This window comes from Streptococcus salivarius (genome assembly GCF_000785515.1).
In the GTDB taxonomy this organism is placed as follows: domain Bacteria; phylum Bacillota; class Bacilli; order Lactobacillales; family Streptococcaceae; genus Streptococcus; species Streptococcus salivarius.
In genome coordinates, this window is record NZ_CP009913.1 from 1,800,148 (window position 1) to 1,857,818 (window position 57,671).

The 57,671-nt window shown below is 40.0% G+C and carries 61 protein-coding genes (2 of these 61 only partly in view); 6 read left to right on the forward strand and 55 right to left on the reverse strand.

Going from position 1 to position 57,671, the window contains the following annotated elements:
- The 25 genes from SSAL8618_RS10640 to SSAL8618_RS08340 form a co-directional block, all read right to left on the reverse strand.
- Nucleotides 1-21 carry the beginning of a hypothetical protein gene (locus tag SSAL8618_RS10640; protein ID WP_002884708.1) on the reverse strand. 147 nt of this gene lie to the left of the window's left edge, so only the first 21 of its 168 coding nucleotides appear in the window; it begins with the start codon at nucleotides 19-21; its stop codon lies beyond the left edge, outside the window.
- Between the two features lie 17 nt (nucleotides 22-38).
- On the reverse strand, nucleotides 39-503 hold the full coding sequence (locus tag SSAL8618_RS10700; protein ID WP_172855709.1) for a hypothetical protein: 465 nt from the start codon (nucleotides 501-503) through the stop codon (nucleotides 39-41).
- Between the two features lie 94 nt (nucleotides 504-597).
- A complete protein-coding gene (locus tag SSAL8618_RS08240) occupies nucleotides 598-1,206 on the reverse strand; it encodes a DUF4230 domain-containing protein (protein WP_002884297.1) in 609 nt (202 codons plus the stop codon).
- Nucleotides 1,207-1,218: 12 nt separating this feature from the next.
- Entirely contained in the window at nucleotides 1,219-1,350 is a 132-nt protein-coding gene (locus SSAL8618_RS10885; RefSeq protein ID WP_257001903.1) for a hypothetical protein, read from the reverse strand.
- 435 nt (nucleotides 1,351-1,785) lie between these two features.
- Nucleotides 1,786-3,891 carry an AAA family ATPase gene (locus tag SSAL8618_RS08245; RefSeq protein ID WP_038676649.1) on the reverse strand — a complete coding sequence of 702 codons (2,106 nt, stop codon included), beginning with the start codon at nucleotides 3,889-3,891 and terminating at the stop codon, nucleotides 1,786-1,788.
- A 733-nt stretch (nucleotides 3,892-4,624) separates the two neighbouring features.
- Nucleotides 4,625-5,716 (reverse strand): nucleotidyltransferase, encoded by a 1,092-nt coding sequence (locus tag SSAL8618_RS08250; protein WP_038676651.1) that lies wholly within the window; start codon nucleotides 5,714-5,716, stop codon nucleotides 4,625-4,627.
- 6 nt (nucleotides 5,717-5,722) lie between these two features.
- Nucleotides 5,723-6,463 (reverse strand): class I SAM-dependent DNA methyltransferase, encoded by a 741-nt coding sequence (locus SSAL8618_RS08255; RefSeq protein WP_013991077.1) that lies wholly within the window; start codon nucleotides 6,461-6,463, stop codon nucleotides 5,723-5,725.
- A 318-nt stretch (nucleotides 6,464-6,781) separates the two neighbouring features.
- Nucleotides 6,782-7,135 (reverse strand): ribosome silencing factor, encoded by a 354-nt coding sequence (rsfS, locus tag SSAL8618_RS08260; RefSeq protein ID WP_014632696.1) that lies wholly within the window; start codon nucleotides 7,133-7,135, stop codon nucleotides 6,782-6,784.
- Between the two features lie 23 nt (nucleotides 7,136-7,158).
- Nucleotides 7,159-7,749 (reverse strand): bis(5'-nucleosyl)-tetraphosphatase (symmetrical) YqeK, encoded by a 591-nt coding sequence (gene yqeK / locus SSAL8618_RS08265; protein ID WP_038676655.1) that lies wholly within the window; start codon nucleotides 7,747-7,749, stop codon nucleotides 7,159-7,161.
- Complete coding sequence (locus tag SSAL8618_RS08270; RefSeq protein WP_002884372.1) at nucleotides 7,746-8,378, reverse strand: nicotinate-nucleotide adenylyltransferase; 633 nt, start codon at nucleotides 8,376-8,378, stop codon at nucleotides 7,746-7,748. Before SSAL8618_RS08270 ends, yqeK begins: the two co-directional genes overlap by 4 nt.
- Before the next feature lie 107 nt (nucleotides 8,379-8,485).
- Nucleotides 8,486-8,803: a ribosome assembly RNA-binding protein YhbY gene (gene yhbY, locus SSAL8618_RS08275; RefSeq protein WP_002884193.1), complete on the reverse strand. Its 318-nt coding sequence runs from the start codon at nucleotides 8,801-8,803 to the stop codon at nucleotides 8,486-8,488.
- A gap of 237 nt (nucleotides 8,804-9,040) precedes the next feature.
- A complete protein-coding gene (yqeH, locus tag SSAL8618_RS08280) occupies nucleotides 9,041-10,159 on the reverse strand; it encodes a ribosome biogenesis GTPase YqeH (protein ID WP_038676657.1) in 1,119 nt (372 codons plus the stop codon).
- Nucleotides 10,159-10,686, reverse strand: coding sequence for a YqeG family HAD IIIA-type phosphatase (locus SSAL8618_RS08285; protein WP_038676658.1), 528 nt, complete (start codon nucleotides 10,684-10,686; stop codon nucleotides 10,159-10,161). The genes yqeH and SSAL8618_RS08285 overlap by 1 nt, the downstream gene beginning before the upstream one ends.
- A gap of 137 nt (nucleotides 10,687-10,823) precedes the next feature.
- Nucleotides 10,824-10,958 carry a hypothetical protein gene (locus SSAL8618_RS10970; protein WP_371212475.1) on the reverse strand — a complete coding sequence of 45 codons (135 nt, stop codon included), beginning with the start codon at nucleotides 10,956-10,958 and terminating at the stop codon, nucleotides 10,824-10,826.
- Between the two features lie 11 nt (nucleotides 10,959-10,969).
- Complete coding sequence (locus SSAL8618_RS10975) at nucleotides 10,970-11,233, reverse strand: EamA family transporter (protein WP_022496421.1); 264 nt, start codon at nucleotides 11,231-11,233, stop codon at nucleotides 10,970-10,972.
- A gap of 97 nt (nucleotides 11,234-11,330) precedes the next feature.
- Nucleotides 11,331-12,374 (reverse strand): 2,3-butanediol dehydrogenase, encoded by a 1,044-nt coding sequence (locus tag SSAL8618_RS08295; RefSeq protein ID WP_038676662.1) that lies wholly within the window; start codon nucleotides 12,372-12,374, stop codon nucleotides 11,331-11,333.
- A gap of 159 nt (nucleotides 12,375-12,533) precedes the next feature.
- On the reverse strand, nucleotides 12,534-12,917 hold the full coding sequence (locus tag SSAL8618_RS08300; protein ID WP_022496419.1) for a hypothetical protein: 384 nt from the start codon (nucleotides 12,915-12,917) through the stop codon (nucleotides 12,534-12,536).
- Nucleotides 12,918-13,006: 89 nt separating this feature from the next.
- The gene (celB, locus tag SSAL8618_RS08305) at nucleotides 13,007-14,353 is read right to left on the reverse strand and encodes a PTS cellobiose transporter subunit IIC (protein ID WP_004183297.1); all 1,347 of its coding nucleotides are present in this window, start codon (nucleotides 14,351-14,353) and stop codon (nucleotides 13,007-13,009) included.
- 60 nt (nucleotides 14,354-14,413) lie between these two features.
- Entirely contained in the window at nucleotides 14,414-14,920 is a 507-nt protein-coding gene (locus tag SSAL8618_RS08310; RefSeq protein WP_022496418.1) for a hypothetical protein, read from the reverse strand.
- 29 nt (nucleotides 14,921-14,949) lie between these two features.
- Nucleotides 14,950-15,264, reverse strand: coding sequence for a PTS cellobiose transporter subunit IIA (locus tag SSAL8618_RS08315; protein WP_022496417.1), 315 nt, complete (start codon nucleotides 15,262-15,264; stop codon nucleotides 14,950-14,952).
- Between the two features lie 9 nt (nucleotides 15,265-15,273).
- Nucleotides 15,274-17,256 carry a BglG family transcription antiterminator gene (locus SSAL8618_RS08320; protein ID WP_174411753.1) on the reverse strand — a complete coding sequence of 661 codons (1,983 nt, stop codon included), beginning with the start codon at nucleotides 17,254-17,256 and terminating at the stop codon, nucleotides 15,274-15,276.
- 157 nt (nucleotides 17,257-17,413) lie between these two features.
- Complete coding sequence (locus SSAL8618_RS08325) at nucleotides 17,414-17,728, reverse strand: PTS cellobiose transporter subunit IIB (RefSeq protein WP_003096262.1); 315 nt, start codon at nucleotides 17,726-17,728, stop codon at nucleotides 17,414-17,416.
- Nucleotides 17,729-17,859: 131 nt separating this feature from the next.
- Nucleotides 17,860-18,099 carry a SemiSWEET transporter gene (locus tag SSAL8618_RS08330; protein ID WP_038676665.1) on the reverse strand — a complete coding sequence of 80 codons (240 nt, stop codon included), beginning with the start codon at nucleotides 18,097-18,099 and terminating at the stop codon, nucleotides 17,860-17,862.
- A gap of 11 nt (nucleotides 18,100-18,110) precedes the next feature.
- Nucleotides 18,111-18,752: a sulfite exporter TauE/SafE family protein gene (locus tag SSAL8618_RS08335; RefSeq protein ID WP_038676667.1), complete on the reverse strand. Its 642-nt coding sequence runs from the start codon at nucleotides 18,750-18,752 to the stop codon at nucleotides 18,111-18,113.
- 158 nt (nucleotides 18,753-18,910) lie between these two features.
- Nucleotides 18,911-20,347, reverse strand: coding sequence for a 6-phospho-beta-glucosidase (locus SSAL8618_RS08340; protein WP_022496414.1), 1,437 nt, complete (start codon nucleotides 20,345-20,347; stop codon nucleotides 18,911-18,913).
- Between the two features lie 157 nt (nucleotides 20,348-20,504).
- On the opposite strand from SSAL8618_RS08340, the gene SSAL8618_RS08345 reads away from it, so the two are divergent.
- Nucleotides 20,505-20,870, forward strand: a complete 366-nt coding sequence (locus tag SSAL8618_RS08345; protein WP_022496413.1) for a hypothetical protein — start codon at nucleotides 20,505-20,507, stop codon at nucleotides 20,868-20,870.
- A gap of 102 nt (nucleotides 20,871-20,972) precedes the next feature.
- Here the strand turns inward: SSAL8618_RS08345 and gatB are convergent, their stop codons facing one another.
- The 11 genes from gatB to SSAL8618_RS08400 all read right to left on the reverse strand — a co-directional run bounded on the left by gatB (nucleotide 20,973) and on the right by SSAL8618_RS08400 (nucleotide 33,891).
- Complete coding sequence (gene gatB / locus SSAL8618_RS08350; RefSeq protein ID WP_014634952.1) at nucleotides 20,973-22,415, reverse strand: Asp-tRNA(Asn)/Glu-tRNA(Gln) amidotransferase subunit GatB; 1,443 nt, start codon at nucleotides 22,413-22,415, stop codon at nucleotides 20,973-20,975.
- Complete coding sequence (gene gatA / locus SSAL8618_RS08355; RefSeq protein ID WP_014634953.1) at nucleotides 22,415-23,881, reverse strand: Asp-tRNA(Asn)/Glu-tRNA(Gln) amidotransferase subunit GatA; 1,467 nt, start codon at nucleotides 23,879-23,881, stop codon at nucleotides 22,415-22,417. The genes gatB and gatA overlap by 1 nt, the downstream gene beginning before the upstream one ends.
- The gene (gatC, locus tag SSAL8618_RS08360; protein ID WP_014634954.1) at nucleotides 23,881-24,183 is read right to left on the reverse strand and encodes an Asp-tRNA(Asn)/Glu-tRNA(Gln) amidotransferase subunit GatC; all 303 of its coding nucleotides are present in this window, start codon (nucleotides 24,181-24,183) and stop codon (nucleotides 23,881-23,883) included. The genes gatA and gatC overlap by 1 nt, the downstream gene beginning before the upstream one ends.
- Before the next feature lie 139 nt (nucleotides 24,184-24,322).
- Nucleotides 24,323-25,795 (reverse strand): glycosyltransferase, encoded by a 1,473-nt coding sequence (locus SSAL8618_RS08365; RefSeq protein ID WP_022496411.1) that lies wholly within the window; start codon nucleotides 25,793-25,795, stop codon nucleotides 24,323-24,325.
- Nucleotides 25,776-27,074: a glycosyltransferase family protein gene (locus SSAL8618_RS08370; protein WP_022496410.1), complete on the reverse strand. Its 1,299-nt coding sequence runs from the start codon at nucleotides 27,072-27,074 to the stop codon at nucleotides 25,776-25,778. Before SSAL8618_RS08370 ends, SSAL8618_RS08365 begins: the two co-directional genes overlap by 20 nt.
- 50 nt (nucleotides 27,075-27,124) lie before the next feature.
- Nucleotides 27,125-28,006, reverse strand: coding sequence for a glycosyltransferase family 2 protein (locus SSAL8618_RS08375; protein WP_038676670.1), 882 nt, complete (start codon nucleotides 28,004-28,006; stop codon nucleotides 27,125-27,127).
- A 3-nt stretch (nucleotides 28,007-28,009) separates the two neighbouring features.
- The gene (locus SSAL8618_RS08380) at nucleotides 28,010-29,218 is read right to left on the reverse strand and encodes a glycosyltransferase (protein WP_038676671.1); all 1,209 of its coding nucleotides are present in this window, start codon (nucleotides 29,216-29,218) and stop codon (nucleotides 28,010-28,012) included.
- A 194-nt stretch (nucleotides 29,219-29,412) separates the two neighbouring features.
- The gene (locus SSAL8618_RS08385) at nucleotides 29,413-30,852 is read right to left on the reverse strand and encodes a 6-phospho-beta-glucosidase (RefSeq protein ID WP_022496408.1); all 1,440 of its coding nucleotides are present in this window, start codon (nucleotides 30,850-30,852) and stop codon (nucleotides 29,413-29,415) included.
- Between the two features lie 155 nt (nucleotides 30,853-31,007).
- Nucleotides 31,008-31,559 (reverse strand): cysteine hydrolase family protein, encoded by a 552-nt coding sequence (locus SSAL8618_RS08390; RefSeq protein ID WP_004183314.1) that lies wholly within the window; start codon nucleotides 31,557-31,559, stop codon nucleotides 31,008-31,010.
- A 65-nt stretch (nucleotides 31,560-31,624) separates the two neighbouring features.
- Entirely contained in the window at nucleotides 31,625-32,410 is a 786-nt protein-coding gene (codY, locus tag SSAL8618_RS08395; protein WP_002884784.1) for a GTP-sensing pleiotropic transcriptional regulator CodY, read from the reverse strand.
- Between the two features lie 266 nt (nucleotides 32,411-32,676).
- A complete protein-coding gene (locus SSAL8618_RS08400; protein ID WP_002884715.1) occupies nucleotides 32,677-33,891 on the reverse strand; it encodes a pyridoxal phosphate-dependent aminotransferase in 1,215 nt (404 codons plus the stop codon).
- 360 nt (nucleotides 33,892-34,251) lie between these two features.
- Between SSAL8618_RS08400 and SSAL8618_RS08405 the strand changes: the two genes are divergently transcribed.
- On the forward strand, nucleotides 34,252-34,704 hold the full coding sequence (locus SSAL8618_RS08405) for a universal stress protein (protein ID WP_002884397.1): 453 nt from the start codon (nucleotides 34,252-34,254) through the stop codon (nucleotides 34,702-34,704).
- A gap of 78 nt (nucleotides 34,705-34,782) precedes the next feature.
- On the opposite strand, the gene SSAL8618_RS08410 is transcribed toward SSAL8618_RS08405, so the two are convergent.
- From SSAL8618_RS08410 to SSAL8618_RS08425, 4 genes are all read right to left on the reverse strand, one after another.
- The gene (locus SSAL8618_RS08410; RefSeq protein WP_014634961.1) at nucleotides 34,783-35,535 is read right to left on the reverse strand and encodes a hypothetical protein; all 753 of its coding nucleotides are present in this window, start codon (nucleotides 35,533-35,535) and stop codon (nucleotides 34,783-34,785) included.
- 69 nt (nucleotides 35,536-35,604) lie between these two features.
- A complete protein-coding gene (gene pflA, locus SSAL8618_RS08415) occupies nucleotides 35,605-36,405 on the reverse strand; it encodes a pyruvate formate-lyase-activating protein (protein WP_002884535.1) in 801 nt (266 codons plus the stop codon).
- Between the two features lie 186 nt (nucleotides 36,406-36,591).
- On the reverse strand, nucleotides 36,592-37,320 hold the full coding sequence (locus SSAL8618_RS08420) for an LPXTG cell wall anchor domain-containing protein (RefSeq protein ID WP_022495913.1): 729 nt from the start codon (nucleotides 37,318-37,320) through the stop codon (nucleotides 36,592-36,594).
- Nucleotides 37,321-37,673: 353 nt separating this feature from the next.
- A complete protein-coding gene (locus SSAL8618_RS08425) occupies nucleotides 37,674-39,005 on the reverse strand; it encodes a hemolysin family protein (protein ID WP_014632682.1) in 1,332 nt (443 codons plus the stop codon).
- Nucleotides 39,006-39,116: 111 nt separating this feature from the next.
- Between SSAL8618_RS08425 and SSAL8618_RS08430 the strand changes: the two genes are divergently transcribed.
- Entirely contained in the window at nucleotides 39,117-39,899 is a 783-nt protein-coding gene (locus SSAL8618_RS08430; protein ID WP_038676674.1) for an ABC transporter ATP-binding protein, read from the forward strand.
- Nucleotides 39,900-39,957: 58 nt separating this feature from the next.
- Here SSAL8618_RS08430 and SSAL8618_RS08435 read toward each other — a convergent pair whose 3' ends face one another.
- The gene (locus tag SSAL8618_RS08435) at nucleotides 39,958-41,118 is read right to left on the reverse strand and encodes a hypothetical protein (RefSeq protein ID WP_038676676.1); all 1,161 of its coding nucleotides are present in this window, start codon (nucleotides 41,116-41,118) and stop codon (nucleotides 39,958-39,960) included.
- A 256-nt stretch (nucleotides 41,119-41,374) separates the two neighbouring features.
- Here SSAL8618_RS08435 and SSAL8618_RS08440 point away from each other — a divergent pair, with 256 nt between their 5' ends.
- Nucleotides 41,375-41,695 carry a hypothetical protein gene (locus SSAL8618_RS08440; protein WP_038676678.1) on the forward strand — a complete coding sequence of 107 codons (321 nt, stop codon included), beginning with the start codon at nucleotides 41,375-41,377 and terminating at the stop codon, nucleotides 41,693-41,695.
- Nucleotides 41,696-41,741: 46 nt separating this feature from the next.
- Here SSAL8618_RS08440 and SSAL8618_RS08445 read toward each other — a convergent pair whose 3' ends face one another.
- The 14 genes from SSAL8618_RS08445 to dinB form a co-directional block, all read right to left on the reverse strand.
- Entirely contained in the window at nucleotides 41,742-43,808 is a 2,067-nt protein-coding gene (locus tag SSAL8618_RS08445; RefSeq protein WP_038676680.1) for a cation:proton antiporter, read from the reverse strand.
- 8 nt (nucleotides 43,809-43,816) lie between these two features.
- A complete protein-coding gene (locus SSAL8618_RS08450; RefSeq protein ID WP_022495909.1) occupies nucleotides 43,817-44,059 on the reverse strand; it encodes a hypothetical protein in 243 nt (80 codons plus the stop codon).
- Entirely contained in the window at nucleotides 44,056-44,604 is a 549-nt protein-coding gene (mnmM, locus tag SSAL8618_RS08455) for a tRNA 5-(aminomethyl)-2-thiouridylate-methyltransferase MnmM (RefSeq protein WP_038676682.1), read from the reverse strand. Before mnmM ends, SSAL8618_RS08450 begins: the two co-directional genes overlap by 4 nt.
- Complete coding sequence (gene mnmL, locus SSAL8618_RS08460) at nucleotides 44,601-45,545, reverse strand: tRNA modification radical SAM protein MnmL/YtqA (protein WP_038676684.1); 945 nt, start codon at nucleotides 45,543-45,545, stop codon at nucleotides 44,601-44,603. The genes mnmM and mnmL overlap by 4 nt, the downstream gene beginning before the upstream one ends.
- An 83-nt stretch (nucleotides 45,546-45,628) precedes the next feature.
- Complete coding sequence (locus SSAL8618_RS08465; protein WP_371212477.1) at nucleotides 45,629-46,744, reverse strand: SepM family pheromone-processing serine protease; 1,116 nt, start codon at nucleotides 46,742-46,744, stop codon at nucleotides 45,629-45,631.
- A complete protein-coding gene (coaD, locus tag SSAL8618_RS08470) occupies nucleotides 46,683-47,180 on the reverse strand; it encodes a pantetheine-phosphate adenylyltransferase (protein WP_038676687.1) in 498 nt (165 codons plus the stop codon). Before coaD ends, SSAL8618_RS08465 begins: the two co-directional genes overlap by 62 nt.
- Before the next feature lie 32 nt (nucleotides 47,181-47,212).
- Nucleotides 47,213-47,761, reverse strand: coding sequence for a 16S rRNA (guanine(966)-N(2))-methyltransferase RsmD (gene rsmD, locus SSAL8618_RS08475; protein ID WP_230955163.1), 549 nt, complete (start codon nucleotides 47,759-47,761; stop codon nucleotides 47,213-47,215).
- Nucleotides 47,762-47,901: 140 nt separating this feature from the next.
- Nucleotides 47,902-48,855 carry a thioredoxin-disulfide reductase gene (trxB, locus tag SSAL8618_RS08480; RefSeq protein WP_255296714.1) on the reverse strand — a complete coding sequence of 318 codons (954 nt, stop codon included), beginning with the start codon at nucleotides 48,853-48,855 and terminating at the stop codon, nucleotides 47,902-47,904.
- A gap of 32 nt (nucleotides 48,856-48,887) precedes the next feature.
- Nucleotides 48,888-49,112 carry a DUF4059 family protein gene (locus SSAL8618_RS08485; protein WP_022495904.1) on the reverse strand — a complete coding sequence of 75 codons (225 nt, stop codon included), beginning with the start codon at nucleotides 49,110-49,112 and terminating at the stop codon, nucleotides 48,888-48,890.
- 212 nt (nucleotides 49,113-49,324) lie between these two features.
- Nucleotides 49,325-50,068 (reverse strand): amino acid ABC transporter ATP-binding protein, encoded by a 744-nt coding sequence (locus SSAL8618_RS08490; RefSeq protein ID WP_022495903.1) that lies wholly within the window; start codon nucleotides 50,066-50,068, stop codon nucleotides 49,325-49,327.
- Entirely contained in the window at nucleotides 50,068-50,814 is a 747-nt protein-coding gene (locus SSAL8618_RS08495) for an amino acid ABC transporter permease (protein WP_118189357.1), read from the reverse strand. The genes SSAL8618_RS08490 and SSAL8618_RS08495 overlap by 1 nt, the downstream gene beginning before the upstream one ends.
- Before the next feature lie 597 nt (nucleotides 50,815-51,411).
- Complete coding sequence (locus SSAL8618_RS08500) at nucleotides 51,412-52,242, reverse strand: transporter substrate-binding domain-containing protein (RefSeq protein WP_014634974.1); 831 nt, start codon at nucleotides 52,240-52,242, stop codon at nucleotides 51,412-51,414.
- A 214-nt stretch (nucleotides 52,243-52,456) separates the two neighbouring features.
- Nucleotides 52,457-53,347, reverse strand: coding sequence for a hypothetical protein (locus SSAL8618_RS08505; RefSeq protein WP_014634975.1), 891 nt, complete (start codon nucleotides 53,345-53,347; stop codon nucleotides 52,457-52,459).
- A 100-nt stretch (nucleotides 53,348-53,447) separates the two neighbouring features.
- A complete protein-coding gene (gene dinB / locus SSAL8618_RS08510) occupies nucleotides 53,448-54,557 on the reverse strand; it encodes a DNA polymerase IV (RefSeq protein ID WP_014634976.1) in 1,110 nt (369 codons plus the stop codon).
- 267 nt (nucleotides 54,558-54,824) lie between these two features.
- Between dinB and pflB the strand changes: the two genes are divergently transcribed.
- Entirely contained in the window at nucleotides 54,825-57,137 is a 2,313-nt protein-coding gene (pflB, locus tag SSAL8618_RS08515; RefSeq protein ID WP_002891716.1) for a formate C-acetyltransferase, read from the forward strand.
- A 262-nt stretch (nucleotides 57,138-57,399) separates the two neighbouring features.
- Nucleotides 57,400-57,671, forward strand: the start of a protein-coding gene (locus SSAL8618_RS08520; RefSeq protein ID WP_038676691.1) for a carbonic anhydrase. 511 nt of this gene lie beyond the right edge of the window; the window shows 272 of its 783 coding nt (coding positions 1-272); its start codon is at nucleotides 57,400-57,402; its stop codon lies beyond the right edge, outside the window.

The following is a 57,671-nucleotide window of genomic DNA, read 5'->3' on the forward strand; positions in this document are numbered from 1 at the left end:
CAGTTTATCCAATAAATCCATTCTGCATCTCCTCACAATTAGTAATTAAAATTTATACTAAATGAATTCATTGTATCATAGTTACCATTCTGTATATTAGCAGTCCACCCAATATTTTCACCGCTCTTCATTTTATGCTTATAATAGTTTGCATCTTTTGCTTTTTCGTCTGATTCCTCAACTTTCTGTCCTGGATTAACTGCAACAAATTCTGATATAGATACTGACTGCTTTCCTTTCGGATCGATACTAGATTTTGACGAACTAAATGGTGTTGCTTCAATACTATTGTTAATTACAAAAGTTGATTTAATATTAATTTCTTTATCCGTTAAGTTATCAATAATAATATTTCCACCAGTTCTTGTTATTTTAATATTTTTATCACTATATAGTTCTTCCGTTTTTGCTACTGTTTTTTTCGAACTCATAATACTTTGTCCTACTTTTGACGTATTATTGCCATTAGTAGAATTTTCATTCGAAGAATCTCTAATAGCCAAAAAAAAATATTAACAATGTAAATATAAATCCAAAAACCGCTAATACATAAACGCTAACATTAAAAATTTACTTTAACATATCTTTTCCTCACCTTTATTTTTGAGTTTCAATTGTCACTTTTGCCTCGTGGTCCAAAGATTTAATCATTGTAGAGTAGTACTTCTCGGCTGACTCCTTTAATAATTTTTTATTGTCCTTTATAAAACCTTGTTGTTCCTTATTTGAAAAACCTTCTGCAACAGCCTCACCAGTATCTATGTCTTTAGTCGAATAACTAAGAATCCCTCCACTAGTATCGTAGAGTGTATAAGGTTTGTCTTTATCTAATTCAACACCAATAACTTCAAATTTGGGTAATGTAACTTGATAATTATGATTACCATTATCTTTAATGGTTACATCATTCTTAATACCGAATTTTGCCGTATAATTTAGAATAATGAGTGCTTTCTTTTCTGAACCAGGTATTACAAAGTTACTACCAAATAATTTTGTATTATTTTCTATTGACTTAACTTTTTGAATAGATGCATTGAGTAAAACTAACTCACTGACCTTTTCCAAAGATTTTACATTTACTATGATTTCTGTCTTTGGTTTTTGATTACCAGATGACTCACTCCCTTTATATACGCTAAGAAAAATGAATCCTACGACAATCACTAATAAAATCGCTAAAATACCATATATTATCTTTTTCATACTTTTTCCCTATTAACTCATTTCTTCAAAAACAACTGGATTAACAATCCTGCAATCACAATACCAGCTGCAATTAGGGGGGTTCAACATTGCTATTCCTACAAGAAGTAGAATAGCCAAAATCCATAAAACTACTTTTAACATTATTTCTCCTTATCAAATAACAAAAGATTGTAATATTAAACCCAAGAAATCACTAACTAAAATTTAATTTTACACAAAAATTATATAGCGATATGAATGCGTTGTCAACGCTTTCTTGAAAATAGAATATATTTTTAACTATTTATCATATTATCATAATTTAAAAAATTTTATCTCATTTTAAATTTAAGAATAACTATAAAAGTCACAACTATACACAAAACAAGACTTTCCGCTGTGCTAAAGGTGAGAGAAGCACCATTGCTTCTCTCACTCGGAAGATTTGAGACTCAGGCTCAAATCTTAGGAATGGAATTCCGTTAGGAAGTCGCTTCCGTCCGTAACACCCAAGGAAAGTCTAAAATAAAAAAGAAAAAAACAGAGATGTCTACTAACATCTCTGCTTCATAATAGGATTAGGAGGTTTTATGCTTTTTATTTAGCATCTTTTTCTTTGATAACCAAGATACCATCTTCCATATCAGCTTCTAGGTGTTTAGCATCAAGGTTATCCAAGTGGAAGTCTGTGACTTTGTCACGGATTTGTTGTTCAACCACACGACGGAGTGGACGAACACCCATGACTTCATCGTAGCCTTCTTCAGTCATGTATTCTTTAGCAGCTTCGCTAACTGCCAAGTCAATGTCTTTCTTAGAAAGCGTCTTGTTAACTTCAACCAACATAAGGTCTACAATCTTAGAAAGATCTTCTTTGCTCAAGTGTGAGAATTCGATGACAGCATTGAAGCGGTTAAGGAATTCTGGACGGAAGTAAGGTTTCAAACGATCCATAAGTTCTGGTTTATCAGCATCTTCTGTCAAGTTAGCTTCGTAACCAAAGCCTGCGTTTGAAGTTGCAATAATCACAGTATTCTTGAAGTTTACAGTGTTACCTTGACCATCTGTCAAACGACCATCGTCCAAAACTTGGAGGAGAAGGGTGATGACTTGAGGGTCAGCCTTTTCAATTTCGTCGAGAAGAACGATTGAGTATGGGTTACGGCGAACACGTTCTGTCAAAGTATTGCTATTGTCATCATAACCAACATAACCAGCTGTTGTACCAATCAATTTAGAAACGGCTGTGCGGTCGCTATATTCTGACATGTCCAAACGGATAATAGCATCTTTAGTTCCGAACATATCAAGAGCCAATTGTTTAGCCAACTCAGTTTTACCAACACCAGTAGGTCCTACAAAGAGGAAGCTACCAATTGGACGGTTACCTTCGTCAAATCCTGCACGGTTACGACGGATGGCACGTGCCACTGCTTCAACGGCTTTATCTTGACCGATAACTTTAGTTTGCAAACGGTGGCCCATATCTTTCAAACGTTCGATATCAGTTGCTCCCATTTGCGATACTGGAATACCAGTCATACGTTCTACAGATTCAGCCACATCGTTAACAGTTGCAGTGACTTTAAGGTCTGCTGTATGGTTAGCAATTTTCTTTTCAAGTTCTTCAATACGAACCTTAGCGTTTAGAGCTGCTTCGTAGTCTTCTTTGGCAGCTGCAGCTTCTTGTTTAGCTTTTTCTTCTTCAATTTCATGTTCAACAGCATTCACATCAGTCACTGGGTGTTGAGCAGCCAAGTGAGCAGCTGTTACATCGACAAGGTCGATAGCCTTATCTGGCAAGCTACGTTGTGGAATGTATTGTACAGAGAAATCTACCGCTGCCTTCAAAACATCATCTGGCAAGATAACATTGTGGTGTTTTTCATAAAGATCACGGATACCTTGGAGAATCTTGAAAGTATCTTCAGCAGAAGGAGCATTGACCTTAACTTCGTTGAAACGACGAGCTAGGGCAGCGTTCTTCAAGATAGTGTTACGATATTCATCTTGAGTTGTTGCACCAATCACTGTCAATTCACCACGTGAAAGAGCTGGTTTCAAGATATCAGCAAGACCTTTAGACCCTTGACCATCACCAGTGCTTCCGGCACCAAGAATTTGGTGGATTTCATCGAAGAAGAGGATAATGTTTCCAGCTTCTTTGACTTCGTTTACCAAGTTTTGAATGTTTTCTTCAAAGCTACCACGGTATTGAGTACCAGCTTCAAGTCCAGAAATATCAATTGAAATGATTTCTTTATTCTTGATAGCAGCTGGGACATCACCATTGACGATGGCTTGAGCCAAACCTTCAACTACGGCTGTTTTACCAACCCCAGCATCCCCGACAAGGACTGGGTTATTCTTGGTACGACGAGCCAAGATTTCGCAAGCTTCTTGGATTTCTTTGTTACGTCCGATAACAGGATCCAATTTACCTTCACGAGCTTCTTCAGTCAAGTTACGACCAAGTTTAGCAATAATACCATCTTGTTTAGGTCCTTTACCTTGATGTTGAGTTGGGTTCACTGCTTCACCTTCATTACCAGGCAATTGACCTGTTTGACGGTAGATAGCAAATTCTTCAGGTGTCACTTCACGACCGTTAATCATGTAGCGACGGTTTTCTGAACGGTAACCACCCATGTTACCCATCAATTGATTGAAAAGATCATCCATATTGTTAAAGTTGTTGTTCATATAATTACCTCGTTTTGTGTTTTCTTGTGAAATTTTTTAAGTGTTATTTTTATGTTAATGTGTTTTTTTGACTTTTACTGACCAAAATCCTAAAAATTTTTAGTAGCTTTAACTACTCTTCTAATAATTTCAGGTTTTGCTCTTGGTAGGAGACTGAGAACTTTCACAGTCTTAAATAAATTGTCATTTAGCATAAGAGCCACCTTCTTTCTGTGAATCTCTCAATATAGCTAACTCCCAAGCCTCTTTCAAAACTATGAAGAGTTTCGACGAAAGAAACTTGTACATTAAGGAATCCTTTTTCCTTATAGTTTTATCATATACCTTTCATTTGATCAGGTCAAGAATTTAGTTTTGACTTTTACTGACCTTTCAGATGAAAATTTTTGCAGACTAGCTGCAATCCTTTTTTATTGGTATATGGGCTATTTACACAGCCTTCATAAGGATTTCATTTCCTTATGTTTATATTGTACAACATTGGTCAGTAATAGTCAATAGTTTTTTGACTTTTTTTGGACCTTTGTTATCATTTTTTTGTAGCCAAGCTATAATTACCTTTTTACAATAATCTAGCTAATGCTACAAGACTTATAAGGAAGATAAATCCTTATGTGACTATCATACACTATTAGTCAGTAAAGGTCAATGGTTTTGTTTGATCTTTTTTGACCTTTTTGAGAATATTTTCCGAAAAGTAAAAAAGCCTACCAGAGGTAGACCTTATATAAAACTATTTTACTCTATGCGGTATGCGTCCGAAGGTTTGTTCGGAAAGCTCGGGATTGCCTAATTGATAAACCTGATCTGCTTGTTGTGTAAGCATATCCCAAGGCTTCCTTCCAATCCGAGCCACTATATCCACAGACTTCTTCACAGATTTGAGATGAGACTGCCCTTTTTGAGAAAATCCAAGCACATGAATGGATTCAGGTAAAGGATTTTCCACAGCTCCAACTAGGATATAGGTCAAAAGACGACGTACACGTGCTTTTGTATAGCGTTTGGTTGCTACCTTATCCACCAATTCCTCCACAGAAGAAACCTCACGAATAGCAGCCTTTAGACGACTAGCAATCTCTTCATTCACCTGGAAAACACTAGTCAAATCAGGGTTTGTAAGAATCTGATAAACCAGCAATTGGAAATAATTATCCCAAGAGACCTGTGGAGAAGTCTGAAAAAGTTTGCTATTGGGCATGAACTTATCCACAAAATCACTGTCTTGCTTGTGGAGACGTAGGCTGGTCGCTGAGGCGAAAGATACTTCCTTGTCTGAGGAATGATAGCCGGCTCCTTGTCTCTGGATAGGAGTCAACTTAATGCCCTTACCAGAACAAGCTTTGGCATAGGCTAGTCCTAGAATATGGTTGGGTGTATTGCCAGTAAAGTCCACACCAGCAAACTTTTCCCACATTTTTTGCGTCTTCTGTGGATAAGACAAATCACTAGGCAAACTTTCCACAAAAGCTTCCATTTCCTCGGACTTTTCAGCATAGACATCTGCTATCGCCTGATAGTCTAGGACTTCTTCCGTACCAAAAGTAAGGCTATCAATTCCCAGTCGGGATAAGATATCAACGGCTCCAGCAGCAAAATAATCGGCAGACTGAACTGCCGCCAAGAAAGGCAACTCAACCACGAGGTCTGCCCCGTTTTCCAAAGCCATCTGAGCTCTAGTCCACTTATCCACAATAGCTGGTTCACCTCGCTGAACAAAGTTCCCAGACATAGCAACAATTTTTACACCTTCAGCCTGTTCCAGGAGATACTTGTGACCGTTATGAAACGGATTGAACTCAGCAATAATACCTGTAACTGTCATAGTCTCTTACTTTTGGGCCACAAAGAACCAACGTGCACTAGTTTCAGTCGGTTCCTTATCCTCGAAATCAGCGTAAAGTTTGAAAGATTTGAAGCCAGCTTGCTCCAACAAGATATCATAAGTCAAGACCTCATAGGTACGCTCCTCATGGACCTCATCATGTCGGCTAAAGCTTCCATCTTCCTCTTGGACAAAGAAGGTCAATTCATGGACAATAGAATGTGGAGCCGCATCCTCATAGGTATCCCAAAGCATGGCAAAGTCTTCTGCATTTTCATGGTAGGAATAACCAGGGAAAACCTCATCCGTCTGATAGGTTGAGTGCACATCAAAGATAAAGACACCATCTTCATTCAGGGCATTGTAAACCTCCTTGAAGACGTCCCCAACCTCTACTTCGTCCTGCATATAGCAGATTGAATCTGAGTAGCAAGTAACAAAGTCGTACTTACCAGCTTGCGATAAATCCAACATGTTGCCTTCAATAAAGTCAATTTTCTGTTTGGCAGAAGACGCACGTTTCTCCGCAATCTTCAACATATCAGCACTCAAATCGAGTCCAGTTACATCAAAACCAGCTTGAGAAAAACGTACAGATTGAATCCCAGTTCCACAAGCCAATTCAAGCAATTTCTTTTTGTCTTTAGTCTTTGGTAAATGACGGAGGGAAAAATCCGTCCACAAATCGTAAAGACTATCATCCATAACAGCGTCGTATACCGCCGCGAAAGTTTCATAAGTAGCCATAATTATGATACCAAGTTCGCCCGTAATCGGAAAGAAAATTAGGAGCTTGGACTTGGAGAAATCTCCAAGTCCAAGATGTCTATTTTCCGACGATTACAGGACGGGTTCAAATCCTTTCTAAGATACAAAGGGCTTCAAAAGCACAGAGAAAATAGGAAACTTTCTGCCGTATCGCCGGATACAAGGAAAGTTTATCTTTTTCTCATAGTTTTTGGTTCGTGTTCAGTTGACAAATTAACTCAACACAAGGCTCTATCCTTCCTATTAAATCTTTAGTTTAAGCAACAAAACCCAGTTGTCGCCAACTGAGTTCAATTTTTATGCCAAATAAGCTGACACATCCACCATTGGTGCTTCGTGCCAGAGTTTTTCAAGGTTATAATGAGCACGTTCATCTTCTGTAAAGATGTGGACAACGACGTCGTTAAGATCCAAAAGAATCCAACCACCCTTGTTGTCACCTTCCATGTGGCTAGCATCAAGGCCAGCTTCTTTCACTTTCTCACGGATGTTATCAGCAATAGCTTCCAACTGACGGCTATTCATTGCACTCAAAATAACAAAGTAATCTGTTAGGCTTGTAAGGCCATACAAATCAAGGGCAACAATGTCTTCAGCTCGCTTTTCATCAGCGGCTTTGACAACCAATTCAAGTAATTCTTCTTTAGTCAATGATATTCTCCAGTAATTTGTTATTAATCTTTTAAGTAATGCACAAAAGCATTATAGGTTTCCAAGGTTTGCGGGAAAATCGGCAAGGCCTGATGAGCCAAGTGTTCCACGGTATGAACTGTCTCAAAAGCAACGGCCTTATCCAAGGATTGCTCTGCTACTTGTCTAGCTTCCTCTACCAAAGGGAAATTACGGTTATGCTCAATATAATCAGCCACATAGACAATCTTATCTAGGGTTGACATTTCATGGCTTCCGACGGTATGGATTTCAATACTGCGTAGAATCTCAGGATCAGTCAAGCCCAAATCTTCTTGGATTTTGTAAATCCCAACCATGCCATGCCAGACATTATTCCCCCAATTTTTCAATTCAGGATCAAGCTCATACTTATCAATAAGCCCCAAGAATTCCTGATCTGGAAGTTCCTTGGCATAATCATGAAGCAAACCAGCCAAGCCAGCTTTCTCAGTATCATACCCGTACTTTTCAGCAAGAGCAATAGCAGCTCGCTCAACACCCAGGACATGATTGAAGCGTTTAGGACTCATGACCGCTCGAATCTTTTCAAGAAGTTCTTCACGAGAATAGTCTAGGTATTTTTCATAGGTCATTTATAGAGCCCCGCTTTCTTGATGTAGGCAAGTACAGACTGTGGCACCATAAAGTTAGGTGTGCGATCCTTCTTAATGTAGGCTCTAACTGCACTCGAACTAATATCCATAAGGGGCACATCCACCCAAATAACTGGGTAAGACGTTCCAGCCTTATACTTAGGACGCTGAACACCAACAAATTGTACCATCTCGATAAGTTCATCAATACGATGCCACTTAGGTAGGTATTCGACCATATCCGCTCCAATAATAAAGTAATAATCCGTATCAGGATTCGCTTCCGTCAAGAGCTTCATGGTGTCATAAGTATAGCTGATTCCCTTACGTTCCAACTCAATGGTTTCGATGTCCAATCCTTCGATACCGTTAATAGCCAACATAAGCATATTAAGACGGTGTTTTTCATCAATGGTCTCTTTTTTATCGACATGAGGTGGCTCATATTCAGGCATGAGAAGAACTTCATCGAGACCTAACTGCTGACGCACCTGGTCAGCAACAACCAAGTGGGCATTATGAACAGGATTGAAGTTTCCACCTAATATTCCCACTTGCTTACGGCCTGTATCTTTGATTTCTTCCTCTAGTTGAACCTTTGTAAATGGGGTTACGAGATCTAGTGCCATGTACGCCTCCTCTTTCTCAAGCATTATACAACTGACTTAAGGCTAGCTTTAATGCTTCAAAAGTGTTCCTATACCTTAGTTTTTCCTTCACCAAGCAAAGTCAGCAACTATTTTTGGATAGCCTTGACCTTTGGTGACAACTTGCGATTTTCTTTTTTAGCTGATTCTTTATAGAGAATCAAGATACGTCCAATCTTAAGGACTGTATCACAGCCAATTTCTTCTTCCAAGATTTCGGCAACTTCATGGATATCTTCCATGGTATTTTGGAGTAGGGTTACTTTGATCAATTCACGAGCATCAAGGGCGTTACGAACGCTAGTTTTGATGTGGTCGTTAAGACCGTTTTTCCCGATTTGTACAATAGGTTTGAGAGTGTGTGCTTCCGATTTGAGGAAGGCACGTTGTTTTGATGTTAATGACATGTTTATTCCTTTTAATTTTTTTGCTGTTTTTCTTAGGTGATACGGTGCTAGCAAACCTTCGATTTCATAGCTAATTTTTGAGCCTAAGGTCTCAAAAATTCCGAATCCAAGTAACATTTTATGTTACTTGGATTACTATCACAGCGAAAAACACATCGTTTGCTCATGACCTAAATCTAGGCAAACTTCATGTTCATTGAAAAGACGCTTTTTATGCTTTTAACTACTTTATTAAGTTTAAATAATCGCTTTTCGTACGACGACGCCAACACCTTCTGGTGCCCAGGCAGCAACGATGGTTGGTTGGTCAGCTTTTCCTTGGACACGGATCCAGCCTAGTCCTGAGAAGACAATGTCTGTCTTATCTTTAATGGTGAATTCGTGACGGACAAGTTTTGGAAAATCGGCAAGCTCCTTTGGTCCAGGAGGCATGAGAAGACTTCCAACATGCTTATCATAGAAGACATCTGCGCCTTCAAGCTTGGTGCGATGAAGCTTCAAGTTATTATCAAAGAAGGCTGTAAAACCTTGCTTATTCCCATCAATAAAGTCAAAACGTCCAAGACCACCTAGGAATAGGGTTTGACCTGCATTTAACTGGTAAGTTTTTGGCTTAATCTCCTTCTTAGGACTAACGTACTTGAGGTCCTTGGCTGACAGATAGTGTGCCATCTGGTGGCGGTGAATGATTCCTGGTGTATCAAAAATGTAAGTACCATCATCCAGAGGAATTTCAATCTTATCAAGAGTTGTTCCAGGAAAACGAGAAGTCGTAATAACATCTTTATCACCTGTGATTTCCTTGATAATCGCATTAATTAAGGTCGACTTACCAACATTCGTAACACCGACAACATAAACATCACATCCCTTACGGAGATCTTCAATACGTTGAATCAACTCTTTAATAGCGTGATGATTTTGGGCAGACGTCAACATGACATCCACAGGACGCATTCCTTCTTCATGGGCACGTTCTGTCAACCATTGGGTCACCTTACCATCTTTAACAGATTTCGGCAGGATATCCTTTTTATTTCCGACCAAGAGCACATCATTACCAGAAACAAAGCGTGACAAGCCTGGAATAACTGATCCATTGAAATCGAAAATATCAACAACATTGACAACGAGGGCGTCACTGTCTCCAACTTCATGAAGCAATTTTAAAAATTCATCATCTGTGATGTGGACGTCCACAATTTCATTATAGTGACGAAGACGGAAACAACGTTGACAGTACAACTCGCCTGTTTCTTCAGCTTTTTTTATCGAGCTAGCGGGTGTGTAACCAGCCTTTTCTTTATCTTCTGTTTGAATTTGGGCTCCACAGCCAATACAAAATAATTCTTCCATTAAATTCCTTTGTTAAAGGTCATTGGACCATATGCTTTTTCAATCTTTTTCCACATGCGACGCTCACGCCAACGGTTAAACTTGGTTACCCAAGCGTCTGATTGTACCAAGGGTTTGACCAAAATCGAGCGAATACCTGCTCGGTGGCTAGCTCTGATATCAGTCATGAGCTGGTCACCCACCATAACAACTTCATCGCGGTTAAAGTGATAACGCTCAATCGCTTCATTAATTCCTTTAGTAAAAGGCTTCATGGCACGACTTACGAAATCTACGTGGAAATTCGCAACCGCACGTTCAACACGCTCATGCTTATTATTAGAAACCACAACCACAGGGATATCAGCCTCTGTCATATCATCTAACCAAGCACGTAGCTCAGGAGTCCCATCAGGGTTATTCCAAGCAATCAAGGTGTTATCCAAATCGACCAAGACAGCACGAATACCATGCTCACGCAGCTGGTCAGGTTTCAAATCGTAAACAGCCTCCACCATAAAATGGGGCCTATAATCGTCTATACTCATTTTTTCTCCAAAATGTTAGTTTACCTCTTATTTTACCATATTTTTAAGGTTTATGTGTGGGACTTAAGTCCTATTTTTTAAGAACAGCTTTGACACGATAGTATAGAAAAAGAGCCACAATCCCTTGGGCTCTGTCCTTATCTTTGAATTTTTTCTTGTTTTTTAAGGGCTACTAAATCCTTAAGCGAAATGAGAATAACGGCAAGAACAATTAGAACCATGCCAACCACATCAATAGCGAAGAAATGGTCACCCATGATTAAGACCGTCAAAATGACTGATGCTACTGGTTCAAAACCAGACCAAAGACTGCAAATAAGGAGATTGTCACCAAGGTTTTCTTATCCTTAATAGCTTGAGCCAACTTGTCTCTCTGCCTGAAAAAGACCGAAGCCGTTAGTAAAATTCCAGCCAGAATCAAACGTAAACTCGTTAGAAGATTGACGTTAACCCCATGAGCCATCAAGTATTGACCTGAAACCCCTGAAATCCCCCAGGCAATCCCAGCAGTTATGACCATCAGACTACCTTTTAGCGTCTTTGACATAGTCGCCTCCCAAATCTATTTGTTTCTGTTATTGTAACACAAAAAGGTCGAAACAAAACGGTTTCGACCTATATCTATTCATTCGACCTTTACAAGCTTATTCTGGTTCAACCAAGATCTTAATTTGAGATTTATCTTGTGTTAATTCCACAAATCCTTCTTCAACGATATTCTCCAATTTAATTTTCTTAGTAACCAATTTATCAGCAGGGAAGTAGCCTTGTTCCATCAATTCCAAAACTTTAGGGAAGATGTGACGGTAGGCAATAATTCCTTTGAGAGATTTTTCTTGGATAGCGAATTCATTTGGATTAATGCTCGCTTCACGTTCCCAGATAGATACGACCATACATTCCCCAGCTTTATGAACAGCTGCAAGGGCCTGTCCTAAAACAACTGGAACCCCAGTAACTTCGTAAGAAACATCTGCTCCACCACCTGTCAAACGATGAATAGCTTCTACGACTGTTTCTCCTTCTTCTGGGCGAACAACGATTGCTCCCAATTCTTCTGCCTTGGCTTGACGTTCAGGAGACAATTCAACCGCATAGATTTTTGATGCACCTGCTGCACGAAGGGCCTCAACAATCAAGAGACCAATTGGTCCCAATCCAAAGATAACAGCTGTATCCCCAGCTTTCAAAGCAGATTGACGAACAGCATAGACAGCTACAGCTGCAGGTTCTGTAAGAGCCGCTTGTTCATAGCTCAAGTTATCTGGAATCACATGAACAAGATCACCATCAAGGACACAATATTTTGCAAAGCCACCATCTGCAGCGAGACCGACGAAGTTCAAGTTTGGATCGAGGTTATAATCACCAATCAAGTTGTGCTCTGCAAGAATTGGTTCGATGGTTACACGATCACCAACTTTAACACGAGTCACATCACTTCCGACTTCCACAATTTCACCAGAGAATTCATGTCCCAAAGTAACCGGTGCTTTTTGACCAGAATAAACATGTTCTTCAGTTGGAATGAAGATTGGTCCATCCAAATATTCATGCAAGTCCGTACCACAGATTCCCGTGAACTTGACCGCTACTTTTACTTGATGAGGTTGTACTTCAGGTACTTCCACTTCTTCGATACGAACATCTTTCGCTGCATGCCAGCGAGCTGCTTTCATTGTAGCCATTTGATAATCTCCTTGTTTTCACAATTTTCGGTTTTCTTTTCAGGAAACTTCATATCTCAAATTGTAAACGTTTTCCTTTTGTTTGTCAAGGAAAAACTGGACTAAAAAAATTAAGGAAGCACCCCATAAGATACTTCCCTAATCTCAGCATTATATACGTTATTTCTTTTTGATTCGAGATACCTCTATCCACCAACCGACAATCCAGCCAAGGACTAAAAGATAATTCTCAAAAGCTCCAACAGCATTAACAGAGTGATGGTATTGAAGATAGCTAAGGAAATGATTGGTTCCGATACCTAGGCCTCCCAGAATCAAAGCAATCAGAACTGCTCTCAGATAAAACCAATCGTACTTTAGGTTAACGGCAAGGAGGATAATCAGAACCGCCACATTCCAAATACCAATCTCCCTCTGCCATCCAACTGAAATACCGTAACCCGAATGACTTCCCATATAGGTGGGGAAGAATAGCTGAAAAATAATGGCACCAGTCATGGCGAGGATGACTAGGATAAATAAGACTCTTAAGAATTTGTTCATTAGGTTGCTCCTGTTTAAAATATGCTTAATTGAATATCACTAGTATAACAAAAAAGACCTCAACCAGAGTTGAGATCTTTAATCAAAAATTAAGCTTCTTGTTCTTCTTTCAACAATTTCTTATCGTAGACACGAATAAATGGGAAATAAACAAGGAAGGCGGCAACAGCACAGACAAGAGCAACTAGGACAGCACGGAGATCTGCAGTTCCTAAGAAAGCTCCGATTCCCACTGGGGTTGGCCATGGAACCTGTGCAATTACAGGATTAATCAAATGCAATGCATTAACAAAGTAGTAAATAGTAGCTGTAACCATTGGCGCCAAGATAAATGGAATCGCTAATGCTGGATTATAGATAATTGGCAAACCAAAAATCAATGGTTCATTAATGTTAAATAATGCTGGAACAACTGAGGCACGTCCAATCGCTTTAAGTTGCTCTGACTTGGCAGCAAAAGCAATGTAGAGACACAAACCAAGAGTTGCACCTGATCCACCAGCGATAACAAACATGTTAGAAAATTCACCAGCTACAGCATAGTGTCCACCAGCAGCATTCTCTGCCATATTAGCAAGTGCGATAGGGTTAACGAAAGCAAAGATAATATTAGCTCCATGAATCCCTACAATCCAGAGAAGCTGAGTTAAAAGATAAATAATCATTAATCCAATCCATGAGTTAGTTAAGTTAGCAACAAACCCAAATGGAATAGCAATAACTTTAAAGATGTCAGTTCCCAACGCCACAAGTGCACCGTTAATAAAGATAACAACAAACGCAACAACGAAACCTGGAATCAAGGCTGTAAATCCTCGAGAAACCCCTTCTGGAACAGCTTCAGGCATTTTAATAACCCAATTACGTTTTACACATGTACGATAAATAAGGACTGTCACAATAGCCATGATAATAGCTGTGAAAATACCAGTTGTACCAAAGCGAGTTACTCCATTACCCATTGCCCAACCGTCAACAACGACTGCACCTTCTTTTAGGCTACCTACAGCCTTCATCATTCCACCGTCAAAAATGATTTGTGGAACTGTCATGATAAAAGCCATGAGCGAAAGAAGAGCACCGTTTAGAGGATTCATATTTAGATCTTCTTCTTCTGCATAGATTTTAGTTAACTCATAAGCAAGTGAGAGAACAAAGTAAAGAGAGAGAGAACCCATAGTAGCATAGTTAGCAACCATGTATAGAGAAGTAAACTTATCAAATGAAGCTGAGAAAATATCAGCTACAATTGGCCAGAATGAGAAGGCTTGTGGCAGAATACTAAATACCAAGAACATTGACCCTACAATAGTAAATGGTACAGCTGCCATACCTGCTGCCGTGATTGCACGTACAACTTTAAACTGGGCAAGTTTTCCCATTGGTCCCATGACATGATTTTCAAGGAAACCAAACAATCCGTTTTGTTGATCCATAATCGGACCTCCTTAATAATAATTTTATATTTATTTCAATAGCAATCCTTTGAAAAGATGTTATAAGGTCACAGAACTCTTTTCTAACTGGATAAAGCGTTGATAAGCCTTATCTTTACGTTCATATATTTCTTGAATTCTTTTAAGATTTAGCAAGCAAAGGCCCAATCCTAGTAAAAGAATAACGAAAACGAAGAAACGTGCAGCTTGATTATTTTCAAAAATTGGGAAAAGAGTTGTGAACAAACTCGTCCAAGTTAGAACAAGTAGTCCCATCTGAATAACTGCCTGTGAGCGAATAAACATCTGAGTCACCTTCAAACGTTCATCACGCTTGCCATACAATCGAAACTGCTCAACAGTAGCCAAAATCGCTAATACAATTAGTGTGATAGGGAGAACAATAACAAAAGAAGGACGAATAAATTGGTTTAAAAGCCAATAGATATTGCCAAAAAAGAAGAGTGCTATTGTATAACGTAGAAGAAGGTAGCGATTAAAGAAAGTATTTTTTAATGCTGTCTCCCGACGTTGACGCTCGATTTCTAGTTGTTCTTTTTTTGTCATTGTCTTTCTCCTTGTTTAACTATATATGCTTAGCCAACCTTTCTATGAAGAACCAGCATTTCTTTTGCCACTTCCAATAGAGTCATTGTAGTCATTAAATGGTCTTGAGCATGGACCATGATAATTTCAATCTTAATTTCTACACCACTTGCATAGTCTTGCAAAAGTTTTGTTTGTGCATGGTGTGCTTCTAAAATTTCTTCATCTGAATGGTCTAACTTAGCTTCTGCTTCATCAAAACGTCCTTCTCGCATATCAGCAAACGCTTCATGAATTTCTGTTCTAGCAGTGCCTGAATGAAGAATAATTTCAAAGGCTGCAACCTGTAGTTCTTCTTGATTCATATGAACCTCCTATGTTATTTTTTCAAATATTGTAATAAAATCTTCAAAATCCTTGCAATTGATTAATTGCTTTTGTAAGTCATCATTTTCTGTTAAGGAAACTATTTTCTTCGTCACATCCTTCAGCCCATCATTACCATATAATGATGGTGATAAAAGAAAAACAAGTTGAATATGTGAACTTTGATTATCCCAAGATAAAGGTTCTTGACAGATACCAACTGATACTTTAACTTCTTTCCCCAAAGGCCTAATGGGATGTGGAACCGCAACTCTTTTGGAAAAGACGACAGAACTTAATTCCTCACGCTGTTTAATTTCGTAAAGTAAAGATTGTTTGAAATCATCTGATTCACCGACAGATAGACCTTCAACCATTTCTTCCAATAGTCGTGTTTTATCGCATTTCGTCCATACAAAGAAGTTATCTTGACTAAAGTATTGTTTAAAATTATCGTCTTTAATCCGAGCTACTTCTGAACGATTTCCAGTTCTCGAAACTTGCATCTGGTCCATAGCCTGACGGATCTGAGATATTTCTTCGGTTTTAAGAAAAACACTCACTGTAAAAACTGGTATCTGAAAGTAAAGGTTTGATAAATCAACAGCCGATACAATAAAATCAATACCGTCTATTTTTTCTTGGTTCAACTCATAGTAACCTATGACATCAACCACCTCTATACGATTCCCAAGCTCAGATTCAAGACGATTTTTAAGCATTTGAGCAGCCCCAAATCCTGTCGCACAAATCGCCAATACTGAAAATTTATGGTTTTCTTTTCGACGTTCGATAGCAGCCAAGAAATGAAGACAGACATAAACTATTTCATCGTCAGATATAGTAGCCTGTGAAAAAGCTTCCATATTTGCAAGAATTTCCTTGGTCATGAAGAATACATCACTATAATTCTGTTTAACCTCATCTACCAATGGATTACTAAGATTAATATGACTGGCTAAACGTACCTGTAAGGTCATCAAATGAGTTATAAGGCTCTCAATAAGCTGAAAATCCGAAGAAAAGTGATATATATCATCTAACCCTAAGGTTTTAAAGCTTTGGACCACCGAGTCTCTCAGTGCCTCTTTAGAAAACTCTGTTTGATTGTTTTGGGGTAACTGACTTTTAGCTAACAGATGTAGGGTAATATAATCAATCTCTTGAACTGGAAATTCCTGATTGGTTACACTACTGACTCTTGAAAGAATCCTCTTAGCAACCTGGCGTTCAATGTCATTGTCTACCATCTGACAGTCTAAGTTACTAATTTCAAAACCAGACTTGATACGACCTATTGCTAATGCTATATGAACAACTAAATTTTGTAAGACAAAATCCGATAGCTTCAGATTAGCTTCCTGACATTCTTCTAAAACAATCTTTGCCAACTCCTCTAATGGAAGATTTTGGTCAAAAAAATTTGACTTCACATAAGTATGCAATGCTTTAAAAAACTGATTTTCTAAGAAATAACTCATAATAAAGCGACGTTTGTCACGTTCTTCACCAGAAACATAGACACCTTTATTCGCCCTACTCTCTATAGTTAAGCTATAGTCAGCTAGCATCTGGCGAATCTTTTTAAAATCATTAGATAAAGTTGATCGACTAACATATAGCTCCTCAACTAGATCATCAAAAAGAACCGGAACCTGTTCAAACAAGAGCTTATTTAAAATGAAGGCTAGACGATCATCACCTTGAGACATAGACGTTTTTGTACTATAATCGTTGCCTAATTCATAGATTAGACGAAAGGTTTGGCAAACTTCTTGACTTTCAAAAATTAGTCGATAGCCTTGTCCTTGTTTTGACACTAACCTAACACCTTGGAGATTTAAGGTTTGATCAATTGATTTCAAGTGATTACGTACAGTTCTATCCGAACAGGACAAGTATTCAGCAAGTTCCTTACTTGTAACATAACGTTCCCTGTGCTTTAACAAGAATTGAAGGATGCCTTTTTCTCTAGTATTTGACACTCTCATATCCTCCTAAAAATGATATTCTCACCTTCCATTATAGGATATTTTCACACCTTAAATTCTTTTTATTGAGCATAAGTCATATTATGAATCATTTATAATTTAGCTAATAGATAATATTAACTAACAGCTATTTTTTGCACTATTTCTTTAATGAAGATTAGATATTTTCTACAATCAAATTAGCCATTTTTTCAATTCCCATTGGAATTGGAATATAAGCTTGCGGTGGAATTTGAACAACTGGTTTTCCGACTTTAGCACCTGCTTCTTCAAACTGTTTAAAATACATTTTTGTTTGAGGACTTACAAGGTACAAATCAAACTCTGATGCTGCAATAGCTTTTCCGCCTTCAGTAGCACTAATAGCGTCAACCTCAATATCCTGACCTTTTCCCTTTAGAAACTCCGTTGTTTTCTTCGCCATGAGTGATGAAGACATTCCTGCCGCACAAATAATCAACGCTTTTGCCATAAGATTTTCTCCTTTAATCTAATCCCATCAAATTGATACCTGATTGGGTTATTTCTTATTTACATTTTAATTATAAAGTAAAGCGCTTACAATTACCATTGCTGATTTTTCCTCAACGATACGGAAAATAATTATTTGTACTTCAATTTATAAATCAAAATAATACCAGATAGCAAGAACGAAACACTATTAGCCAAAATCAAAGGTAAGTCACCAATATGAAGACCATGAGCAAGCCACAAAGCAATGCCAATAACCTGCATAACATACATCCCTAAGGCAATCAATTCAGTATCTTTTGTTTTTACCACACGCACAACTTGCGGCAAAAAGGCAAATGTTGTTAAAATTGCTGCAATGCTACCAATCATATTTTTTCCTCCTAAATAAACAAGGTCGTCAGTAGTGTTATCACGCCAGACAGTCCAATAAAACAATACGTTAACTGACGTATCAAATCATGATTGATACGATTTACAATTCTATTTGCAATAAGCATTCCTAGTAAAACTGCCACACTTATAAATAGAGAAGGTTGCAATAAATTTATAGTAAATATCCCTCTATAAATCCTAAAAATAATATTATAAATCCCTACTAATAAAAATAAACCTTGTATACTCCCTAAATAAGCTTCTTTAGTAGGCACTAAAGCTAGATAAAATACTACCATTAGTGGTCCACCAATACCGAAGAGCCCATCACAGATTCCAGAAAGTACCCCTGTTACAATCATCGTAGTTAAACTTGCTCTTATCTGAAATGTTGTAGCAAATTTCAAAAAATAAATCGAGAGTCCAATCAAAAATAGAGAGAAAAATATTTTTAGTAAATATTGATTAATATATGGTATTAATAAGATTGCTAAACTAGAACCCACAATATAAAAAAGAGTTGGCAATATAAGGAGCTTATGATTTACCTCTTTTCGATAGCGTAAGTACAAAAACAAACATAAGGGAAGACTAATAAAATTTGTTACAGCTGCTGAACTAGCTAGAGGTAGAAAAAAAAGGTAAAACAAGCATCATTACAATTCCTAGACCAAATCCAGTAGTCCCTTGAACAAGACCTGCTATCACTGCTGTTAGCATTAAATAGATAGTCATAACAATCCCTTTCCAAATACTAGTTGAAAATTACTTTACTAAGAAAGCTGGGAATGAGCCCAGCTTCTTAGTTTTATTCTACCGTTGCACCATTAGATGCAATAACTTCTTTATACCAATTAAATGATTTTTTCGGTGAGCGTTCATAACTTCCCTGTCCATCGTCATCTTTATCCACATAGATAAATCCGTAACGTTTCCTCATCTCACCGGTACCAGCTGAAACCAGGTCTATACAGCCCCAAGGAGTATATCCCATTAAATCAACACCATCTTCAACTACAGCTTTTTTCATTTCACGAATATGAGCTCCTAGGTAATCAATTCGATAATCATCATGAACCATGCCATCTGCTTCAACTTGGTCTATAGCACCAAAACCATTTTCAACAATAAATAGTGGCAAATGATAATGATCTGTAAACCAGTTTAATGCATAACGTAATCCCTCTGGGTCAATTTGCCACTCCCACTCAGATGCCTGAACATAATTATTTTTAACCAAATCTTCTGTTTCAAGATAATCGAAATAAGGATTATTCTCACGATGAGAATCGATAGCAAAAGACATATAGTAACTAAATCCAATATAGTCTACCGTGCCTCCAAGTAAATCCTCTTTATCTTGCTCTGTAAAGTCAACTGAGATTTCTTTACGTTCCCAATACTTGAGAATGTGTTCAGGATATTTACCAAAAACATGTACGTCAGTAAAGTAATAACGTTTTTGCATAGCCTTCATGGCCATTAAAATGTCTTTAGGATTACAAGTTGCAGGATAAATAGGACACATCGCAATCATACAACCAATTTGAAAATCTGGATTGATTTCATGGCCAATTTTTACTGCTCGAGCAGAGGCTACTAACTCATAGTGTGCTGCTTGATACATAATAGCTTCTCGGTCGTCACCTTCCTTGTATACAATACCTGAGTTCGTAAATGGTGCAAAATCTTCCTGGTAATTGGCCTGATTGTTGATTTCATTGAAGGTCATCCAGTATTTAACTTTATCTTTATAACGTTTGAATACGACTTCTGCAAAGCGAACAAAGAAATCAATCAATTTGCGGTTTTTCCACCCACCATATTCTGTAACCAAATGATAAGGCATCTCAAAATGTGATAAAGTAATTACAGGTTCAATTCCATGCTTCAAGCACTCATCAAAAAGATCATCATAAAACTGCAACCCTTCTTCATTGGGCTCTAATTCATCACCCTTTGGGAAAATACGTGTCCAAGCAATTGATGTTCGGAAGCACTTAAATCCCATTTCAGCAAAAAGCGCTATATCACCTTTGTAACGATGGTAAAAATCTATGGCCTCATGGTTTGGATAATATTTACCTTCCAAAACACCTGGTGTAATTTCACGGGCAACTCCATGGCGACCAGCTGTCATGACATCAGCAACACTGATACCCTTACCACCTTCTTGCCATCCACCTTCAAGTTGATGAGCAGCTACAGCACCACCCCATAAAAATCCATCTTTAAAAGTAGTCATCGTTTTTCCTCCTGACTTTGATACCTCTATTATAAACTCCATAAATAACAATGAAAACGCATTCTTTTTCCATAATACTACGGAAAGTAATAAGTTATCTTTTGCTTGAAAACGCTTTAGATAAAGAGTATACTATGCCTCATAAGGAGGCAATATTATGAATTTCATACAGTTTTTAATTGCTTTTGCTGGACTTGTTGTTGGAGTTAGTGCTGTTGCTATGCTCTTCTGGTACTTTAGTAAGGCTTTAAAGAAAAACGTCATTGTACGTAATAGTAATACCTTTACCATTGTTCATCTTAAAGAGCTAGATCAATACCCTGACTTACTTAAGAATACTGATTTTAAGAAAATGGGAGACTGGACTGTCCATGATAACGGACATGAATTCCGAGGAACTGCTAATGTCTCTAAAGAAAAACTTCGTCAATGGATTATTGATAAATATCATTTAAAAGCTCATCAAGTTATTGTCACTGTTCCTGAAGAAATGAAGGTTGCTTCAGCTCTTCCTCATTTCTAAAGTCACTTAGTCTTTTTCAAAAGCTCCTAACGAGTATAATTCGTAGGAGTTTTTGTATACCCTAAAAATAAAAAACCAACCTTTCGGCTGGTTCTTTATCTATTACTCTTCTTTCAACTTAGCCAATTCTTGGGCAAGTAGTTTAAGGGCTACTTGTGGGTTGGCTTGGCCTTTGGTTGCTTTCATGAGGAAGCCGGTGAAGGCCTTGTCAGCGTTACGTTTACCTGACTTGAAGTCAGCTACGGCTGCTTCATTGTCTGCAAAGACTTGGTGGATGATTGGGATCAAGACTTCAGGATCTGAAATCTGTACCAAACCAGCTTTTTCGACGTATTCACGCGCACCGCCACCGTTTTTCGCCAAGTGAACGAAGACTTTCTTGGCAATCTTAGATGAAATCGTTCCATCTTCGATGATGGCAATCATTTCGACCAAGTTTTCTGGTGTCAACTTGATTTCTTCAAGCGTTTTGCCTTCTGCGTTCAAGAATTGCGCGACTTCACCTTGGAGCCAGTTAGACACTTGTTTGGCATCGCCACCAAGGGCTACAGCTGCTTCAAAGAAGTCAGAAGTAACTTTCGTCGCTGTCAATTGGTTGGCATCATAGTCTGACAAGCCAAGCTCTGCTACGTAGCGAGCACGACGGTCTTTTGGAAACTCTGGCAACTCAGTACGCATTTCCTCGATCCACTCATCTGAGATTTCAAACAATGGAAGGTCTGGTTCTGGGAAGTAACGGTAATCCGCTGCTCCTTCTTTGACACGCATAAGGATAGTGCTCTTGTTGGCTTCATCATAACGGCGTGTTTCTTGACGAATAACACCACCTGAGCGCAAGATTTTCGCTTGACGCTCAACTTCGTATTCAAGACCCTTGCGGACGTTTGAGAAAGAGTTCAAGTTTTTCAACTCCGTCTTGGTACCAAATTCCTCTTGACCGTATGGGCGAAGGGAAATATTGGCATCCACACGCATCGATCCTTCTTCCATCTTGACGTCTGAAATACCCGTGTACTGGATAACTTCTTTCAAAGCTGTCAAATAGGCGTAGGCTTCTTCTGGAGAACGCATATCTGCTTCAGATACGATTTCGATCAATGGAACCCCTTGACGGTTGAGGTCTACGTAAGAGAATCCGTCTGTTCCATGGGTGTTCTTACCGGCATCTTCTTCCAAGTGGGCCCGTTCAATCCCGATTTTCTTGGTTGAGCCGTCTTCTAATTGCACTTCAATCCAGCCGTTGTAACCGATTGGCTCGTCAAATTGCGAAATTTGGTAAGCCTTTGGATTATCAGGGTAAAAATAGTTCTTACGGTCAAAGTGCATGTGCTGGTGGATATCCATGTTTAGCGCCAAAGCAGCCTTGATACCAGCATCCACAACACCCTTGTTCAAGACAGGAAGCACCCCTGGGAAAGACCAGTCAATCACATTAGTGTTAGCATTTTGCTCGTTCCCAAAGTGGGCAGAGGTTGGTGAGAAAATTTTTGAGTTTGTATTCAATTCAACGTGGACTTCAAGTCCGATGACTGTTTCAAAGTTCATTAATTGTCACCTCCGAAAATAAGGGGTTGTTGCTTGTGGTAATCCGTCGTTGCTTCAAAGGCAGCTGCAGCTTGGTAGATAGTTTCTTCAGAATACTTAGGACCAATCAACTGCAAACCAACTGGAAGACCTTGAGCAAAACCTGCAGGAATCGAAATCCCTGGAAGACCTGCCAAGTTGACTGGAATGGTCAAGAGGTCAGCCAAGTACATGGCAACCGGATCATGGTTGAGCGAATCCAAATCAAAGGCTACACTTGGAGCTGTTGGACCAAGGATAAGGTCATAATCCGCAAAGACTTTTTCGAAGTCTTGAATAATAAGGGTACGGACTTGACCAGCTTTCTTGTAGTAAGCATCGTAGTAACCAGATGACAAACTAAAGGTACCAAGCATGATACGGCGTTTGACCTCATCGCCAAAGCCTTGACTACGAGTGTTCACGTAGATATCATCCAAGTTTTTAGCATCTTCTGCACGGAAACCATAGCGAATACCGTCGAAACGTTGCAAGTTTGAAGAAGCTTCAGATGAAGCGATGATGTAGTAAACAGCAACCCCGTATTTAGAGTGTGGAAGGCTAACTTCTTCGACAGTTGCTCCCAATTTTTCAAAGTGTTTAGCCGCATTGAGGATGGTTTCTTTGACTTCTGGGTCAATACCTTCACCGAGGTATTCCTTAGGAAGGGCAATCTTCATGCCTTTAATGTCTTGACCAATCTTAGAAGTAAAGTCTGCTATACGAACAGGTGCAGAAGTTGAATCCTTGGCATCTTCACTGGCAATGACATTAAGCAATTGGGCATTTTCCTTAACCGTTGGTGAGAAAGTACCAATTTGGTCAAGTGAGCTACCAAAGGCAATGAGACCAAAACGTGAAACTGTTCCATAAGTAGGTTTGAGACCAACAATCCCGTTAAAAGCAGCTGGTTGACGGATAGAACCACCGGTATCTGAACCAAGGGACAAACGGACTTGCCCTGAAGCTACAGAAGCTGCTGAACCACTAGAAGATCCACCAGGCACCTTGCTATGGTCCCAAGCGTTTTTAGTCGCGCCATAGTAAGATGTTTCACCAGATCCACCCATGGCAAACTCATCCATGTTGGTCTTCCCGATGACAATCATATCTTTGGCTTTGGCATTGGCAACAGCTGTCGCATCAAAGATTGGCTCGTAGTTATAGAGCATTTTTGAAGCCGCAGTGGTCAAGATGCCATCTGTTGAGATATTGTCTTTGACAGCGAGTGGAATCCCTGACAGGAGGTTGTCAGCATCGATTCCCTTTTCATCAATGGCCTTAGCTTGTGCAAGGGCAGCTTCTTCGGCCACCGTTACAAAGGCATTGACTGCTTCTTCACGCGCCTTGATATCATCAAGCGTCGCTTGTGTCAATTCCGTTGCCGAAATTTCCTTAGAGACAAGGAGGTCGTGCAACTCTTCAATGGTTTTATTGTTGAATGACATTAGGCATCTCCTCCATCTTCTAGGATAGCTGGTACCTTGATGTAATAGTTATCTTTTTCAGGTACATTTTTAAACAAGCGGTCACGGTCATTCCCTTTTTCAGCAACATCCGGACGCAATACGGTCTTGCGGTCAGCCATGGTCGTTGTTGGGGCAACACCTGTTGTGTCCACTTCTTCCAACAATTCCACCATGTCGACAATTTTAGACAAGGTTGTCGCAAACTCAGCTGTCTCTTCTGGAGAGAATTTCAATTTTGAAAGATTGGCAACGTGGGTTACCTCTTCTTGCGTAATTTTCATCTTGCTTCCTTTCGTGAAATGATGATTTTTCAATACCTTCTATTTTACCATAATTTAGCCTATTTTGCTTGGAGGATAAAAAAACTGTAGTAACTTTTTTGTCATTACAGTTTACAGAGATAGAGCTTTTTCAAAACACTTATCGTATGGCTATCAAGAGCTTTCTCCAAGCCTCTAGAATTTCAGGTTTCAAATACTGTTTGGCCAACTCATATGAGGCTTGGTGCATAGACTCAAGATCACTCTCTAAGGCAAATACAATTTTATCCGCCATCTGAGAAACAAGCAGGTCCTCATCCATAGTCTCGCTATAAGTAACCAGATAGCCATTCTCACCATCTTTGATGAAGGTTGGATTGCCGTAACGGGCATCAAAACCAACCAGGGCTAAACCTGCTCCTACCGCTTCCATCAGGGTCAAACCAAAGGTCTCCCACTGAGAGGTAGTGACATAAAGTTCATACTGAGGGTAGACGTCACGCAAATCCGCATGTCCTCTAAGTTGGATGTAATCATTCGCCCCTAAAGTATCAATTAGATCTTGTAGATTCTCTTGCTCCCCACCTTTACCGTAGATGTCAAAGCGAAGGTTAGGCTCTTTTTGATGGGCAAGGGTAACGGCTCTTATAGCCAAATCCAAGCGTTTCCGTGGGTCCAATCGCGAAGCCGTCATCAAACTAAGAGGCTTCCTCTGCTCCTCTGGAAAACTAAGTTTATCCAAATGTCCCACTGCTAGGGCATAAATAGCAGCGTCTGTGACACCTTGCTTTTGCAGAGTATTTTCTAAAACAGCCTTTTGTGCCTCAGTAGCTGTGATAAAGAAGTCAAAGCGTTGGGCGTACTTAAAGATGTAATAATACTCATAGTAGAGGTCCCCATTTTCAAACTCATGCTCTGAATGAAAAACAAAACCTAGCTTTGCAGGTGAATCCAGTTCATAAATCGGTCGCATAAACTCCATCAAGGAAGCCCTATCCAGCAACAAGGTATCCGCAGCTGTCAAAGGAAGTCTTGCTAGAAAACGACGCATGACCTCTGTCTTGGTCACTAAAATTTCAGTGCCTAGCCTATATAACCAGTTGGCTCCTTGCTTGAGTTCTTCAAAGGCAATGCGACCATCTTTATTGTGATAACTTCTCCTGATGATAATGCCTTTTTCAAAGTATTCTGTAACCAATTTACTTGTTCCATACCACTCACGCTTCAATAGCATGCCATTAACGTGGTAGTCTACATACCGCACACTACCTTTTTGGTAGGGATCCATCTTAAAGACTAAAGAAGTCCCATCAGAACAGGCATAAACAGACTCTATTTCACTTTGGCTCTTCAAATCTAGACGTGTCAACTTATATTTTTGCTGCAAGGCCCCCACTGTCAAAGATGGGATATGACTGTCTTGATCTGTAAAGCTAAGATAGGCATGGAGGAGCTCCTCGTAGCGATGCCCCAAAGAAAGATAATAATCTAATTTATAGGGTTGTGGCCAGGTCGTAAAGACAAATTTAGCAGGCTCATTTAATTCACGTAGCATCAAAGCTCTAGACGCCTGAGCCACATCGACACCATTAGGTTCATAGCCCACCAATAGGTTAAAGGTGTAAATCGTCATCTTTTTCCCCCTCCAATCTAGTAAAGAAAGCTAAGATTTCTTCCCTCTCGGCGAGTTTCAAAACCTCTTTCTGACTTTCAAGAGCCTTAGGGTAAAACTCTGCTTGCTGTATGAGTTGTCGGAACCCTTGCTCTAGTTCCTCTAAGGAAGTATAGACTGTTGATAAGTCCTTATAGTAGGGACGATGAACCGTTGATTCTAAGCCAAAAATCAACTGCCCATTTTCAATCGCATCCAAAGTTGCATCAGACACTTCACTTCCATAATTCAAGTCTAAATAAATGAAACAATTCCTAAGTAGCTCTTGATATTTCTCCTGACGAATTCCTGGGTAAAGATGGACATTTCTCTTATCTTCGAGACAAGTCAACTTTGGTCCCATACTAGTTTGAGCTCCGATATGAAAGTCAATATCCGGAAAAGCATCAACTAAGTCAGCTAGGCCCTCAATATTTTCAGAAGCAGTCATCACCATGGCTTGAGGCACAAAAGTCTGAGAACCGTCTTGTTCTGCACCAGCTAAATAAATCATTCCTGACTTACGTTCCTCTTGTGGATAATAATTAGTAACCAAAACATGATTCACTTGATTTTGAATAAACTCAAGACCATCATGAGTGTCGGAGCAATAAACCAGACGATTAGCATTCAAGGTCTGCAATGTCGGGATTAGACTGGAATCCATACAGATGATAGCTTCGTCTGACTCAAGGATCTGATTCAAAACAGCCTTAGTTAATTCTTCCCTACCTGAAAAAATCCTATCTCTTCCTTCAGACCCCTGATCAATCAGGTATCCATCTTGAATATAGTGAAGCAAGACCTCTTCTTGATTACGATTAAAGTAAATATCCATAATGCCTTGCCCCTGATCATCCAGAAGGCGCTGTTTGGTACGCCAACCATAGCGATTATAATCATCAACCGCAACAACTTTTTCCCCTTGTCCAAACCATTGGACTTGTTTGACCGTACGTTCCTTTAGATTGTCACGGAAAATGACACTGGCACGGCGGTCTTGACCATCAAAAATATAGGTCGTAATCCCTAAAGTCCACAATTCCCAGTAGATGGGAACTGACAAATCGTTAAAAAAGAGTGGTTTCCCTTGATAATCTTCCTCAGAGGAATAAATAAATGACGATGCTAAACTAATAGTGTCCTTATCAACATCCGTTTCAAAATTCGTGTAAAACACACGGGATTGGATACCAAAGGAGTCTAGTAATCTTCTCAGTTTTTCCGTTGCCTGACTAGGTTCTTGTGCAATAATAAGCATAGTTATCCTTTCTGACTAATCCAAGCAATAAATAGCTTAACCCTCGACCTTTATTGCTCCAAAAATCTCAAGTTAACCTGCGCCGTCTTGTAGGTCTCAGTATCTTGAAGATTAGCTTCTTCCATTTTTTCAATCGCCCGCTTCAGACGTGTCTTATAAATATAACGGTGCCAGGTCAAATCATAGCCCAACATACCTAGTAAAGCTAGTTTTTCATTCTTGGCTTCCATCTCATCTAAGACACGCTTCTCCGTCCAGACCTGCGACAGCGTATCCTTACGACCCACTCGGTACCAGTAGATACATTTTTCAGTATGAACAACACGATTGGCCTTTAACAAGAGTTTATACATAAGGAAATTATCTTCGACATTCTTCCCGACAGGAAAACGAAGGTCCTCAAATAAGGAGATTTTATAGAGTTTCATCATAGCACATGCCCAGGCCATATCTCTTGTCTCTTGAATGGCATCCTGGTCTATAATCTCTCTCCCCTCATAAAGGGTTTCAGAATAATCGTTCTCCGTTACCTTAATCAAAAACTTACTGATACTCTCGTTAAACAAGTTATAGTTGGCAATAGAAACATCTGCCTCATACTTTTTAAGCTGAGTGTACAAGGTCTCCACATAATCCTCTGTTACCCAATCATCCGGGTCTACAAAAGTGATGTAATCACCTGTGGCTAGGTCAATCCCTGTATTTCGGGCTGCAGATAGGCCGCCATTAACTTGTCGCACATAGCGAATACGTGAATCTCGCTTGAAAAATTCCTTGCAAATCTCCTCTGACTTATCAGGAGAGCCATCATTGACAAGAATGATTTCAAGGTTTGGATAAGTCTGATTCACTATCGTTTCCAAACACTGCTTTAAATAAGCTTCCACATTATAAATGGGAATAACAATACTAACTACTTCTTTATTTTCCATGGTCTATCTCTCAATCGTATCTATATAATCTCGAACAGCCTTTACCATTTGGTCTACTTGGTCATTCTTGAACACTTGATTTTGCCCAGTTTGGTCGTGATTTGTTCCTTCAAAAGAGAAAATCGGAAGCCCCAACTGATGAATCGTTTCTGTGATATGATCAACCTCGTCAAATGGGTTGATATCCAAATAGAAATCTATTTTTTCCAAGACCTTTCGACTAGTCAAGGGATCAAAGGATGGATAGAGAATAAGGTTTGGATACTGCTCCAACTTCACCAAATTAAACCCGAAATGAGAATGAGCCAAAACATGAAAAGCTACATCTGGAAGAGCCTGCAGCAAATGTTCCAATTCAAAGATGTCTGCAGTATTAGTATAAATCGCCGTATGGTAAGGAAAATCACCTACCATGTCACTAAAGCTAAGCTTTAAGGATGGCTTTCTCAATAAGATTTCTTCCCAAGATAGGGCATAATAAAACCACCAAATATCCCTGAAACGATTGAAACGTTTGGACGTCCAAGGCTTATTGTGGGAAGTATAATGAATAACCGCTGGTACCCCTTTAAAAGCATCATACCATTCCAAATCTCCATAACCATACTGGTCCTTATCAGAACCCACTTGGAGATTATAGGTCCATGGGAGTTGATACCAAGCATCCTTGAAATAAAGATTCAAGATTCCTTGATCCCCATAAACATTTTGATGATGCTCTTTTGTCAAGTCAAAAAGAGACTCTGTCACCTTGTGTTGTCGCCACCAATCGGTATCAATAACCATCAAGCCAGCGTTAAAACCATCTGTCGTCGTCGGACGGTCCACCACCGCTCCAATACCAAATCCGCCAAGATCCACTTCAAAAAGTGGTGACAAATCCTGCGTAAAAATCATATCGCAATCCAAATAGAGAACGCGATCTTCTTGAACAAACTCAGGAATTGTATAACGGAAAAAAGTCGCATAATGAATATGCGTACTTGGAAGCGAAAATTGTTTAAAGCTTTCGGCAGACACACGACAATTGAGAATTTCAGAATCAATAGCCTCTAGACGACGATTCATCAGCGTAAACCATTCTGTTGGTAAATTCTCATTTAGCACATAAATTTTCCACTGCCCTTTATGTGCACACAAAGATTTTAGAGCCACCTCTAACTTTTCCATATAGGATAGCTCTGCTACAAATACAACTGATTTTTTCCCCATGTTTTCTTCCTCTCAAACTCTAATAAGAATATCATTTTTTAGAAAACATTACAATTTCTATCTCTTACAAAAAAAGCCAACCCTAAGGCTGACTTTAATTGGAGATCAATTTTCTTTTAGTGTTCGTTAAACGCGTAAAATAGAATTCAGACTAGCACGTGGTTTAAAACAGCGAACACCTCTCAACTCATAGACTATTCTACAGAGGCACCATTACTTGCGATAACTTCTTTATACCAGTTAAATGATTTCTTCTTAGAGCGTTTCAGGCTACCATTACCATCGTTGTCACGGTCTACATAGATGAAGCCATAACGTTTCTTCATTTCACCAGTTCCAGCAGAAACAAGGTCGATACAGCCCCATGTTGTGTAGCCCCAAAGCTCTACACCATCTTCATTGATAGCATCACGCATGGCCTTGATGTGGGCTGCCAAGTAGTCGATACGATAATCGTCTTCAACATAGCCATTTTCATCTGGTGTATCCACAGCACCGAGACCATTTTCAACAATAAACATCGGTTTTTGGTAACGATCCCAAATGGCGTTAAGGGTAATACGAAGACCTAGTGGGTCAATTTGCCAGCCCCACTCTGAAGCTTCCAAATATGGATTTTTAATAGAGGCAAAGATATTTCCAGCGGTCTTTTCATTAACTTCTGGATCACCTGAAGCCACACGACTTGCATAGTAAGAGAAAGAAATAAAATCAACAGTATGCTCTTTAAGAAGGGCCAAATCTTCTTCAGTCATCTCAATCTCAATGCCATCACGTTCCCACTGCTTCTTAGCATAATTTGGATACTCTCCACGAGCCTGAACATCAATAAAGAAATAGCTACTACGATCTTCTTGCATGGCTGCCCAGTAATCACGTGGGTGGGCTGTATTTGGATAATATTGACCTGCTGCCAACATACAACCAACCTTATTTTCAGGATCAATCTCATGGGCCAACTTGGTCGCCATAGCCGAAGCTACCAATTCATGGTGAGCTGCTTGGTATTTAACCTGTTCCTCATTCTCACCCTCTTCAAAGCAGAGTCCTGCTCCCATAAATGGTGCATGGAGAATCATATTGATTTCATTGAATGTGAGCCAGTACTTAACCAAACCTTTATAACGTGTGAAAAGGGTACGGCAAAGATTTTCATAGAAACCAAGCATCTTACGGTTACGCCAGCCACCATACTCTGTAATCAAGTGCATGGGACAATCAAAGTGTGTGATTGTCACCAAAGGCTCAATGCCATACTTGTGACATTCTTTGAAGAGGTCCTCGTAAAAGGCAAGCCCAGCTTCATTTGGCTCAGCCTCATCACCCTTAGGAAAAATACGTGACCAAGCAATAGAAAGACGATAGGTCTTAAATCCCATTTCACCAAAGAGAGCAATATCTTCCTTGTAACGATGGTACATGTCGATACTTTCCTTAGCTGGATAGAAATAGCCATCCTCAAAATCAAACATCTTACGACGTCCAGTGATAATAGAAAGGCGATCCTCACCAATTGGCACCACGTCAACATTGGCTAGACCACGCCCATCAGCATCATAGGCACCCTCACATTGATTGGCCGCTGTCGCCCCACCCCACAAAAATCCATCAGGAAAAGTCATTTTTTTAGTCATTGTTCTACCTCTTTATGATTCAAGATTATTTCAGTAATAGTATATACTAATCTGGAATCGTTTTCTTATAGTAAACTACGAAAAACTGATACTATCCTATGATTTTGACAAAAAACGAGAGTAGGCCAGATTCCCACTCTCAATCATAAATCTTCTTACTCCACAATTGTTGCTCCAAGCACATTCTTAAAATGCCCAATAGCAAAGTCATGAGCTTCAGGCGTCAAGGAAGCTGTTGCACTTGCTACAACCTCGATATCATAGCCCAAATTATAGGCATCAATGGCTGTATGCAGCACACAAATATCTGTTAAAACTCCTGTCAAAACAACTGTCGTCACACGACGCTCACGCAAACGAATATCTAAATCTGTTCCCGAAAAGGCTGAATAGTGTCTCTTATCCATCCAAAAGACACGATTATCATCCTTGATAGCATCATATACACCAGCTAACTTACCATAAAGTTCTCGCCCAGACGTCCCTGCAATATTGTGCGGTGGAAAGAGCTTGGTTTCAGGATGGAAGGTATCTCCCTCATCATGTCGGTCCATAGCAACGAAGATATAGTCCCCATTGTCATAGGCCTCTTGAGTTACCTGGGCAATGCGGTCTTCAATGGCTTGGGCAGGCTTTCCAGCCGTCAACTTCCCATCATCTGCCACAAAATCATAAGAGTAATCAATTGAGATCAATGCCTTTGTCATATTACTTTCTCCTTTAAAAAAAGTGGGGCAGGTTCCTCCTACCTCACTTACTTTCAGTATTCTTCTTATTCGTATTCTTTCAATTTATCGTAGATACCTTCGTTAAGGACTTTAAGATAAGTCCCTTTCATACCGAGTGAACGGCTCTCAATAATACCAGCTGATTCCAACTTACGAAGGGCATTAACGATAACTGAACGTGTAATTCCGATACGGTCAGCGATAACAGACGCTGTCAAGCGACCTTCCAAACCGTCCAACTCATTCAAGATAGCTGAAACTGCCTTGATTTCTGAGTAAGACAAGGTATTAATAGCCATGTTAATAGCTGTTTGTTTACGAATTGTTTCTTCCAAGTTCTCTGTTTGAAGGTTCAACAACTGCAACCCAACTACTGTAGAGGCAATCTCAACCAAGATAAGATCTTCATCCACAAAATCATGGTCGTTACGCCAAATGATGAAAGAACCAAGACGCATACCACCACCATAGATAGGGGCAATTGTAGTCAAACCATCTGGGAAGTCATCTTTTGATTCCACAGGGAAAATGGTCAAGTCACTGTCAATACCAATGTTTTCTTGAGTGTCATAAACACGGCTGATTCCACGTGTGTATTCTTCTGGAAGTTGTTTGGCTTCAAAAAACTCTTCCACACGATCATTGTTGGTTTTGTACTTCATGGCAAAACCAAGGAGAGCACCACCACCATTAACGATAGCAGCGTTACAATCAATGATATCCGCCAATTGAGCAGCCATGTTGTTGTATGGAAGATCTCCTTCCAAGCTGTCTACTGAGCGTTGCAAGATAGATGTAATTTTACGTGTTTTAGCCAGCAAATTTGCCATATTTATTGTCTTCACTTTCTATTGTAATCATAATAATATCAAGCCTTGTACTAATCTTCTGCGTCAAGACCTACTAGCCCTATCATTATAGCACACTTAACCCAGAAATTGCAAACAATTGTCTGAAAATTATTTATTATTCTACTATTCATTATATTAAGTATATTATGGCATTTTTAGGAAAATGTTCGGATTTTGCTCAAATACATCCCCTTTTTAGACACAATAAAAACTGGACAAGCCTTTTTGTCCAGTTTTTCAAGAAATTAACGCTTGTAATATGACAAGACTCGTTCGATTTTGTTACCAAGATCAGCCAACTCTTCCACACGAGGAAGATAGACAATACGGAAGTGATCTGGTTCATTCCAGTTAAAGCCTTTACCTGGAACTAGGAGAACCTTCTCCTTCTTCAAGAGACGAAGACAGAATTCTTCATCATCTTCAATATCATACATGTTTCGGTCAATCTTAGGGAAGATGTAAAGCCCTGCGTCAGGCTTAACAGCTGAAAGGCCTGGAATAGCGTTTACGGTATTCGTGATAAACTCACGTTGTTCATAGATACGACCGCCAGGAATCAAGAGCTCATCCACGGATTGGTAGCCACCAAGTGAAGTCTGAATAACGTGCTGAGAGAGCACATTAGCACAAAGACGCATGTTGGCCAACATATTAAGCCCTTCAATATAGCCTTTGACGTTCTTTTTAGGTCCAGAGAGAACCATCCAACCTACACGGAAACCACAGATACGGTGAGACTTAGAAAGACCATTCATAGACACACAGAAAACATCTGGTGCAAGGCTCGCAATCGCAGTATGCTTTTTACCATCCATAACCAAGCGGTCATAAATCTCATCCGCAAAGATAATCAAATCATTTTGTCGAGCAATATCCACAATCTGTTCAAGGACATCCTTAGGATAGAGTGAACCTGTAGGATTATTAGGATTGATGACTACAATTGCCTTAGTATTTGACGTAATTTTTGATTTGATATCATCAATATCTGGATACCAGTTAGATTTTTCATCACAAACATAGTGTACGGCATTACCGCCTGCTAGACTGACACAAGCTGTCCAAAGAGGATAGTCTGGCATTGGGACCAAGACCTCATCTCCATCATCAAGCAAGGCCTGCATAGACATGGAAATCATTTCTGAGACACCATTACCAATATAAATATCATCAATATCTACATTTGGGAATCCCTTTAGCTGGCAATACTGCATAATCGCCTTACGAGCTGAGAAAATCCCCTTACTATCCGAATACCCTTCACTGTTACGAACATTCATAATTAAATCACGAATGACTTCATCCGGTGCTGTAAAGCCAAATTCCGCAGGATTTCCTGTATTAAGACGAAGAATCTTTTCACCATTGGCAATCATACGGTTGGCTTCATCCAAAACTGGTCCACGAATATCATAGGCAACGTGATCCAACTTTGATGATTTATCAAATGTTTTCATAAGTTAATCCTTTCAAAAGATACTAAAAGTAGATACATCTAGCAGAAAATAAGAAAATTCAACACCTGATGGGGATTTCCACTTTTATTGACACCAACTTTAGGCTTGGCCATTTGGTATCATTTCTGAAGACTTGTCTTCCTCTTTTTTAATTATCATGTTTCTTACGAAGCTAATAACAGATTGTATTATACCTCTTTTTCAAGCAATCTTCAATTTTTAGATAATACTGAAATCTTCACATTACTAAGAGCGTCCTAAAGTAAGCAGTCAAAAAAAAGATTTCAGAAAATCTATAACAACGCTTTCATTTTTTAGATTAAAGGAGTATAATAAAGCTAAAGATAGGAGGTAGAGCTTATGTCTCAACAATATGAACGTATTATGGTAGCTGTCGACGGTTCTTACGAATCAGAACTGGCCTTTATTAAAGGTGTGCACGTTGCAAAACGTAATAATGCTCAGTTACTATTGGTACACGTTATCGATACACGCGCCCTTCAAAGCGTTGCGACTTTCGACTCTTACATCTATGAAAAACTAGAAGACGAAGCTAAAGCTGTTTTGGCTGACTTTGAACGCCAAGCCAGAGAAGCTGGTTTAACCAAGATTCGCAAAGTTATTGAGTTCGGTAATCCTAAGAGCCTCTTGGCTGTTGATATCCCTGATAAGGAAAATGTTGACCTTATTATGGTTGGTGCCACAGGTCTCAATACTTTTGAACGCTTGCTTATTGGTTCATCTTCTGAATACATTCTCCGTCACGCAAAAGTTGACTTGCTCATTGTTCGTGACTCTGAAAAAACACTTTAGTCACCTCTCACAAGCACCTCTGGTGCTTTTCTCATATGAAAAAGAACCGAGATCTTAATCTCAGTTCTTTTTTCTGTTCTATTTTTCTGACTTTGCTGATTCAGACATTACTTCTGACTCTGAAGTTGACTGGCTTTCTTCGGCCAAGTCTTCACTAGCAGATTGACTTGAGGCACCTGCTTGCTCCAAAGCAAGGCTAGTTGAAAGGCTCTCACGTTCTGCTTCCTGACTAAGGCTAGCTTCAACAATCATGAGTTCCTTTTGACGTTCTGTTTCACGAAGATATTCACGTTCTTCAAGTTCTTCCTGACGACGTCTTTCCTGCTCACGTCTTTGGGCTTTTTGACGCTCACGCTTAGCATGACGTTTTTGCGTTTCATCAATCAAGACCTTAGTGTTGTCTTTAATATGCATCCACTTAATAAGACGAACCAAGAGTCTCCATAGGAAGACAATAATTGACTCTGCAAAGAGAAGAATCTCAACCAGAATAACTCCCAACAAGCTCCAAGCCATGAAGAGTGTAATCAATAACTGTGTGAAAATCTTCTTCAAGTCACCCAAATGATTATTGTGAATATTAAGGGTTTCAAGGAAAAGATCTAAAATCCCTTGCAGGAGGTGTGATTTAACAGATTTGTCTCCCTCTAGGCTCAAGTCCGTTTGGACTTCTGCTGGAGTAACAACTGTCAAATCTCCATCTTGGTAGACATCAATACGATCTCCTAATTTTATATCAAAATCAAAAAGCGTGCGATCTATTTTCTTAAGTCGCCCGTCAGGATGACTGAGATAAACAAAGTCATCATCAAATTTTAAAATACGAAACATAATTTACCTACTCTTTATTGCTCCCTAAATAATAGCAAAGTTAAAAAGCTCTTGTCAAGAGCTTCTTTTTCAATCCAAGGTTTTCACACCGATACGATTTTTATACTCTTGATACGTTTCAGTGTGCATGAGAGCTTTGGCATTTTTAACCCGATCTGCAGTTGGTGGTTTGACCCCTTCCAAAGGATATGGAATACCGAGCTCACGCCATTTGAACTCACCCATTGTATGATAGGGAAGAATTTCAAATTTATCAACATTTTTCAAGGTCTTTACAAACTCACCAAGTTTAACCAAGTGTTCGTCAAAGTCTGTCAAACCAGGTACCAAGACATGGCGAATCCAGACTGGAACTTGTTTATCAGACAGATATTGAGCAAATTCCAAAATATTCTTATTAGGTTGACGGGTCACAAACTTGTGTTGTTCGGGATCAATCTCTTTGATGTCAAGTAGGACCAAGTCAGTCACAGCCAAAAGTTTGTCAACGACTTCATGATACTCAGGAGTATTGCGGTAAGCAAACCCACAAGTATCAAGCGTACAATGAATCCCTAGCTTCTTAGCCTCTGTAAAGAGGGCAGTGACAAAATCAATCTGAAGCATGGCCTCACCACCGGATACAGTGATACCACCTTGCTCACCCCAGAAATGACGGAAACGAAGAGCCTCATCTAAGACATCTTCAACTGTACGTTCAACAGCCTTATTTGACTCCATAGCCCAAGTATCTGGGTTATGACAATATTGGCAACGCATCTTACAGCCTTGCATGAAAACAATAAAACGGATACCAGGACCATCTACGGATCCAAAACTTTCGGTTGAATGAACAAGTCCAGTCACCTGACTGTAATCAATTTCTGCCATGGCAGCCTCCTTGAAAACGCTTTTTACATGTTTTTATTATACCTCTTTTATCAGAAACATGCTCCATATCTGCCTGAATTCAGGCAAAGGTTATACTATAATACATCTGAAATTAAGGAATATCTATACTATACCAGAAGAAAAACAAAAAAACTGGAAAAATCCAGTCTTTTATCATCTATATTATTAGGCACGTTTCTTAAGCCCCAAAAAGGCTGCAGCAGCAAGGAAGAATGTTCCTGCCAATGTCAAGATTACTGTTGATGCTTCACCAGTCTTAGGAAGTGTAACTTCCTTACCTTTAGCATCTTTACCAGTCAATGTACCGTCAGCATTCACTTTGAATCCTACCGTTTCAGGAGCGACAACACTTGTTGTACCGTCAGTGTTAGCGATGACAATTTGGCTATTTTGTGTAGACACAATTGTTTGGCCAGCTGCAGTGATAACTGGAGCTGTTGGTGTTACAGTAACAACAGGTTGTCCATTAACATTCACTGCTGGAGTTTCAGGGTTTTGAGGTGCTTCGCTTGTCCCTTTATCAGTTGCTGAAGCTGGGTCTTCTGGTTTCTCAGTTGGTTTATCAGCTGGTTTTGTTGATGAATCAGCTGTTGGAGCCGGTGTCGCAGGTGTTTCTGGAGTTGCTGGTGTTGTTGGCTCAGCTGGTACTTCAGGAACTGTAGGTGTTGGTGTTGTTGGCGTTGCCGCACCTGTGTTTGAATCATTGCTACGAGCCAAGTCACCATCACTTGGGGCTGTTGAAGGACCAGTTGCTGCATGATCTGTCGTTGGTTGTGTAAGAACAGCATCATTTGTCGCAATACCATCGTCCGCAAAAGAAGTTACTGGTACAAAAGCTCCTAGGGTAAGGGTGAGTAAAAGCAAGCCACTATATATAGATTTTTTAGAAGCCATTAAGATTCTCCTTTTTTCATTTATCAGTTAATTTATATTCTACCATAAAAAAGTAATAAAAGACTGTTTTAATTAAAATCTTATTTATTTTTATTCTAAATCTATCAATACACTAAAATATGTTAGAACATCTCCAAAATTATAGTTCTTTTTCTGACAAAGTCTGGCAGTTTTGATAGGTGAAAGAGGCTTTATGACGTACTTTATAGGCATTTTCTAATCTTATTATTTTGATAAGCTGATATTCCAAGATAGATAAGAAAAAGCACTTTCACTCATAATGAGAGAAAGTGCCTAATTAGTAAATAGTCGCTTTTAAGTTCCAATATTTTCTAATAAAAACATGTAGAAAACTATTCTTCTGCCTCTTCTGGAGCTGCCGTGATGATTACCTTAAGTTTGGTTACACGACCATCCTTAACCTTATCATTGATAAATTCGAGGTGTTTGTCCTTGTTGATAACTGAATAGTGTTCCTTGACTTCTTGAGTTGGAATGGCTCCCACACCTGTCAAATAATAACCTGCAATAGTATCAACATCATCACTCTCAAGTTCTGTATCAAAATGTTCATTGAAGTCGTTAAGAGTCATAGCTCCCTCGACAATATAGGTATTCTCACCAATTTCACGAACTTCCACACTAGATTTATCTGTTTCGTCGTCAATCTCACCAACGATTTCTTCCAAAAGGTCCTCGAAGGTAACAAGACCAGCAACGCCACCGTATTCATCAAGCAAGATAGCCATCTGATTATTGGTGTTACGAAAGGCTGCCAAGAGATCATCTACGAAGATAGTCTCAGGAACAAAGAGTGGTTCATTCATGATTCGACGAAGTTTGATATTTTCGAAACCAAGTTCGAAACCTGCTTTAAGAAGGTTTTTGGTATGAATGACACCGATGATCTTATCCTTGTCATCTTCGTAAACAGGAATACGAGAGAAACTTTCCTTGAGAATAGCTTGGATATTTTCTTGAGTATTGTCTTCAATATCAATCATGAAGGCATCTGTACGAGGGACCATAACCTCACGCGCCATCAATTCATCAAGAGAGAATACCCCTTGGAGCATTTCAATTTCTTCAGCCTCAAGTGTATCCTCACTCTTGGTCAACATGTACTCAATCTCATCACGTGTCATCTGCTCATCTGCATCATCAAAGGTCATAGGTGTCAAACGAGACAAAAGATTGGTTGAGGCCGAAAGAATCCAAACAAAGGGACTGACAATCTTACCTGTAACAATAATGACAGGTGCCGAGTAGATGGCTAGATTTTCCTTGAGATTCATAGCGATACGTTTTGGATAAAGTTCCCCAAAAACGATAGAGATATAGGTCAAGACAACCAAAGAAATCATGCTACCCGCTGTCTTAGCCCAAGCCGCATGACCAAACCAAGTCGCTATCACTGCACCTAGTGACGCAGAGAGACTGGCCCCCTGTAAGAGGCTAATAAAGGTAATACCAACCTGGATAGTTGATAGGAAGTTGTTTGGATTTTCAAGAACCTTGAGTAGGCGAATAAATTTCTTATCGCCTTCTTCTGCCTTTTGCTCTACACGTGAGCGGTTAAGTGATACGAGAGCCATCTCAGATGCTGAGAAAAAGGCTGTAAGCAAGGTTAAAATTAGTAGTAAAATAGATTGAAATAATAAGGACTGACCACTAGAGTCTTCCATTTTTTCTTCTCCTCTAAAAAAAAATTCTGACTTTTATTATACCATAATTTCCCAATAAAGATGTCTATTTTATGCTATAATTAGAGTAATTTATCATCAAAGGAGAGACTTATGTCACTTATACGATTAGAAAATGTCAGTTTAGCCCGTCAAGGAAAAACACTCTTGTCTGACCTTAACTGGACAGTTGAAAAAGGACAAACCTGGGCTATCCTAGGACTTAACGGTGCTGGCAAATCAACCATCCTACGTTTATTGACGGCTGAATTTTTCCCTTCTGAGGGTCAGGCTGAGATTCTAGGCTACACTTTTGGTAATGGGGATATCACAGGTCTTCGTCAACACATTGGCATTGTCAGCTCCTTTATCACTGAGCGTTTGCCTCAACACATGACCGCTGAAAAAATCGTTCTTACAGGTAAGTACAAAAGCTCAATCCTCTATAAAGCTTATGGAGACAAAGAGCTACAAGAAGCCAAGGATATGCTAACTTCACTTGGTGCTGGAGATTTGATTGGTCGTAAATACCGTGGTCTCTCTCAGGGAGAAAAGCAAATCTGTTTAATTGCTCGTAGTCTGATGGAAGATCCCGATATCATTATCCTTGACGAAGCAACTGTTGGCTTGGATCTCTTTGCCCGCGAAAAGCTCTTACGTCAGATTGACCGTATCACCTCACTTCCTCACGCACCACTGGTCCTTTACGTCACCCACCATGCTGAAGAAATCACTGAAAAGATGGACCACATCCTCCTACTCCGTCAAGGAAAAATCGTGGCACAGGGACCAAAAAATGATATCATCACACCGGAAGTTTTAGCTGACTTCTACCAAAATCCTGTTCAAATTATTCCAATTGATGACCATCGTTTTTACATTAACCCTCTTCTATAAAAATCGCTCAAAGACACAAGTCCCCCAGACATTATCTGGGGGACTTGTTCTTTTATCACTACTCCTCTTTTATTTTCGATACACCATACAAAATTAAGGCTGGAACGATAAGTTGTTCTATAGAACCATATGAAACAATGAATAGCCCAGCAACTACATATAGACGGTTTTTGTTAGCCGTGCTTATAGCTCTTGGAAGCATCATAGTAGGAATTATGATTAATGGAGTCATAAGAATGAGTTGTATAAACCAATCAAGACCTGCTAAGGGATTAGGGTCGTTTGTAGGATAGTAAAAGACAGAAGTTAAATTAATAACTAGATTCCTAAGCGCTAAAATAAAAGCAGTCCAAAGCCAAGGGGAATGAAGACTTAGAGGATTGAGTTGTCTCTGGCTCTCCGCATAATCATAAATCTTACGCTTTTCAATGACTGGTTTAGTCTTTTTCTCCACCAACAGATTATCTTTCCTAACCTCAAACCCATACTTCTGCTGCCATTTTTCAACGAGTGTGGAAGTGTTGCCGTTTGTGCGATAGACAAGATAAGATGAAACTACTAGGAGAAAAAGAGAGACATCAGTAATGATATGGTCAACCAAGAAACCATAAACCAATTCAAGTAAACTAATGACTACGATAAGGATTGAAGAGATTCTTAATTTCTTTCGATTTATTTCAGTCATTAATGTAAGGAACAAAAATATACTTGCACACTCTAGAACAGGATACAGTATGTAAAAAATACCACTAATATCTTTTGTAGTAATCTTTACGTAGTGTGTAGCCCACATTACAGCAATCATTCCTAAGCCAAGAAGAGGAACAGAGGACTGCCAAGCTGACGGGCTTTTAAAGGAGGCTAAGAGCATCGGAAGTTCTGTCTTCTTCATCATAATGACGAGCCAAATTAGGCAAATAACAGTTAAAACTGGTGAAACCAACCAGGGTTTAAAAATGGAAGCCGGTACTATAAAATAGGTAACTAGCTGACAAATATGGAAGGCAAACACAGCTAAGATGCCCTCAACTTTCCGCTTGTCCTTCATAAACCTAAAAACAAACCATATTAAAATAGCTTGCTGTGGAAGTTGAGAACTTAGTAAGGATACAGAATTGAGCGTTTCATACTCAAAATGCAAACCATAAGACCTAAGCATAGAAAGAGCCAATAATACTTCAAAAAAGATAAGTATATAAAAATGAATTTTTCTAGACATACAACCACCCCGCCTTTCATTTAATCTTAGAGAAAACATCTTTCAACACCATTATACTCTTTTTTGTGTAAGCGTTTTATTTATATGGTAAAATATTTTCACTTTTCTTTACTTGATCATAAGACGCTCTTTTTTGACCGAATAGACTCTAGAATGAACCACATAGACATATGATATTGTCTGCGAGGTAGCCTTTTGATAACTTAGTAGGTGTTAAAGCAAAAAAACTTTCAAACAAAGAAAACGAGGTAGAAACATGACTAAAGTAATAGGTTTTGGATTAATCGCTACAGCAATAACAGTTATCACTTACAGTATTCTCGGCTTCCCCAAAATGGAGGTGTCGCTTTGGCCACTATTTCCTGTTGTTCTATTTGCCTTCTTTGCAATAGAAAATCTTATCAAAAAAGACTATAAATCTAGCCTCATGAGTACTTTGATTGGTTTAATGATTGCTAATGCAATCTATGACATACTCCCTATCTCAAATGGTATTCTGATTGTAGCAGGAATCCTAACATGCCTAGGACTAGGCTTTCTTTTTCCAAACCATGAGACGGAAAAAAAGAGACATTAAAAAAAAGCCAAGGAAATTTGGCTTTTTTGTGTTATAAATTCTTTGCTTAAGCTCGACCTCGAGCAAGATTAATCATATCATAGGTTAAAGTATTGCTAGTTTCTTTAAGAGAGTAATCCTCCAAAGTATTGACTTCCTTACGAAGCTGCTTGGCATAACGGCTAGAGATCAGTTCGGCCTGCTCATACTCGTTAATAACCTTGCGTTCCAAATAATAACCACGCAACATTTCATCGATATTGTCTGGATTGAGGTGGGTGATAACCCGCTCTACAAAGGCTCCTGATTGGATAATTTCAGCTTCCTGAAGACGACTACGTTTCATATAAGACAAGAGGTCTGAGTGGTAGACACCTTCCAAGTTACTTAAGGCTTCCAAAATTTGCTCCGTATTTGTCAAATATACCTCAGCTATATGGTCACGATTCTCCTCTGTCAAACGAGTAACACGCAGAATTTCATCATGATCAAGGCTAAACCTAAAGGTTAAAACCAAGTGTAAGAGTCGACGAAGACCACGCACAAAGACAACGAAGGCATAAGAAAGACTAGAAACAAAGCCACGGTTGATACGACGCTCCAACCCCTTGATATAACGTTGATAAAGGTTATATTCGAGTTCAGAAATCTTGCCCTTCTTGTAGGCATATTCTAGACCTTCACTCTCGATTTCCATAATCATGACACGGATATTAGCCAACTCTTCTTTGACATTATTGGATTCCTGCTCCAAGATTAGATTTTCCAAGCGTTGGTTATAATTGTCAATAGTCGCATAGATAGCCCCTTGATGTTTAGACTGCTTGAGGTCCTTCTCTAGCTCTCCAACAACATCATTGAGAATGGCAATCTGCATATAATGGTTGGTCGTGTGAGCTGGTCCAGTGGCTAACTTAGGTAGGACTAAGATACCAGTTAAGAAACTCAATAAGGTTACACCCGCTACTGTAAAGAGCAAGAGACTATGTTCCAGAGCAGTCATATTGGCAACCGGAAGCAAAAGAATGGTTGCAATCGAAACTGTTCCTTTGACACCAGAAAAGGTTAAAAGAGTAGCACTCTTCCAGATTTTCTTCAATGGTCGTTTGGTCCGCCAAGATCTTTGGGCAAAAACTGCACTAATCATAACAAAGCGAATGCCAAACATAGTCGCTGTTAAGAGGACGATAGCAAGAAGCATCCAGAGATTATCGTAGGTACTACTACGTAGCACTGGAGCTGCCAAGCTCGGCAGTTCCGTACCCAAGAGGAAAAAGACCATGCCATTAAGCATAAAGGTAATGGTTCCCCAAATCGTATGGGAAACATTATCCAGCTTGGCATCAAAAACGGTGATTTTTTTGAAACGACTGGCAAGCGAGATCCCTGCTACTACCACAGCAATAATTCCAGAAGCATGAATTTCCTCAGCGACAAAGTAAGAAGAAATCGGTAATACTAACTCTAGTAAGAGGGCACCTGTAACATCTGCAGCATCCATATTGTCCAAAATGGTCAAAAAGAGGCGATTAAATAAGGCTGTAATCAAGCCAACTAAAAAACCACCAAGCACAGAAATAAGCAAATTCCAGCTCGCACCAAGTAGGGAGAAGGCACCTGTCGTCAAAGCAGTCACTGCCACCTGAAAGGCAACCAAGCCAGAGGCATCGTTTAGAAGACCTTCCCCCTGCAAAATGTAGCTAATCCACTTTGGAAAACTGAAACGTTTAGAAATAGCTGAATAGGCTACTAAATCCGTTGGCCCAAGAGCCGCCCCAATGGCTAGGCAGGCAGACAAAGGCACAGCAGCAGGCAAGACGGCCTTAGCAAGATAACCGATTCCTAGCGTCGAGACAAAGATCACTGGAAATATCAAAAATAGAATCAACTTCCAGTTGCGTAAAATACTAGTAATATCACTCTCTCCACCTTCACGAAACAGCAAGGGAGCAATAATAAACGCTAGAAAAAGTTCTGTTTCAAGCTCAAAAGCTTTCCCTTTAAAAAGTAAACCGATACCCACTCCAAAAATAATTTGAATCAAGGGTAAGGGCAGACGAGGGAAAACACGATTGATAACATTCGATAGTATCAAGCTAAAAAGAAGAACAAGCAAAGCTAATGATAAATGCATAGCTCCTCCTACCCTTCCTTATGGCAACAATTTGAGAATAATTCTTTTTGCTTACTAATCTTTTTATCAATAGCAGTCACGTCTTCCTTGGCCAAAAGTTTATGACAACGTTCGACCTCAAGACTAGCTAGTTTCTTCTTAATTTTAGCTGTTTTACGATTATCGACCTTCTTCAAAGTGTCCTCATCGCCCTGTTTATCTATATATTTGGCCTGCATATTTGCAAGTTTTTCTTTAATATCTGTAATCATTGTAATTTCTCCAACATCACCAAAAATGGTGGGGTATTAATTTGATTGAGGGGTTGGTAAAGCATGGCTGTAAAATCACGCTGATCTAAACCGATAACGTACTCAAGCACAGCATCCTTCTCCATATCGCCACCATTATGACCGTAGTAAATCATAATAGCCAAGCGACCACCAACCTCTAAGCGGTCAAGAATCTTCTCAATGGCCTCAAGAGTCGTGTGGGGCTTAGTGATGACACTCTTGTCTGCAGATGGCAGATAGCCCAAATTGAAAATAGCCGCTCGAATAGGCTCCGTAACATAACGATCAAGATTTTCATGACCATCTAAAATGAGTTCTGCATTTTCAATTTCCAAGTCTAACAAGCGTTGACGAGTCTTTTCAAGTGCCTGCTCCTGCACGTCAAAGGCATAAACCTTTTTAGCAAGACCAGCCAGAAAGGCTGTATCGTTCCCATTTCCCATGGTTGCATCAACAGCGACACTCTCATCGTCCAGCACTTCTGCTAAAAAGTCATGAGACAGATGAATCGGACGTTTAATCATGCTTTTTCCTCCTTCTTGCTAGCTACTTTGCATCCTTGCCATGAGTCGCGACGTTCCATCTCTTTGTCAATGGCATTGAGGACCTCCCACTTGTTGAGACTCCACATAGGACCAATCAACATATCTCGTGGCGCATCACCAGTGATACGATGAATGACGATATCCTGAGGGATAATTTCCAATTGGTCACAGATGATGGACACATACTCTTCCTGATTCAGCAATTTAAGACGCCCCTCGTGGTAGTCTCTTTGCATACGCGTATTGGTCATCAGGTGGAGGAGGTGGAGTTTAATCCCCTGAATGTCATTATCCGTCACACAACGGCGAACATTTTCCACCATCATCTCGTGGGTTTCCCCTGGCAGCCCATTAATCAGATGCGACACAATCTCAGCCTTTGGCGCACGCTCACGCACACGCTTAACCGTCTCCACATAGAGATCATAGCTGTGTGCTCGGTTAATGAGCTCTGACGTTTCTTCATAAGTCGTCTGCAAGCCAAGTTCGACGGTCACATGCATACGTTCTGTGAGTTCTGCCAGATAATCAATCACATCGTCTGGCAAACAGTCTGGGCGGGTACCGATATTGATGCCAACAACACCAGGCTCATTGATAGCCTGTTCGTAGCGGTCCTTGATAACTTCAAGCGGCGCGTGGGTATTGGTAAAATTTTGAAAATAAACCAGATATTTTTGAACTTCTGGCCACTTGCGGTGCATGAAGTCAATCTCATGGTAAAACTGCTCACGAATCGGTGCCTCAGGTGCTACAATAGCATCCCCAGACCCCGATACCGTACAAAAGGTACAGCCACCGTGGGCCACTGTGCCATCACGATTGGGACAATCAAAACCCGCATCAATTGGTAGTTTGAAAATCTTTTCGCCAAAAATCTCACGATAGTAATCATTGACTGTTCTATAACGTTTTTTCATAAAGACTATTATAACACTTTGACCTAAAAAAGAGAGTAAGACTCAGACAAAAATCATGGATTTCTGCCTGTCCTACTCTCTTCTTATTTAGTCTTTTTCAAATAATCAATAGCTTCTTGAGCTGTTTTAACAGGGACGATTTTCATCTTGGTTCCCAGTTTCTTAGCAGCTTCCTTGGCCTCTTGATAGTTAGTCTTGGCATCCGGATCAGCCTTTTTCATTTCCTTGGTTACTGGATTATTTGGTACAAAGAAAATGTCTGCACCACTATCAGCCGCTGATTTCACCTTAAGGTAGGCACCACCGATATCACCAACAGAGCCATCCTTTTCAATAGTCCCTGTTCCAGCAATCTTTCGGCCAGCCTTGAGGTCTTGACCAGACACCTGATCGTAAATTGCCAGAGTAAACATAAGACCCGCACTGGGCCCTCCGACACCATCAAGTTTAAACTTCACATCCTCAGGGCTCTTGACCTCGGTATGATCCGTCAAACCAATACCGATACCATTTTTACCATTGGCAATCTTAATGATTTTACCAGTGGCAGTCTTTTCTTTGTCATCTGTTGTATAAGTGACCTTGACCTTTGAACCAAGCTTAAGTCCTTGAACGTATTTGATCAAGTCAGTAGAATTATCAAAGCTCTTGCCATTGACAGCAGTCACTGTATCCGCAATATTGAGGACACCCTTAAAGCTAGAATCATCAGCCACTTGAAGCACATAGACACCCATATACTCCAAGCTAGCCTCCTTACCAGCCAGAGTCAAACCCTGATAAATCGCTTGATTTTGCGAAGTCTCCATATAAAATTGATTGATTCGCATGAAATCTTCATCAGAGTAATTTCCAGTTGCCTCCTCAGCTGTTTGAAGCTTTGCAAAGTCATTAAGCTGAGCATAGAGCATGAGGGCCAAAGTCGCCTTGGTTTGAGCCACCGCCACAAAATTATAGGATCCCTTTGAATCATCAGCTTTCTTATCTACAGTCAAGACTTCTTTAGTATCAAAAGCACCACCCGGAAGCTCAACATAATAATTATTAAGCGGGAAAAAGAGGGCAAACAGGAGGAAAAGTATCGTAAAAATACTTAATAACCACCACTTGATGCGCCAAAGTTTCCCTAATATCGATTTAGATGCGTTCTCTTTTGCCACGCTTGGCCTCCACTTCCTTAACAACTGCTTGAGGAACATAGGAACTAATATCCCCCTCAAAATAAATCAACTCACGCACACGACTCGAGGACACTGGTGTCACCTCATGACTAGCAATCAAATAAACCGTTTCAATTTCAGGTGCCAGCCCCTTATTGAAATAGTCCATATTGGCCTCATAGTCAAAATCTGTCGTATTACGAAGGCCTCGGACCAAATAAGTCACCCCAAGATTTCTGGCGATATCTACAGCCAGACTATCGTGAGCCGTTATAACCTTGACATTGGGAAGATCTGCCACGACCTCTTCCAAGATACGCTTGCGAGTCTCCACATCCCAGAAGCCCTGCTTATTTTTATTATAAAAGAGACCGATATAAAGCTCATCAAAGAGCTTGCTGGCTCTGGCAATAATATCCACATGCCCATTGGTAATCGGATCAAAAGACCCCGTAAACATAGCAATCTTTGTCATAGCATTCCTTTCTACAACTTCCCTATCAAAGGCTAACGCACGTATACGGTCACCTTACTGATACCATAGGTTTTCTGTTTCCAAATCCCAAAGTTTGAAATTTCTTCAGGCAGGTCCACAGCCTTATCCGTCTCACAAACCAACATAACTTCCTCAGCCAAGAGCCCTTGCTCTTCTAACTGAGTAATATTGGCCACAATCTGCTCTTTGGCATAAGGCGGATCTAGAAGCACCAAGTCAAACTGACCTGTCAATTGTGTCAGCGCACGCGCCGCATCCATCTTCAAAAGCTGGAACTGCTTCTCACTCTTGGTCATCTTGATATTTTCCTGGATAACAGCCTGTGCCCGACGGTCTTTTTCCACGAGGACAGCAGACGACATGCCACGACTGATAGCCTCAATAGCCAGACTACCGCTCCCAGAGAAAAGATCCAAAACACGCCCTCCATCAAAGAAAGGACCAATCATATTGAAAATGGCACCCTTGACCTTGTCCGTTGTTGGACGAGTCGTTTTGCCTTCTAACGTTTTAAGCGGACGCCCGCCAAATTCACCTGCTACAACACGCAAGTCGGTCACCTCGTTTTTACTGATTTTTAGTAAGACTTTTCTATTATACCAAAAAACACACATAGATGTTGGTCCAAAGGGGACTAGACAAGCTTAAGACCTTCAAAAGAACACAAAAAACTCGAGATTTCCTCGAGTTTCTATTCATTTTACTTATCACCAAGTGCAGTCACGTAGTTATAAGCTTCAATACCAGCTGTGGCACCATCACCTACGGCTGTGGTGATTTGGCGAAGATCTTTCTGACGGACATCCCCAATAGCAAAGATACCAGGAATACGTGTCGCCATCTTATCATCTGTAATCACCCAACCGTCCTGGTCAGTGATATCGAGACCAGTCAAGTAATCTGAAACAGGATCAAGTCCAACATAAACAAAGACACCGCCAAATTCGTGGTTAGTCACCTCACCAGTTTTAACATTCTTGATATCAACACTGCGAACCTTGATGTCATCACCCTTGATTTCTTCAACGACTGAGTCCCAGATAAACTTGACTTTCTCATTGGCGAAGGCACGGTCTTGAAGAACCTTTTGAGCACGCAATTCATCACGACGGTGAACAATGGTCACGCTATTGGCAAAGCGTGTCAAATAAATTCCTTCTTCAACGGCAGAGTCTCCACCACCAACGACCAAGAGGTCTTGATTACGGAAGAAGGCACCATCACAGACCGCACAGTAAGATACCCCACGGCTGTTGTACTCTTCTTCGCCAGCAACACCAATGTGGCGATGTTTGGCACCAGTCGCAATGATAACTGTCTTGGTTTGGTACTCTTCATCACCAGTTTTGACAACTTTATAGTCACCCTTGTCTTCGATACCAGACACGATACCATAAAGATTTTCAACGCCCAATTTTTCCAAGGGTTCGAACATCTTCATTGACAATTCTGGACCAGAAATACTTTCAAAACCAGGGTAATTTTCAATATCAGACGTGTTATTCATCTGTCCACCAGGAGCACCTTGCTCCAAAGTTGCCACTTTAAGGTTGGCACGTGCTGCATAGAGTGCTGCAGTCATCCCCGCAGGACCAGCTCCAATAACAATTGTATCGTACATGAGTAACTCCTTATATGATTTTCTTGTAGAGATATCTTACACCTAATGTGCCAACAAAGCTAGAATTATGCATTCAGCACGATAAGAATCGCCATAAAAGCAAATGCCAAAACGGGAATCGAAACCATCGACATCATAATAGCATCATAGAGGGCACCTTGACGCTCCTTAACAGTTTTGTCTGCACGACGTAAGGCACGCCATCCAAGCCAAATGGCACCAATCACCAAGCACATAAAGAAAGCAATCACAAGGCCTAAGAGGTAAAATTTAAAAATATTTAATAACATAAAACATCCTAAAGTGAGAAATAGAAAAGGCTGAGATAACATTCTCCAACCTCTGAATTCGACTAGTAATAACTGCGCGATGCAGTATCTGACTTGACACTTAGTCACCTTTGAGGTTTTCAAAAGCTCCTAATCATCCTAGTGGGAGTTTAACTATGGACTAAAATGTAGCCCCATCCCATTACCTTTTCTATTGTAACAAAAATCCCATCTTAAAGATATTGTTTTGAATAAGAAGCGAAAAATTCTTTTGTTCGTTCTTCTTTCGGATGGTTAAAGATTTCATCAGGTGTTCCTTGTTCAAGGATATGCCCTTTTTCAAGGAAGAGTACCTTGTCAGCCACTTGATAAACAAAGTTCATGTCGTGACTGACCAAAATCATGGTTTGACCTGACTTAGCTGCATCAGCGATTGATTTTTCAACCTCACCAACCAACTCAGGGTCAAGGGCAGATGTTGGTTCGTCAAGCAAGAGCACATCTGGCTTCATAGCAAGGGCACGGGCCAAGGCCACACGTTGCTTTTGACCACCTGACAAGTGACGTGGGTAGTGATTTTCGCGATTTGAAAGTCCAACCTTAGCAAGCTCTTCTTTGGCAATCTTAGTAGCTTCTTCGTCAGAAAGTTTCTTAACAATCTTAAGACCTTCCTTAACATTATCCAAGGCTGTACGACGTTCAAAGAGGTTGAACTGTTGGAAAACCATGGCCAACTTACGGCGAAGCGTAAGAATTTGTTCTTTAGTGATAGTCTTGAAGTCTACTTTAAAATCATCAATGGTAATAGTGCCAGAATCAGGTTGTTCCAAATAGTTCAAGCTACGAAGGATAGTTGACTTACCTGCACCAGAGGCACCGACAAGCGCTACAACTTCACCTTTTTTAATATCGAAGTTAATGCCATCAAGAACCTTTTGGCCTGAAAATTCCTTGGTCAAATTTTTGATGCTAATCATTAGCGGTCCCCTCCAATTCCAGAAATGTCAGTCGCTTCAGGCGCCTTAATAGCCATATGATTTTCAACCGAACGACCAATATACTCAATCAAGATTGAGATTACCCAGTATACAAGGGCTACTGAGATATAACGTTCAAAGTAACGGTAGTCAGCACCACCCAAGATTTGAGCCTGTGCATACATTTCAACGATACCCGCACTAAAGGCAAGTGATGTTCCCTTAGTCAAACCAATCAAACTGTTAATCAAACTTGGTGTCGCAATAACAGCGGCATTTGGAATAATAACACGACGGTAAACCTGTGCCGATGTCATCCCAAGAGAACGGGCTGCTTCGATTTCCCCCGCATCAACAGCTTGAATTGCTGCACGAATGGTTTCACTCATGTAGGCTGCTTCGTTAAAGGCAAAGGCTGTAATGGCAAAGATAGCTGGTGGAATCTCATTAATGTTCCAATCTAAACCAAACTCACCATTCAAGTAACGAAGGAAGAGTGGAATACCATAGTAAGTCAACATGAGTTGTACAAGGATTGGTGTCCCACGTAAGAAGCTTACAAAAACTGCTTGAATCGGATAAAGGATACGTACTCGATTGATCTTAACGACCGCAAAGACAAGGGCCAAAATCAAACCGAAGAAAGCACCTGCAATGGTCAAGCCCAAAGTTAAAGGCAAGCGTTCCACAATCTTAGGAACAGCATCGAAGACTGCCTTCCATGAGAAGAGTTTACCAGCTGGCATCCAAGATGAAATCCACTTGAAGACAATCGTAACCAGTTGCAAAATATAACCCCAAAGAATTTCTACTAGCCAAGACAAGGGAATGGCTAAAGTAACTGCTACTGCCAAACCAACCAAACCCATGATAACTTGGAGATACCAAGGTGACCGATTAAATGCTTCTATACTCTTTTTCACAATGTCGCCCTTTCTTTCTAAAAAAGTAGGTTAGCCTAGTGCTAACCGTCCAATTATCTTATCATAAATTCTATAGTATTCATTTTAGCACGACTCAGAAAGTCTGTGAAATAGTCTTTTCTTATCATAGTGATAAGAAAATCGTATCACTGATAGCAATACCTTATTAAGACTAAGAAGATTTGAACTAATTCCTTATTTCACGAACAAAGTGAGCATAAACCGAGGCTTTCCGACGTGAGAAAAACACCTGAAACTTTAAAGTTTCAGGTGTTCGGAAGTTTTGAGACCTTAGGCTCAAAACTTAGTCATGGAGCTTCGACGAAGGTCGCTGACGTCCGTCATCACCTCAGGAAAGCCTCAAAAGAAAGCTTTGTGTTCAATTCAAAGCTGAGACAGCAGTCTCAACTTTTAACAGTCTTATTTCAAATCACTGACGTAATCGCCACCGAAGTATTCCTTGCTGAGTTTGGCAAGGGTTCCATCCTTCTTAAGCTCTTTGATACGCTTATTAACAAAGGCCTTGAGTTCCTTACCTTGCTTATCATTTGAGAATAGAAGATATTCAAGACCATCAGTCTTCATACCAATATCGTCTTTAATCTTGTTTACAGCTAGCTTATAGCCTTGATCTTTGACAATGTACTCAGACGAAATGGCATCGTAAAGGATAAAATCAATTTTTCCTTCTTGAATGTGTTGAATACGTGTTGAAAGACCCGTTGAGCTAGAAGCATAGTTGATAGTAATTGGTGTCTTGTCCGCATTGGCATGGTTCCAATTTTCAAGCAACTGAGCATAATTAGAGCCAGGAAGCACCTCTGTCGTCTTACCAGACAAATCATCTAGGCTGGTAAACTTGGTACCCTCAGCACTAGTGATGGCATAGTTAGAACGTGAAATCGGATCTGAGAAACCATATTTCTGAGCACGTTCTTCATTGTAGTTGAAGTCGTTAGCCGCAATCTGATAACGTCCAGAATCCACCCCTGTCAAGATGGAATCAAAAGGTGTCGTCACAAACTTGACCTCATACTTGTCCGAATCCTTGAAAATAGCCTTGACCAAATCAATATCATAACCCTTGAAGTCGTCGCCTTTTTTGAAAGTGAAAGGCGCCGTATCAGAGTCTGTCGCAACAGTAATCGTCTGCTTTTCACCAGATGCCTTACTGTCACTCTTGTTCCCACAAGCAGCCAAAGTCAAAACCGACAAGCCAAGAATCCCTAAACCTGTAAGCCATTTTTTCATATCTATAATCCTCGATACTTTCATTAATAGTTAGTGATAACAGTTTATCATCTTCCTACAAACTCGTCTAATAATAAAATCCTAAGAGGTGATAGATAAAGGTTATAGGGGAATCGATACAACGAACAATAAGAAAAGAGCTGCCACTGGTGTGACAACTCTTCTCGCCCAAAAAAGCTTTCTGTACATGTTTAACATCAAATGCAATAAAACTCTATTTTTCCTTACTTGATGACTTACTGCTTGAATCGCTACTGTCTTCAGGTTGATAATCTGATAAATTCTTATGGATGCGTTCAGCGTAAACAGCTCTGCTTCCTGATTCATCATGATCGACCAAAGCTTCGGCAAGCTCTTTATAATCTTCTATAGAAATCGTCCAGTTGCCTCCATCATCTTTGGTAAGCTTGAAGGTCTTTTCTAGATTATCAGCACCTGTCAAAGGTGTATAGGCCATTTCTTTATCAATATCCTTAAATTGTGTCAAATCTCCGTTAAAGTTTTCACCATAAAGGAATTTCGTTGTGAGATCTTTGGCTTTACCTTTTTCCACATCGTTGTTATCAGCTTGATTCCATTGTTTCAACTTGTCAATGTCGTTGTCATAGAGACTCATAAGGAGAGTACGAACAGCAGCTGCAGCACCATAGGCACTAACAGAGCGTGAAGTAAAGGTAACTGTCGCTTCATTTCCTTTAACTTTGACATCCTTCAGCTTATAGTCCTGAATCTTACCAATCATATTACGACGGACCTTAAGGAACTTAGAAAGCACTTGGGTTGGAGTCTTGGCATCATAGCCTTCAATGTATTTAAATGTATACTTTTCTTCCGGTGTATAGCCCTTTTCTTCGATAGTATCTGCAACTTGTTTTTCAAAGACTTTCGTTTCAGTCCAGGTTTCGTAATTTTCACCGTATAGTTTTGAAAAACCGTTACTAGATTTTCCAAGCATAGTATCAATTAAGACTGTCGCATCAGCCTTGGCACGTTCTGTCGGAGTTGGTGTCGCTTTTTTCTTCTCAGCTGGCTTATTGGAAGCACAAGCTACGAGAAGCAAGCAAGCTGCCAGAATCAGTCCTAAATAGGTAAGAACTTTTTTCATTAAGATTATTCCCTCATTTCTTTTAGTTACTATTTAAGATAGCATAGGTCTGATGATTCTTCAAGGTCACTTTCCAAAAGAAAAAATCAAAACTCTACTATTATAATGACTCTAAATCATCTAGGTCCAATTGCCTGCCTTCTTGATCTTCCAGACCCGTCAGCGTCACACCGAGCAGGCGAACACCGCTGCTATTTTCCTCCAATTGATCAAAAATGGTATGGGCAATTCTTTCGATGGTGTCGAAATCCTGAGTCGATTTGTCCAAGGTCATACGCTTGGTTAAGGTCGAGAAATCCGAATAACGGACCTTGATGACAATAATTCGACCAACTTTTTTATTTTTCTGAGCACTTTCAGCTACCCGCCTAGCATTCTTAGTCAACTCAGCCTTGATGTCATCTTCATTATAAAGAAGCTTGCCGTAGGTTCGCTCACTTCCGATAGATTTACGGACGCGATTGGGCCTGACAGGACTATTGGAAATCCCTCTGGCCTTTCGAAAGAGATCAAATCCAAAACGTCCAAAACGATCAATCAGCGTCATCTCAGGAATCTTCAGAAGATCGGCACCGGTGTATATTTCCATATCATGAAGACGTTCAACTGACTTTTTACCTACCCCATGAAACTTTTCAATAGGGAGCTTTTCCAAAAATTCCTGAGCCTCCTCTGGAAGCACCACCGTCAAACCAGCAGGCTTTTGAAAATCAGAAGCTAGTTTGGCGATAAATTTATTGTAGGAAACGCCTGCTGAACAAGTCAGATGAAGTTCCTGCCAGATATCATACTGGATAAGTTTAGCTACCTTAACCGCCGATTTGATACCAAGTTTATTTATCGTCACATCAAGATAGGCTTCGTCGATAGACATAGGCTCTACCAAGTCGGTATAGCGTTTAAAAATCTCACGAATCTGCATCCCTACCTCTCGGTAATGACTATAATTTCCTGAGATAAAGACAGCATTAGGACAACGTTCATAGGCTTCCTTAGAAGACATGGCTGAATGGACACCATATTTTCTAGCCTCGTAATTACAGGTTGATACCACACCACGTCCCCCTGTTTTTCTAGGGTCGTGACCGATAATAACCGGTTTGTCCTTAAGACTGGGGTCATCCCTCATCTCGACCTGAGCAAAAAAGGCGTCCATGTCAATATGGATGATTTTCCGACTGGTATCATTTATTAGAGGAAACTCTAACATGGCTCCCTGCCTCCTTTCTCAGATTTATCTCATTGTAAAGCTTTTCACATAAAACTTTGGGACTACAAAGCATTCTCCCCTTATGATACCAAAATCTACCAAAAAACAGAAATTTATAATACAGATTTGTCGTTTTCAAAACTGTATTATAAAAGAATGTCTCTAAAAACACAGTTTTAAAGTTGTGTAAGCGGTTACTGTGTGATAGAATACTTCTAGAGAATGTAACAGATAATTTTGTTACTAGAATTATAGGAGATTCAAACTATGGCAACGGTTAAAACCAACACAGATGTTTTTGAAAAAGCGTGGGAAGGCTTTAAAGGAACTGACTGGAAAGAAAAAGCTAGCGTTTCACGTTTCGTTCAAGCAAACTACACACCTTATGATGGTGACGAAAGCTTCCTTGCAGGACCAACTGAACGCTCTCTAAAAATTAAAAAAATCGTAGATGAAACTAAAGCAGGCTATGAAGCTGAAGGACGCTTCCCAATGGATACTCGTCCAACTTCAATCGCTGACATTGACGCAGGATACATTTCAAAAGAAGATGAACTTATCTATGGTATCCAAAATGATGAGCTCTTTAAATTGAACTTCATGCCTAAAGGTGGTATCCGTATGGCGGAAACTGCTTTGAAAGAACACGGTTATGAACCAGACCCAGCTGTACACGAAATTTTCACAAAATACGTGACTACAGTTAACGATGGTATCTTCCGTGCTTACACTTCAAACATCCGTCGTGCACGTCACGCTCACACAGTTACTGGTCTTCCAGATGCTTACTCACGTGGACGTATCATCGGGGTTTACGCTCGTCTTGCCCTCTACGGTGCTGACTACTTGATGCAAGAAAAAGTTAACGACTGGAATGCTATCAAAGAAATCGACGAAGAAACTATCCGTCTTCGTGAAGAAGTTAACCTTCAATACCAAGCACTTCAAGACGTTGTTCGCCTTGGTGACCTTTATGGTGTAGATGTTCGTCGTCCAGCCTTCGATACTAAAGAAGCTATCCAATGGACAAACATTGCTTTCATGGCAGTATGTCGTGTAATCAACGGTGCCGCTACTTCACTTGGTCGTGTGCCAATCGTCCTTGACGTATACGCAGAACGTGACCTTGCTCGTGGTACTTACACTGAATCAGAAATCCAAGAATTCGTTGATGATTTCGTTATGAAACTTCGTACAGTTAAGTTTGCTCGTACAAAAGCTTACGACCAATTGTACTCAGGTGACCCAACATTCATCACAACTTCTATGGCTGGTATGGGTGCTGACGGACGTCACCGTGTTACTAAGATGGACTACCGTTTCTTGAACACTCTTGATAACATCGGTAACTCTCCAGAACCAAACTTGACAGTTCTTTGGACTGACAAATTGCCTTACTCATTCCGTCGCTACTGTATGCACATGAGCCACAAACACTCTTCTATCCAATACGAAGGTGTAACTACTATGGCTAAAGACGGATACGGTGAAATGAGCTGTATCTCATGTTGTGTATCACCACTTGACCCAGAAAACGAAGAACAACGTCACAACATCCAATACTTCGGTGCTCGTGTTAACGTACTTAAAGCCCTTCTTACTGGTTTGAACGGTGGTTACGACGATGTTCATAAAGACTACAAAGTATTTGATATCGATCCAATCCGTGATGAAGTTCTTGACTTTGACACTGTTAAAGCTAACTTCGAAAAATCTCTTGACTGGTTGACTGACACTTACGTAGATGCCCTTAACATCATCCACTACATGACTGATAAGTACAACTATGAAGCTGTTCAAATGGCCTTCTTGCCAACTAAACAACGTGCTAACATGGGATTCGGTATCTGTGGTTTCGCAAATACTGTTGATACATTGTCAGCAATCAAATACGCTACAGTTAAACCAATCCGTGACGAAGATGGCTACATCTACGACTACGAAACAATCGGTGAATACCCACGTTGGGGTGAAGATGACCCACGTTCAAACGAATTGGCAGAATGGTTGATTGAAGCTTACACTACTCGTCTTCGTAGCCACAAACTCTACAAAGATGCAGAAGCTACAGTTTCACTTCTTACAATCACTTCTAACGTTGCTTACTCTAAACAAACTGGTAACTCTCCAGTTCACAAAGGGGTATACCTCAACGAAGATGGTTCAGTGAACTTGTCTAAATTGGAATTCTTCTCACCAGGTGCTAACCCATCTAACAAAGCTAAAGGTGGATGGTTGCAAAACTTGAACTCACTTGCAAGCCTTGACTTCGGTTATGCAGCTGACGGTATCTCACTTACTACTCAAGTATCGCCTCGTGCCCTTGGTAAGACTCACGACGAACAAGTTGACAACCTCGTAACTATCCTTGACGGATACTTCGAAAACGGTGGACAACACGTTAACTTGAACGTTATGGACTTGTCAGACGTTTACGAAAAGATTATGAGCGGTGAAGATGTTATCGTACGTATCTCTGGATACTGTGTAAACACTAAATACCTCACTCCAGAACAAAAAACTGAATTGACACAACGTGTCTTCCACGAAGTTCTTTCAATGGACGACGCTTTGGGATAAAATAACTAAAGAGCTCGCAATAGCGGGTTCTTTTATTTTTGCCAAAAACTAGTTTTCATTATATTTTTCTAAATCTGCTATCATTTACATTTGACTTTTCATCAGATTAGCTATAAAATTAGAGCGTTTCCGTTTGGTATCTCCAAACGCTTCCTTCTCAGAAGCACCTTAGAGAAACGATACTCAATGACTGTTAAACGGATGGTTTCTAATAACACGTAGACTATCATTGTTATAAGATTAAAGAGTATAAGGAGGACAAATGAATAAGAAAAGTTTTAAGATAATTGGATTAGTCTCTCTCGTAGCAAGCACTGTCCTACTCGTAGCCTGCCAGTCTGATACAAAAAACGAATCCTCAAAGTCCAAGGACGTTCAATGGGGTTATACTGGTGCTACTGGTCCAGACCATTGGGATGACCTTTCTAAAGATTATGAACTCAGCAAAAATGGTAAAGAACAATCTCCGATCAATATCACCGGAGCTGAGGACGTTGATCTTCCAGAACTAAACCTTAATAATCAAGAATCAGA

Bases quoted from the DNA above. Each gene is read 5' to 3' on its own strand.
- SSAL8618_RS08485 (WP_022495904.1), bottom strand. From the start codon at position 49,112: ATGTTATTAAATATTTTTAAATTTTACCTCTTAGGCCTTGTGATTGCT.
- pflB (WP_002891716.1), top strand. From the start codon at position 54,825: ATGGCAACGGTTAAAACCAACACAGATGTTTTTGAAAAAGCGTGGGAA.
- SSAL8618_RS08420 (WP_022495913.1), bottom strand. From the start codon at position 37,320: ATGGCTTCTAAAAAATCTATATATAGTGGCTTGCTTTTACTCACCCTT.
- SSAL8618_RS08250 (WP_038676651.1), bottom strand. From the start codon at position 5,716: ATGACAGTTACAGGTATTATTGCTGAGTTCAATCCGTTTCATAACGGT.
- SSAL8618_RS08300 (WP_022496419.1), bottom strand. From the start codon at position 12,917: ATGAACAAATTCTTAAGAGTCTTATTTATCCTAGTCATCCTCGCCATG.
- SSAL8618_RS08255 (WP_013991077.1), bottom strand. From the start codon at position 6,463: ATGGCTACTTATGAAACTTTCGCGGCGGTATACGACGCTGTTATGGAT.
- yhbY (WP_002884193.1), bottom strand. From the start codon at position 8,803: ATGTCATTAACATCAAAACAACGTGCCTTCCTCAAATCGGAAGCACAC.
- SSAL8618_RS08400 (WP_002884715.1), bottom strand. From the start codon at position 33,891: ATGAAAACATTTGATAAATCATCAAAGTTGGATCACGTTGCCTATGAT.
- SSAL8618_RS08240 (WP_002884297.1), bottom strand. From the start codon at position 1,206: ATGAAAAAGATAATATATGGTATTTTAGCGATTTTATTAGTGATTGTC.
- SSAL8618_RS08435 (WP_038676676.1), bottom strand. From the start codon at position 41,118: ATGTCTAGAAAAATTCATTTTTATATACTTATCTTTTTTGAAGTATTA.
- SSAL8618_RS08405 (WP_002884397.1), top strand. From the start codon at position 34,252: ATGTCTCAACAATATGAACGTATTATGGTAGCTGTCGACGGTTCTTAC.
- SSAL8618_RS08310 (WP_022496418.1), bottom strand. From the start codon at position 14,920: ATGACAAAAAAAGAACAACTAGAAATCGAGCGTCAACGTCGGGAGACA.
- SSAL8618_RS08380 (WP_038676671.1), bottom strand. From the start codon at position 29,218: ATGGGGAAAAAATCAGTTGTATTTGTAGCAGAGCTATCCTATATGGAA.
- celB (WP_004183297.1), bottom strand. From the start codon at position 14,353: ATGGATCAACAAAACGGATTGTTTGGTTTCCTTGAAAATCATGTCATG.
- dinB (WP_014634976.1), bottom strand. From the start codon at position 54,557: ATGTTAGAGTTTCCTCTAATAAATGATACCAGTCGGAAAATCATCCAT.
- yqeH (WP_038676657.1), bottom strand. From the start codon at position 10,159: ATGGAAGAATTATTTTGTATTGGCTGTGGAGCCCAAATTCAAACAGAA.
- SSAL8618_RS08365 (WP_022496411.1), bottom strand. From the start codon at position 25,795: ATGACGATTTACACCTTTAACCTATTGGTGGGCTATGAACCTAATGGT.
- SSAL8618_RS08495 (WP_118189357.1), bottom strand. From the start codon at position 50,814: ATGCCAGCTGGTAAACTCTTCTCATGGAAGGCAGTCTTCGATGCTGTT.
- SSAL8618_RS08385 (WP_022496408.1), bottom strand. From the start codon at position 30,852: ATGACTAAAAAAATGACTTTTCCTGATGGATTTTTGTGGGGTGGGGCG.
- SSAL8618_RS08295 (WP_038676662.1), bottom strand. From the start codon at position 12,374: ATGGCTACAATGAAAGCAGCTCGCTGGCATGCAGCGAAAGATGTTCGT.
- SSAL8618_RS08390 (WP_004183314.1), bottom strand. From the start codon at position 31,559: ATGACAAAGGCATTGATCTCAATTGATTACTCTTATGATTTTGTGGCA.
- SSAL8618_RS08320 (WP_174411753.1), bottom strand. From the start codon at position 17,256: ATGAGAGTGTCAAATACTAGAGAAAAAGGCATCCTTCAATTCTTGTTA.
- SSAL8618_RS08270 (WP_002884372.1), bottom strand. From the start codon at position 8,378: ATGGCACTAGATCTCGTAACCCCATTTACAAAGGTTCAACTAGAGGAA.
- pflA (WP_002884535.1), bottom strand. From the start codon at position 36,405: ATGGCAGAAATTGATTACAGTCAGGTGACTGGACTTGTTCATTCAACC.
- SSAL8618_RS08440 (WP_038676678.1), top strand. From the start codon at position 41,375: ATGACTAAAGTAATAGGTTTTGGATTAATCGCTACAGCAATAACAGTT.
- SSAL8618_RS10885 (WP_257001903.1), bottom strand. From the start codon at position 1,350: ATGTTAAAAGTAGTTTTATGGATTTTGGCTATTCTACTTCTTGTAGGA.
- SSAL8618_RS08425 (WP_014632682.1), bottom strand. From the start codon at position 39,005: ATGGAAGACTCTAGTGGTCAGTCCTTATTATTTCAATCTATTTTACTA.
- SSAL8618_RS08410 (WP_014634961.1), bottom strand. From the start codon at position 35,535: ATGTTTCGTATTTTAAAATTTGATGATGACTTTGTTTATCTCAGTCAT.
- SSAL8618_RS08490 (WP_022495903.1), bottom strand. From the start codon at position 50,068: ATGATTAGCATCAAAAATTTGACCAAGGAATTTTCAGGCCAAAAGGTT.
- SSAL8618_RS08445 (WP_038676680.1), bottom strand. From the start codon at position 43,808: ATGCATTTATCATTAGCTTTGCTTGTTCTTCTTTTTAGCTTGATACTA.
- SSAL8618_RS08375 (WP_038676670.1), bottom strand. From the start codon at position 28,006: ATGGAAAATAAAGAAGTAGTTAGTATTGTTATTCCCATTTATAATGTG.
- SSAL8618_RS08430 (WP_038676674.1), top strand. From the start codon at position 39,117: ATGTCACTTATACGATTAGAAAATGTCAGTTTAGCCCGTCAAGGAAAA.
- SSAL8618_RS10975 (WP_022496421.1), bottom strand. From the start codon at position 11,233: ATGTCAAAGACGCTAAAAGGTAGTCTGATGGTCATAACTGCTGGGATT.
- codY (WP_002884784.1), bottom strand. From the start codon at position 32,410: ATGGCAAATTTGCTGGCTAAAACACGTAAAATTACATCTATCTTGCAA.
- gatB (WP_014634952.1), bottom strand. From the start codon at position 22,415: ATGAACTTTGAAACAGTCATCGGACTTGAAGTCCACGTTGAATTGAAT.
- SSAL8618_RS08340 (WP_022496414.1), bottom strand. From the start codon at position 20,347: ATGACTACTTTTAAAGATGGATTTTTATGGGGTGGTGCTGTAGCTGCT.
- SSAL8618_RS08315 (WP_022496417.1), bottom strand. From the start codon at position 15,264: ATGAATCAAGAAGAACTACAGGTTGCAGCCTTTGAAATTATTCTTCAT.
- SSAL8618_RS08330 (WP_038676665.1), bottom strand. From the start codon at position 18,099: ATGATTGGTAGCATTGCAGCAATTTTAACAACATTTGCCTTTTTGCCG.
- SSAL8618_RS08450 (WP_022495909.1), bottom strand. From the start codon at position 44,059: ATGATTACAGATATTAAAGAAAAACTTGCAAATATGCAGGCCAAATAT.
- yqeK (WP_038676655.1), bottom strand. From the start codon at position 7,749: ATGACCTATGAAAAATACCTAGACTATTCTCGTGAAGAACTTCTTGAA.
- SSAL8618_RS08505 (WP_014634975.1), bottom strand. From the start codon at position 53,347: ATGAAAAAAGTTCTTACCTATTTAGGACTGATTCTGGCAGCTTGCTTG.
- SSAL8618_RS08285 (WP_038676658.1), bottom strand. From the start codon at position 10,686: ATGAGTATAGACGATTATAGGCCCCATTTTATGGTGGAGGCTGTTTAC.
- gatA (WP_014634953.1), bottom strand. From the start codon at position 23,881: ATGTCATTCAACAATAAAACCATTGAAGAGTTGCACGACCTCCTTGTC.
- SSAL8618_RS08500 (WP_014634974.1), bottom strand. From the start codon at position 52,242: ATGAAAAAATGGCTTACAGGTTTAGGGATTCTTGGCTTGTCGGTTTTG.
- SSAL8618_RS08465 (WP_371212477.1), bottom strand. From the start codon at position 46,744: ATGTTCCTCAAGCAGTTGTTAAGGAAGTGGAGGCCAAGCGTGGCAAAA.
- SSAL8618_RS08325 (WP_003096262.1), bottom strand. From the start codon at position 17,728: ATGGCAAAAGCGTTGATTATTTGTGCGGCAGGAATGTCTTCATCACTC.
- gatC (WP_014634954.1), bottom strand. From the start codon at position 24,183: ATGAAAATTACGCAAGAAGAGGTAACCCACGTTGCCAATCTTTCAAAA.
- mnmM (WP_038676682.1), bottom strand. From the start codon at position 44,604: ATGATTAAACGTCCGATTCATCTGTCTCATGACTTTTTAGCAGAAGTG.
- coaD (WP_038676687.1), bottom strand. From the start codon at position 47,180: ATGACAAAGATTGCTATGTTTACGGGGTCTTTTGATCCGATTACCAAT.
- mnmL (WP_038676684.1), bottom strand. From the start codon at position 45,545: ATGAAAAAACGTTATAGAACAGTCAATGATTACTATCGTGAGATTTTT.
- SSAL8618_RS08245 (WP_038676649.1), bottom strand. From the start codon at position 3,891: ATGAACAACAACTTTAACAATATGGATGATCTTTTCAATCAATTGATG.
- SSAL8618_RS08345 (WP_022496413.1), top strand. From the start codon at position 20,505: ATGAATTTCATACAGTTTTTAATTGCTTTTGCTGGACTTGTTGTTGGA.
- SSAL8618_RS08370 (WP_022496410.1), bottom strand. From the start codon at position 27,074: ATGCTTATTATTGCACAAGAACCTAGTCAGGCAACGGAAAAACTGAGA.